Source organism: Enterobacter sp. PL_is379 (assembly GCF_055817355.1).
In genome coordinates, this window is record NZ_JBVPGT010000020.1 from 112952 (window position 1) to 170622 (window position 57671).

Consider the following 57671-nt stretch of genomic DNA (forward strand, 5'->3'; position numbering starts at 1 on the left):
TCGATTATTCACGTTGGGACGTTCGGGGCAGAAAAATCACTAACACACCCAGAATAATAAACCCGACCCCCGCCAGCCCGTGCCAGGAGAAATGCTCCTCCCAGCCCGGCAGCAGGATCGCGGCGCCCCACACCAGAATATAACTGAGGCTCAGCAAGGCATAGGCTTTGCTGAGCGCCATACGATGCAGCGCCAGATACCAGCAGCCCATAGAGGCCACATACCCCATCAACCCCAGCAGCAGCGCGCCCGTGCCGGATGAGAAGTGCCATAGCGCGGAAATAAGCGCCAGAACATCGCTGACCGGCGGCAGTGCCTGCATCGCATTGCGCAGCAACAGCTGCGCGGCGCTGACTAACAGCACGCTGCATAAGGCCCAGAACGCCCCTTTCACAGGCTTCCTCCCAGGATAACAATCCCAATGATGATCAACCCTACCCCCAGCCAGTGATGCAACGCGACGTTTTCACGCCAGAATACCTTCGCCGCCAGCGTCACCCAGACAAAATTGAGGCTCAGCATAGGGTAGGCAATGCCGACAGGCAGGCGTTGCAGCACCACCAACCAGACCAGCATCCCGCTGCCCAGCGCCAGCAGGGCCAGGCCAAGCCACAGCGCAATATGCGCCCCACGCCGCCCGGCTTTCGCCGGACGGGTGGCTTGTTTCTGACACAGTTGTCCCGCGCAGCTGAGCAGGCTTGCCAGTATCAGCCAGATCCAGGTCATCACTTCGGCAGATACTGCAGGTAGGCCAGACGGCCCTGGATATACAGGCTGTCCGGTTCTGGCAGATTATCCCGCGCAAGGTCATCGCGTTTTGACAGCAGGATAACCAGCGATACGCGTCCCTGCTGACGGTGCTCAGCCAGCCACTGCGCGAAGTCATCTCTACCGACAAAACGATCTTTCACATCAGGATAATCCAGCCCGTAACGCAGCTCGCCGCTCTGACCAAACAGCGTGATGTCATTGCGCTTCAGCTCCCACGCCAGGCCAGCGGCCACGCCCACGTTATTGGCCAGAACAAATCGGCTGTCCTGAAGCGGCTCGCGCACGGTGTCGACCAGCGACTGCGGCTGTTTGGAATCCACCACCAGGTTAGGAATGGCAAAACCAATCAGCAGCGCCAGCCCCGCAGGGCACAGTGCCGCCAGCCACCAGCGCTGCTGACTCTGCCTGAACGTAAACCAGCCTACCGCGGCCCAGATAAGGAACGCGACCACCGCGCAGAAGACTTTATACAGTTCGACCGAGGTCCAGACCGGATGCTTAGACAGTCCCCACGGCGAGACCACAAGTGCCGCTATCACGCCGATAACGCCAAACGCCAGGTTAATCCCGCCGTTAATGCGCAACGCTCTGGCACCTTTCTCCGCCGCGAGGCAGGCATAGCGCGCCATCAGGATCGCCAGCGGGGCAAAGCACGGCAGGATATAAGTCGGCAGCTTGCCTTTGGCAATGCTGAAGAACAGCAGCGGCATCACCACCCATCCCAGCAGATAGAACCCGCCACCCGCGTTTTGTCGGTCATTCCAGCCGAGACGAAACGCACCGGGCAGCAGCGCCAGCCACGGCAGGCTACCCGCAATCAGGAACGGTATGTAGTACCAGAACGGGGCTTTGTGCTGCGCGTCGCTCTGGGCGAAACGCTGAATATGCTCAACCCAGAAGAAGTAACGCCAGAAGTCAGGCTCACGCTGCGCAATGGCCAGCCCCCATGGCAGAACAATCAGCACGCAGCTCAGGATCGCGAGCCAGCCAAAAATCAGCACCTCTTTCCAGCGCTTCTGGGCGATCACCCACGGCAGCACGCCAATCACCGGTACCGCCAGCGCCAGGAAGCCTTTGGTCATCACCCCCATCCCGCAGGCCAGCCCGAGCAGCACATAGCCACCCGCTTTTCCGGCAACAGTTTGCGCCTGTGAGGCCAGCCAGAAGCTGCACATCGCCGCCACCAGCCACAGGGTGATGATAGGATCCAGCACCGCATACGTGCCGATACCATACACCAGGAACAGGGTCAGGAAGATCAGGCCAGAGAAAATGGCTGTCCGCTTATCTCGCCAGAGACGCCAGGCCATCCAGATGACCAGCAGCGCGGCTAAGCCGGTGGAGAAGATCGACCCGGCGCGTACGGCGAGATTGGTGTGCCCGAACAGCATCTGCCCGATACTGTTGATCCAGTAGCCAGCGATCGGCTTTTCAAAGTAACGCAGTCCCAGAAAATGCGGGACAATCCAGTCTCCGGAGGCCAGCATTTCGCGGCTGATTTCCGCATAGCGCGTTTCATCAGGCTGCCACAGCAGGCGGACATCGACAGGAATGAGGTAGTAAACGATAAACAGTGCGAGAAGCGCTAAGCCATAACGGGCTGTTTTCATGGGACCGGACTCACGGTTTGTTGATAGCCAAGCCAGCCTTCCCGGCCAGCCAGTTCATTACGTACGACTTTGCCCACGGGCAGGGTGCTGAGGTCGTCTGGCAGCAGCTCGCTCAACGGGCAGAATTCGATGCCCTCCTGAGCGGCCATGGTCAGCAGTTCGTCGAAATCATGTTGATACGCAATCCCTTCCACTTCGGCATGGATGGTATACACCGGCGTACCGGCGTCACGATGAATGCGGTCCAGAATGTAGCGATTGAACTCATCCGCTTTTACCTCGCGTCCGACCACTTCATCCCAGGTGGGAAGCGTGACCGGAATTTGCACCGTACCGTAGCGATTTTCGCCTAACAGCGGCAAAAAGGGTCCGGTTCCGCGGCAATCGCTGTTGTAGCGAAACGCGAAGGCTTCTTTGGCTTTCACGACGCGCTGATCCGCACGCCATCCCGCCACGGCAGAGCAGCGCACGGGCTGACCGGTAATGGCCTCCAGCTCCAGCATCCCCCGCTCGACCTCACGGGACAGGCGCGGGATGTCCCAGACGCCTGCCCAGGCTTGCCAGGCATGGTGATCCCAGGCATGCAGGCCAATCTCATGATGCTGAGCCGCCTCGCGGATAATCGCTTCATTACCCGCGCCGATGCGTCTGCCGGGCCAGGCGGTGCCGGCCAGCAAAATATCCCAGCCGTAGAGGGATGCTGCGCGCGAGCGCAGCATTTTGAACAGAAATGCCGGTTTAACCAGACGCCATAAATGGCGTCCCATGTTGTCAGGCCCCACGCTGAAGAAAATGCTGGAACGCACACCGTGCTTGCTCAGCAGTTCCAGCAGTTTGGGTACGCCGTCACGCGTTCCCCTGAAGGTGTCGACATCAATGCGTAAACCGACTTTTTTCATGAGTCCTGTTCCGACAGCTCCACGGTGCGCAGGAAGAAATCGAGCGTCTCATCAATGGTCAGCTCCATCTTCACCGTCGGCGTCCAGTTCAGGCAGCGCTTCGCATTGCGAATGCTTGGCTTACGGTGCTCAACGTCCTGATACCCTTTGCCGTAGTAGCTGCTGCTTTCCACTTCGCGGAAACCGGCAAACGGCGGGAACTTATCGCGCAGCGGATGACGCTCGAAGCTGGCCAGCAGCATCTCGGCCAGCTCGCGAATGCTCGCTTCGTTGTCCGGGTTACCGATGTTAATGATCTCACCGTTGCAGCGGTTATCTTTGTTCTCGATGATGCGGAACAGCGCTTCGATACCGTCGCTGATATCCGTAAAGCAGCGTTTCTGTTTCCCGCCTTCGATAAGCTTAATTGGCGAGCCTTCCACCAGGTTGAGGATCAGCTGGGTGATCGCACGGGAGCTGCCGATACGCGCCGCGTTCAGGTTATCCAGACGTGGCCCCATCCAGTTGAACGGACGGAACAGGGTAAAGCGCAGACCTTCTTTCTCACCGTAGGCCCAAATCACGCGGTCCAGCAGCTGTTTGGAGACGGAGTAGATCCAGCGCTGTTTGTTGATCGGCCCGACCACCAGGTTGGAGGTGTCTTCGTCGAAGTTCTTATCGGTACACATGCCGTACACTTCAGAGGTGGACGGGAAGATGATGCGCTTGTCGTATTTCACGCAGTCGCGGATGATCTTCAGGTTCTCTTCGAAGTCCAGCTCGAACACGCGAAGCGGGTTACGGGTGTACTCGATTGGCGTGGCAATGGCGACCAGCGGCAGCACCACGTCGCATTTTTTAATGTGATATTCGATCCACTCGGAATGGATGCTGATATCCCCTTCCACGAAGTGAAAACGCGGGTTGTCGAGGAAACGACTGATCGCATCAGAGCCGATATCCAGACCGTAGATTTCGTAGTTATCGTCCTTGAGCAGACGCTCGGTCAGGTGGTTACCGATAAAGCCGTTTACGCCGAGGATAAGCACGCGGGTACGGCGTTTGATGGCTACAACCGGTGCGCTGGTGATCAGCGCCCCGGTCACCAGGCCCAGAGACTGAGCCAGCTGTGTGCCCTGAACGTACAGGCCGTTGTCGGTTTGTCCGGTGACGATCTCCAGCGCCTGCTCGCCGCAGCTCACAATCAGCGGGGAGACAGAGACGACGGTGCCCGGTTTAGCGGCTGGAATATCGTCACGCACGCGGGATTTCCAGACGATAAATTTGCTAACGCCAGCAAAGCTGTACGCGCCCGGCCACGGGTCGGTCACGGCGCGCACCAGGTTGTGCAGCTGGCGGGCGGGTTTGTTCCAGTCCAGACGACCATCTTCCGGCGTACGGCGACCAAAGCTGCTTGCCTTGCTCTCATCCTGCGCGGTCTCGCTGAAGGTGCCGCTGAGGATGGCGGGAAGTGCATCACGCAGCAGCGTCTGTGCCGTCGCGTTCAGCTTGTGATGCAGCTGCAGCGCAGTTTCGTCCGCATCAATAGCGACCTTCTGCTGTGCCACGATAGCGCCCGCATCCGCACGGTGCACCATGCGGTGCAGCGTCACGCCCGTTTCCGTTTCACCGTTCACCAGTACCCAGTTCAGCGGGGCGCGGCCACGGTAGGCCGGCAGCAGAGAGCCGTGAAGATTAAAGGCGCCTTTTGCGGCCAGGCCTAAGATCTCGTCGGAGAGCAGGTTGCGATAGTAGAACGAGAAGATCACGTCAGGCGCGAGCGCGCGGATGCGATCCACCCACAGCGGGTGATTTACGTCGTCCGGCGCATAAACCGGGATCCCACGCTCGGCGGCGATGCGCGCCACGGAGCCGAAAAAGTTATTCTCTCCGGCGGTGTCCGGATGGGTAAAGATTGCCGCAATGTCATAGCCCGCTTCCAGCAGGGCCAGCGTGCCCGTGCACCCCATATCGTGATAGGCAAATACAACAGCTTTCATGGGTGAATTTCCTCTTGAGATGCTTTGTGTTCCTGACGGACAACACGTTGAATAAAGTAGCGCGGACGCGCGCGAACATCGTTATAGATACGGCCAATGTATTCACCGAGAAGGCCCATTCCGACAAACTGGGCGCCGATGAACATAAACAGCACGGCAAAGAGCATGAAGACCCCTTCCGCCGCCCACTGCGGGCCAAAGACCAGTCGCAGCACCACCAGCAGAACGGACAGCGCAAAACCGGCCACGGCGATGATGCTGCCGAAAACGCTCAGCAGACGCAGCGGCGTGGTGGTCAGGCAGGTGATGAGGTCATACATCAGGTTGATGAGACGCATAAAGCTGTACTTCGATTCCCCGTGCTCGCGCTCGGCGTGCAGAACCGGGATTTCCGTTGCCTTACGGGCAAAGGTGTTCGCCAGAATCGGAATGAAGGTGCTACGCTCATGGCAATGCAGCATGGCGTCGACAATATGGCGGCGGTAGGCGCGCAGCATGCAGCCGTAGTCACCCATCGCTTTACCGGTGGTGCGCTGGATCAGGCGGTTAATGGTGCGTGACGCCAGCTTACGGAACAGGCTGTCCTGGCGGTTCTGACGTACCGTGCCGACCACGTCATAGCCTTCATCGGCTTTGGCAACCAGGCGCGGGATCTCTTCCGGTGGGTTTTGCAGGTCAGCATCCAGGGTGATGATCAGATCGCCCGTGACGTGGCTAAACCCCGCCATAATCGCCGAATGCTGGCCGTAGTTGCGGTTGAGCAGCACGGCCACAATGTGGCTGCCTTCAGCCTGCGCGGCTTCGGTCAGCATCAGTGCGGAATTATCGCTACTGCCGTCATCCACCAGCAGAATTTCGTAAGCCTTGCCCATCGTGTCACAGGCGGCCGTTGTACGGCGGATCAGTTCGGGCAGGCTCTCCTGCTCGTTATAAACCGGGATGACCACGGAAACTTTTTGTACAGGCGGTGCACTGAACATATCAATGTCCTGCAAGCTGATGGAGTGCGGTAATGACACGGGTTGTGTCGTCATGAGTCATATCCGGGAAAAGAGGGAGGGAACAAATACGCGCGCTATTCCATTCAGAATTCGGGAGCGATACTTCAGGAAAACGCTCGCGGTAGTATTTTTGGGTGTGGGCCGCGCGGAAGTGGAGGCCGGTACCGATGCCTTTCTCTTTCAGCGCCGCCATCAGGTTGTCGCGTGAGATCCCACAGCGCGCTTCATCAACGCGAATAATAAACAGGTGCCAGGCGTGCACGTGCGGCCATGACGGAATGGTGAGCGGCTGGAACGGCGTATCGGCCAGCTCCCGCAGGTAGCGTTCAGCGATTTCCTGGCGGCGCCTGTTGGCCTCTTTCAGTTTACCTAACTGCACCAGCGCCAGCGCGGCATTAATGTCCGCCAGGTTGTATTTATAGCCCGGCGCGATCACTTCCGCCTGCGGCGCACGACCGTGCGTCTTGCGGTCATAGGCGTCTACGCCAAGGCCGTGGAATTTCAGACTGCGGATCCGCTGTGCCAGCTGGGCATTATCCGTGACGACTAAGCCGCCTTCCGCGCAGGTCATATTTTTAATGGCGTGGAAGGAAAAAATCGCCGTCCCTTTCCAGCCCACGTGACGGTTCTTGTAGTACGTTCCGGCGGCATGGGCCGCATCTTCAATCACCGGAATACCGTGACGTTCACCGATGGCATGGATAGCGTCGATTTCACACGGCGCGCCGGCATAATGAACGGGAATAATGGCTTTGGTACGCGGGGTAATGGCGGCTTCAACGGCTTCTGGCGTCACCATTAATGTATCTTTGTCCACATCAATCATGACCGGTGTGGCACCCAGCAACACGATCATATTCAGCGTGGAGACCCAGGTCTGGGAAGGGGTAATGACTTCATCGCCCGGGCCAATATCCAGCGCCATCAGCGTGACGTGCATACCCGCGGTGGCTGAACAGACGGCAATCGCATGCTGATTCCCGGTAAGTTGACAGAATGCCTCTTCAAGTTCCTGATTCTTAGGCCCCGTGGTGATCCAGCCCGACATCAAAACGTCCTGAAGCGCCGCAATTTCCTCAGCGCCCATCGACGGTCGCGAAAAAGGCAGAAAATCACTCATTATTAATTTCCTTGCTGTATTAAAGGCGTCATCTTTTACTGCGCTGTCGTAATGGGCAGCTCAATGGGATCATGCAAGATGGTTATTAAATAAAGACCAAATAAAATTAAGTCGCTATAACAGTTATGTCAACAAACCATCAACTGAAGCAAAAGTAACGTCGTTTTCTTAGGAAAAAATTAAGACAGGTGAAGAGCGGAAGGGAAACAGCACATAAAATAGGATAGAAAATCGTTTTACAACAGCAGGATAGTGATTCTAACTATTTTTTTGTTTTTTTGTGGGTGGACTCACAGCGATTACTCTACTATTTCATTTCGTTTACATTAAAATTATAAGAAAAGTAAATGAATACTCAACCAAAATAAAAATCCCGGAGGTTTGGGTGGGAATTCCGTCATCCTCCGGGAACTTTCTATTAATATCAATTGTCGCGCATTCAACTGTCGCGCTTAGTTAAGATTAGCAGGGAAATCATTCGGCAATTCGCTGGCGGCGCAGGCGATAACGCTTTCATTATTTGCACCGCAGTCGCGCACAAAGGTGATCGTGGCAAATTCATCAATCACTTCCGTTGGATACGCCGGACCCGCATCGCGATAGCTATTCATCAGCGGGATATGGTCGTTCTGGAAGCAGACGGTTTTTTCCGGGTTGTTCATGACCCAGCGCGGGAAGAAGATGGTGCCGTGGAACAGTTTGTCGCCCAGGTTCACAATCAGGCTGACGTCGGTGCCGGTTGGCTCGGTCCAGGAAATTTTATAGATGCTCTCCCCTACCCGCACGATGTAAGCCTGCTGATCTTTCACCCAACGGTTTGCCACAAGACCGCTGTGAATACGGTAATCCAGGGTCGTCTCATTTTTGACGTAAATCTCGTAGTTCCAGCCGTTATCGTAGGTATAAACAAGGTGTTTGCCAACGAAGCCGCTTAAGTCGTGTTTGTCGAAGGTGTTCATAAGATGTCTCCTTTGTTTTGATGAGACGATCGTACCCCTTCAAAAAATGGATGAATAACGCTATGTTTTAATCAAATTCATCCAAATTTTAGATAAATTATGCATAAGACGACGCTGGAACAATGGTCCTTACTGGAACGAGTGGTGGAAGCGGGCAGCTTTGCCAAAGCCGCAGAAGAAACCCACCGCAGCCAGTCTTCGGTGAGCTATAACCTGTCGCTGCTGCAGGAGCGGCTCGGCGTGGCGCTGCTGGTCCCGGAGGGGCGACGGGCGGTGTTAACCCCGGCCGGTGAGCTTCTGCTCAACCAGGTTAAACCGCTGCTGAAAGCCTTTTCGTATGTTGAGACGCGCGCAGCGACCCTTCGCAACGGGATGCGCACGCGGTTGGATCTGGTGGTGGACTCCATTTTCCCGCGCCGCCGCCTGTTCGCCATCCTGCGCCAGTTCCAGCAGCAGTATCCGCAGACCCAGGTACGACTCACCGAAGTGCTGGAAAACACCCGCGCCGACGCCATTAACGACGAAGCCGATGTGATGATCTTAACCCGCCGCCAGGACATTACCGGGCTCGGCGAATGGCTGATGAATATCGACTTTGTTGCCGTGGCCCATCACCAGCATCCCCTCTTTCACCTCGACGCGCCGCTAAATGATGAGATGCTGCGCCCGTGGCCGCTTATCCAGATTGCGGACAGCCAGCCCGCCGCTCGTGCTGCCGGTGAGTCGTGGACCTTCTCCACCATCGATGCCGCCATAGAGGCCGTCGTCTCTCAGGTCGGCTACGGCTGGCTGCCAGAGGAACGCATCCAGACCCAGTTGGATCAAGGCGTCCTGAAACGCCTGCCGCTGAGCCACGGTGCGCGCAGAGCAACGCCGCTTCACCTGATTGTAAAGCGCTCCCTCGCCCCGCTTGACGAGCAGGTGGAGACGCTGCTGCGCCTTTTTAGCCAGGAGCCGTCATCCTCACCTGCTACGCTTTAAGGTCCGAACGTTAAAACGATAGGGAGCTGATGATGAAAATCGACTTTACGGGGAAAGTGGCGCTGGTGACCGCCTCAACCGGCGGGATCGGGTTCGCCATTGCCAGAGGTCTGGCAGAAAGCGGGGCAGAAGTGATCGTCAATGGCCGCAGCACGGAATCGGTGAACAGAGGTATTCAACAGCTACAGCAGGTGGTGCCGGGCGTACAGGTGCGCGCCGCGATTGCCGATCTCAGCACGGCGGAAGGGGTCGAGTCGCTGCTGAAGGTGGCGAATAACGTCGATATCCTGGTCAACAACGCCGGGATTTACGGTCCTGAGGATTTCTATTCCACCGACGATGAAACCTGGGAGCGTTACTGGCAGACCAACGTGATGTCTGGCGTGCGTCTGTCCCGCGCCCTGCTGCCGGGCATGGTGCAGAAAGGCTGGGGACGCGTGGTGTTTATCTCCTCCGAGTCGGCCTGCAATATCCCGGCGGATATGATCCACTACGGCGTGACCAAAACGGCACAGCTCTCGCTGGCGCGCGGGCTGGCGAAGTTCGTGGCAGGGAGCGGCGTGACGGTCAACAGCGTACTGCCAGGCCCGACGATGTCTGACGGTTTCGCAGAGATGATGAAAGATGAAATCGAAAAAACCGGCAAATCGCTGGAGCAGCTGGCGAAAGAGTTTGTGATGGCCAACCGCCCCAGCTCGGTGATCCAGCGCGCGGCCACGGTTGAAGAGGTGGCCAATATGGTGATTTATGTCTGTTCGCCACAGGCCTCCGCCACCTCCGGCGCGGCGTTACGCGTCGATGGCGGCGTCGTGGATGACATTATTTAATGTTGTCAGGCATCACTTGCCGCAACACGTCGGGCGGAATGGAGCAATCTGTGCGCCGCAATGCGTGATTCCGCCCCGCGGTTACCGGGTGATTTCCCCTTTCTGGTATGGATCGAGAATACGCTAGCGCAGCGGATCCGTTGCCTGATGCTTCAGGGCAGATTTCGCTGGCGATACTGCCAGTTCATGGTTCATCGATAACATCGACGCGGGAAGTTGAAAACTGAATGCAGAAAACGATGCAAAACTTAAAGTAAGGATTGAAATAAACGATCTAAGAGTCATATCAAGAAAGACGTAGTGAGTGAGTTTTTCCTTACCTGTGGGACCCAATGGTTCCCCGAAATATCGTGCGATGTGGCGATAATATAGGCAGCTCTTTTTTTCACCAATCCTTATCGAGACCAAAAATGGACTCACTTTGAGATCGCAAGATGGAGAAAAAATTGGTGGTGGTATAAGGACTGTCCAGCTAAAGCAGGTAAACTGATCCGCAGAATGTGTATTTCAGCTAAGACGTATTTATGACCAATATGATTGCCGACGAGACGGTGGCGAAATCCAGCGTGCTCTCTGTCTTTGACTTTGATGGGACATTAACGCACCACGACAGCTTTATTCCTTTCCTGCGCTTTGCCTTCGGGAAACGTTACTTCGCGGGTCGTCTGGTGCGTATGGCGCTGCCCACGCTCCACTGCGTGCGTCGTAAGCTGACGCGCGATGAGCTAAAGGAAGTGCTGATCAAAACGTTCCTGACGGGCGTGGATGAACACTGGTTGCGCCAGCAGGCGGAAGCCTTTTGCGAAAAATACTGGAACAAGCTGATGCGTCCCGAAGGGGTTCTGGCGGTGGCGGCTGAAGTGAATTCCGGTGCGGAGGTGACCATCTGTTCCGCCTCTCCGGCGCTGGTGCTTCAGCCGTGGGCTGACAAACTGGGCATTAAGCTGATTGGCACGCAGCTGGAAGTGAAAGATGGCAAGCTGACAGGGCGCATCACGGGCCACAACTGCCGCTGCGCCCAGAAGGTGGCAAGGCTGGAAAAAGTGTATGGCGATCTGAACGCCTATCACCTGCGCGCCTGGGGAGACACCCGCGGCGACCACGAGCTGCTGGCGGCGGCGCAGGATCCGCACTGGCGGCACTTCCACCCGCCGCGCAAGCGCCGGAATTCACCGATTAAGGGTTAGGTGCGCTCTGGTGCCCTCACCCCGGCCCTCTCCCACAGGGAGAGGGAGAAAAGCGGTACATCAGGCCTCACGTTTTCCCGGGAACATCACGCTCGCAATAATCCCCAGCGCCAGCACGCCTAATACAACAAACAGGCTGGCCGTCGCGCCAATGCTGTAACCGTGATGCCAGAAGTGGTCGGTGGCATTTAACCCCAGCTTGAACGCCACGAAGAACAGCAGCAGCACCACGGCTTTCTCGAGGTGTACCAGGTACTGCTTCAGCGCTTCCAGCACGAAGTAGAGCGTACGCAGGCCAAGAATGGCGAACATCATGGCGCTGTAGATAATCAGCGGTTCGCGGCTCACGGCAATAATGGCCGGCACGGAGTCAAACGCGAACATCACGTCAGAGAGCTCAACGACGGCCACGCAAAGCAACAGCGGGGTCGCATAGCGCTTCGCCTTCTTCACGCGGCCGACCATCACGTCCTGGTTTTCCGGCTTCTCCAGCTCCGCATCCACCTCTTTCTGCGTCAGAATAAAGGCATTGCTGCTGATTTTCGGCCAGACCGGATAGAAGCGCTTCACCAGGCGATAGGCGAGATGACCCGAGTAATCTTCCACTTCGTCGCTCTCTTCATTACGTCTGAGCATCATCACCGCCGTCCAGCCAACGACCAGCGCGAAAATCACCTCAACGTACGGCCCCAGGCTTAACAGGCTGGTGCCGATAGCCACGAAAATACCGCGGAAGACAATCGCCCCCAGCACGCCCCAGTAGAGCACGCGGTGACGGTACTTATCCGGCACGCCGAACCAGGCGAAGATCGCCATCATCACAAACAGGTTATCGACGGAGAGCACCTCTTCCAGCGCATAGCCGGTGAGGAACAGGCTCGCCATCTCGGCGCCGTGGTGAACGTACAGGAATCCGGCGAAGGCCATCGCCATCATGACCCAGAAGATGGACCACATCGCCGCGCTTTTCAGCGAGACAGGTTTATCGTGACGGTGCATAAAGAGGTCGATAAACATCGCCCCAACGGCCATCACCACAAAGACAACAACGGTTTCCGTCGGGAAACCGAGATGAGCAGCAGACATACAAAACCCTTTTGGCAGACAAAACACAGAACCATGCAAACTGGCGTAAACCAGGAACAGAAAAGGGCGGGCCGTTAATCAGCCTCTTCGCCCTCAAAATCGCAGCCATCTGGCCGCGCAAGGAGGGGTACTTTACCTTACCAGACGGGGATCGTGCATCAGCCGTTTAAGCGCTCATGCCGCGCAAACGCTGCAGCACCGCCACCAGAACCGCCACAGACCAGCCTACCATCAACGCGCCCACCAGCCCTTCCACCCCGCCGATGAGCCGCCAGTGCTGGGGTAACGTGACGTCGCCGTACCCTACCGTCGCATAGCTCACCAGCGAAAAGTAGAAGCTGGTGTTCCAGTCATTAAACGCGTCGATGACAAAATAAAACGCAGCAAACAGCCCGGCTTCCAGGAGATGGGCGAAAATCATAGAGATCACGATACCGACATTGCGTAAAACAATGCGTACCGCAGAATCGACTTCTAATGTGATGAATTTTAAAACGCCAAACATCCACAGCGAATGAATCACCACGGTTAGGGTAAGCAAAATAATAATGCTGAGTAGCTGCATGATGCGTGCTCTGACCAAAAGGAGTACGGCCCCGCGAACGCAGCGGGGCACCTGGTCGAAGCTTAGTCGAAGGGGGAGGAAAAGTTGGTGCAATAATTGCGTTGCGTGATTATTTCTCTACCAGCGCCTGAGCACACGCCCAGGCACTTGCCCATGCCCACTGGAAGTTGTACCCGCCGAGCCAGCCGGTCACATCCATTACTTCGCCAATAAAATAGAGCCCCGGCACGTTGCGCGCTTCCATGGTGCGGGAAGAGAGCTCATTCGTGTCGACCCCGCCCAGCGTCACTTCCGCGGTGCGGTAGCCTTCGGTGCCGTTTGGCTGCACGCGCCAGTTTGTCAGGGTCTCCACCAGCATCTCCTGCTCGCGGCTGTTAAGCTGCTTGAGCGACACGTCGGGGATCTGCCCCAGCACCTGCAAACACTCCACCAGACGCTTCGGCAGCTGCATTGCCAGCGTGTTTTTCAGGCTCTGATTCGGGTGCGCGGTACGCTGCTCGTTAAGGAACGCGTCGAGATCGCAATCCGGGAGCAGGTTAACCGTGACGAATTCCCCCGGCTGCCAGTAGCTGGAGATTTGCAGTACCGCCGGGCCGGAGAGGCCGCGATGGGTAAAGAGCAGATTTTCACGGAACACCGTCCCGTCTTCGGCGGTAATGACGGAGGGAACAGACACGCCAGACAGCGTCTGAAGCTGTTCGAGAAGCGGTTTATGCAGCGTGAACGGCACCAGCCCGGCGCGCGTGGGCAAGACTTTCAGGCCAAACTGTTCGGCAATCTTATAGCCAAACGGGGAAGCGCCCAGACCCGGCATGGACAGGCCGCCGCTGGCGATCACCAGATTATCGGCGCTGACGGTTTCACCGTTGAGCTGTAGCGTATAGCCCTGGTCGTCACGGGCGACTTCCAGCACTTCCGTGCGCAGGCGCATGACGACGCCGCCCTTCTCGCACTCGGCCACCAGCATATCGACAATCTGCTGCGCGGAGTCGTCGCAGAACAGCTGGCCCAGCGTCTTCTCATGCCATGCGATACCGTGCTTACCGACCAGGTCGATAAAATCCCACTGGGTATAACGCGCCAGCGCAGATTTACAAAAATGACGGTTTTGGCTCAAATAGGCCGCGGGTTCAACATACAGGTTAGTAAAGTTGCAGCGCCCGCCGCCGGACATCAGGATCTTACGGCCTGGCTTTTTACCGTTATCCAGCAGCAGCACGCGACGACCCGCCTGTCCGGCCATCGCCGCACAAAACATACCCGCCGCACCGGCGCCAATTACCACGGCATCAAACCTTTCCACGTCAAAACCCTCTTTGTTAACTGCCGCGGATTGTAAAGTTTCCTCTGTGGTCACACCAGCGTAAAAAGATATTACAAAGCCATTCCATTGAAATTTAAAGAATATCCTTTCAGGCACTTTTCTCAAATCAGGTGGTATGTCAAAAAAAGTCTATATTTCACTTTGCCCGTTGCGCATTTGTCCTGGATAATGCGCCGCGTTCATGTCCTCAAAATGGCGTAACGTCCTATGCTACATTTGTTTGCCGGCCTGGATTTACATACCGGGCTTTTACTATTGCTTGCTCTGGTTTTTGTACTGTTTTACGAAGCGATCAACGGCTTCCACGACACTGCAAACGCAGTAGCGACGGTTATCTACACTCGCGCAATGCGATCGCAGCTTGCGGTTGTTATGGCGGCGGTATTTAACTTTTTTGGTGTCCTCCTGGGCGGACTGAGCGTTGCGTATGCCATTGTGCATATGCTACCAACGGATCTGCTGCTTAACGTAAGTTCTGGCCATGGCCTCGCTATGGTGTTCTCAATGCTGCTTGCTGCAATTATCTGGAACCTCGGTACCTGGTATTTCGGCCTGCCTGCATCCAGTTCTCACACCCTCATCGGCGCGATTATCGGTATCGGGTTAACCAACGCCCTCATGACCGGTACATCGGTTGTTGATGCGTTAAATATCCCGAAAGTACTGGGGATTTTCGCTTCTCTCATCGTCTCCCCAATCGTGGGTCTGGTGGTGGCAGGCGGGCTGATCTTCATCCTGCGTCGTTACTGGAGCAATACTAAAAAACGCTCCCGTATTCACCTGACGCCAGCAGAGCGTGAAAAGAAAGACGGCAAGAAAAAGCCGCCATTCTGGACGCGTATCGCCCTGATCATTTCCGCTATCGGCGTGGCTTTCTCACACGGCGCGAACGATGGTCAGAAAGGCATTGGTCTGGTGATGCTGGTACTGATTGGCGTTGCTCCGGCAGGCTTCGTGGTTAATATGAACGCCTCCGGCTACGAAATCACCCGTACTCGCGATGCGGTCAACAACGTTGAAACCTATTTCCAGCAGCACCCTGAGCTGCTGAAAAAAGCGACCGGCGTTGACCAGCTGATTCCGTCTCCGGAAGCCGGGGCCACGACTGCGCCAGGCGAATTCCACTGCCATCCGGCAAACGCGATTAACGCGCTGGAACGTGCCAAAGGCATGCTGGGCAATATTGAAAGTTATGACAAACTGACCGTTGAGCAGCGTGGTCAGCTGCGTCGCATTATGCTGTGCATCTCTGATGTGACGGATAAAGTGGCGAAGCTGCCTGACGTGAATGCTGACGACCAGCGTCTCCTGAAGAAACTGAAAGGCGATATGCTCAACACCATTGAGTACGCGCCAATCTGGATCATCATGGCGGTCGCGCTGGCGCTCGGTATCGGCACGATGATTGGCTGGCGCCGTGTGGCGACCACCATCGGCGAGAAGATCGGTAAGAAAGGCATGACCTATGCGCAGGGTATGTCCGCGCAGATGACGGCGGCGGTGTCTATCGGTCTGGCGAGCTACACCGGTATGCCGGTATCCACCACCCACGTACTCTCTTCGTCCGTGGCAGGTACCATGATTGTTGACGGTGGCGGTCTGCAGCGCAAAACCGTAACCAACATTCTGATGGCCTGGGTATTCACCCTTCCGGCATCCATCCTGCTGTCTGGCGGGCTGTACTGGATTTCGCTGAAGCTGATTTAATCGGTTGAAGGCGACAAAAAAGCGGGTCAGGAAACTGACCCGCTTTTTTTATGGCTGTTGTGTTACTTAATCCATTGCTGTGATTAGGAAAATCTGAACACTATCTGTTCAGATTTTTACTGCACAAATAACTATTATCCCCGCGAATATTCTCAGTTCCCCCCATGACGGAAAAGACTATGCCATTCAAAACGGCTACTAAATGGATTCATCGCCTTGTTACGGTTTCGCTTCTGGCTCTGGTCATTGGATTTGTGTGGCTAAACCACCAGCCTAATCAGCGAAATAACGATGCACTTCAACGCGTTTATAAATTATCTGACAGCGTCTGGCTCTATATGACCGTGAACAATCAGGGTGGCGCCACCGTACCGACAATCTACCGTTACTATCTCTCGGAAAAGATAACAGGGAAAGACATCGACATTATCCATCAGTTGGCAATGAAGCATCCTGTCATTGAAGGTACGGGTACAATCACTGCGGCCAGCATTGATACAAACGGAGACGTTAATATCGCCTATAGCGGGAAGGTTATTTCGATTGAGAGCGATATCTCCGATCTCCGGTTCACGGTTAAGCCCTGAGCCAGAGGAAAGAAGGCGGGGCTGACCCCGCCTGCTGTGATGCTCAGTGCCAAATCATCAATGCAATCATGCTGACCACGACCAGGCCACACAGGGCGCTGGTTAAAATGAACTGACGACGCAGGCGCTCGCAGCGACGGATAAACTCTTCATCGTGATGATCGCGGTAGCGCTGATAGTAGATATATCCCACCAGACGCATCTGTTTGCTGGGCTGTCCATGCGAGGTGAAGAACCCTCCACCGTCCACATACTGATAAAGCAACGGATCGCAACCACGAAGTACCACTAACAGCGCACGTAACGATGAGAAGTAGCGCGCCATATTCACTATGCAAACTACGCATAACGCCCAAAACAATGCGACGGTGCTAATCATACATCCTCCCCGGCGTCCGCCCACGAAGCAAGGCTTCTGAGCTACCGCACCCCAATGCCCTGACAGACAGTTCAGTGAAAGAATGACCAAAAGTCGATCCGGTTCGCGTTTTAATATCCGAACGGCTCATTTAATAGTGTAGGAGATCCGTTAATTTTTTTGCCACAAGGTTAATCGTTATCAACACCAAAGCTTGAAAAATATGTTTAACTGGGCCGTAATGAAAGCATCAGACGACGGCTTTCCCATTTAGTCATCGATAACTTAAGGAAGGAGTAACACTATGGCTTACAAACACATTCTCATCGCGGTAGACCTCTCCCCGGAGAGCAAAGTGCTGGTTGATAAAGCGGTATCCATGGCACGTCCCTACAACGCGAAAGTTTCGCTGATTCACGTTGATGTGAATTACTCCGACCTCTACACCGGTCTGATCGACGTCAATCTGGGCGATATGCAGAAGCGTATCTCCGAAGAGACGCACCACGCCCTGAGCGAACTGTCCACCAACGCAGGCTACCCGATTACCGAAACCCTGAGCGGCAGCGGCGACCTGGGCCAGGTACTGGTTGATGCGATCAAGAAATATGACATGGACCTGGTGGTGTGCGGTCACCATCAGGACTTCTGGAGCAAGCTGATGTCTTCCGCGCGCCAGCTGATTAACACCGTTCATGTGGATATGCTGATTGTTCCACTGCGTGACGAAGAAGACGAGTAAGTGCGTTAAATTCCCCTCACCCTAACCCTCTCCCACAGGGAGAGGGGATAGATCGAGGACGTAGGCCGGGTAAGGCGAAGCCGCCACCCGGCTTTTTTTATTCCGGCGTACCTGAGTAGATATCAAACCGGTGCCCTTTGGTGGTCACCGCGTTGGTCGTGGCAACGTCCGCCAGGGGCGGCGCATAGTCAGGGCGTTTCACCACCACCCGCTTCGTCGCCAGCTGACGAGCCGGCTCCAGCAGGCCATCCGCGTCCAAATCAGGCCCCACCAGAGACTGAAACACCCGCATCTCTTTCTTCACCAGCGCGCTTTTCTGCTTGTGCGGAAACATCGGGTCGAGATAGACCACCTGCGGGCGCGGGGTGATATCGGTCAGCGCCGTCAGGCTCGAGGCATGAATCAGCTCCAAACGCTCCTGCAACCACGGACCGATTTCCGGGTCCGCGTAGCCACGGCTCAGACCGTCGTCGAGCAGGGCCGCCACCACCGGGTTACGTTCCAGCATCCGCACCCGACAGCCGACAGACGCCAGCACAAAGGCATCACGCCCCAGCCCCGCCGTGGCATCGACCACGTCCGGGAGGTAGCTTCCTTTAATCCCAACCGCTTTAGCCACCGCTTCGCCGCGACCGCCGCCGAACTTGCGCCGGTGAGCCATCGCCCCGCCGACAAAATCGACAAAAATCCCGCCGAGCTTCGGTTCGTCGCGCTTGCGTAATTCAAGATGTGCTGTGGTCATCACCAGCGCCATCGGGTTTTCATCATCGTGCTCCAGCCCCCAGCGGGCGGCCAGAACAGATAAGGCGCCGTCTCCGGCGCCTGTTTCATCCACTAAGCAGATCTTCACGTAACAATCAGCCTTTGATCCCGTAATGCTCAAGCATCGCATCCAGCTGCGGCTCGCGGCCGCGGAAGCGTTTGAACAGCACCATTGGCTCTTCGGAACCGCCGCGGGTCAGGATGTTGTCGAGGAACGACTGGCCGGTTTCGCGGTTGAAGATCCCCTCTTCTTCGAAGCGAGAGAAGGCATCCGCCGCCAGCACGTCGGCCCACAGGTAGCTGTAGTAACCCGCCGCGTAGCCGCCTGCAAAGATATGGCTGAACGCGTGCGGGAAGCGGCCCCAGGTTGGCCCGGGAATAACGGCAACCTGCTTTTTAATCTCGGCCAGGGTTTCAAGAATTTTCGCGCCCTGCTCCGGGCTGAACTCGGCATGCAGGCGGAAATCGAACAGGCCGAACTCCAGCTGACGCAGGATGAACATCGCCGCCTGGTAGTTCTTCGCCGCCAGCATTTTATCCAGCAGTTCTTTCGGCAGCGGTTCGCCGGTCTCATAGTGACCGGAGATAAACGCCAGCGCGTCCGGCTCCCAGCACCAGTTTTCCATAAACTGGCTCGGCAGCTCGACCGCATCCCACGGCACACCGCTGATGCCTGCCACGCCTGCGGTTTCGATGCGGGTCAGCATATGGTGCAGACCGTGACCGAACTCGTGGAACAGGGTGATCACTTCGTCGTGGGTGAACAGCGCAGGTTTGCCGTTTACCGGACGGTTGAAGTTACAGGTCAGGTAGGCGACCGGCTTCTGCAGAGAACCGTCTGCTTTACGCATCTGGCCCACGCAGTCGTCCATCCACGCCCCGCCGCGCTTGTTCTCACGCGCGTAGAGATCGAGGTAGAAGCTGCCGCGCAGTTCGTTTTTCTCGTCATACAGTTCAAAGAAGCGCACGTCCGGGTGCCAGACGTCGATATCGGTACACTCTTTGGCGGTGATGCCATAGATGCGCTTCACCACTTCAAACAGGCCGTTAACGGCTTTGTTTTCCGGGAAATACGGGCGCAGCTGCTCATCGCTGATGCTGTAGAGGTGCTGCTTCTGTTTTTCGCTGTAGTAAGCAATGTCCCACGGCTGCAGCTCGTCCACGCCGAACTCCGCTTTCGCGAAGGCGCGCAGCTGGGCCAGCTCTTTTTCACCCTGCGGACGCGCGCGTTTCGCCAGATCGGTCAGGAAGTCGAGCACCTGCTGCGGATTTTCCGCCATTTTGGTGGCGAGGGATTTATCGGCGTAGTTTTCGAAGCCCAGCAGCTGGGCCAGCTCGTGGCGCAGGGCGAGGATTTCCGCCATGACCGGGCTGTTGTCCCACTTACCGGCATTCGGCCCCTGATCGGAGGCGCGGGTGCTGTAGGCGCGGTACATCTCTTCGCGAAGCGCCTGGTTGTCGCAGTAGGTCATCACCGGCAGATAGCTCGGGATATCCAGCGTTAGCAGGAAGCCGTCCTGCTCTTTCGCCTCGGCCTGCGCTTTTGCCGCCGCCAGAGCGCTTTCCGGCATGCCGGAAAGCTCCGCTTCGTCGGTAATCAGCTTCGTCCAGCCCATGGTGGCGTCGAGCACGTTGTTGCTGTACTGGTTACCCAGCTCGGACAGGCGCGCGGCGATTTCACCGTAGCGGGTCTGCTTCTCTTTTGGCAGGCCTATCCCGGACAGCTCAAAATCACGCAGGGCGTTATCGACCGATTTTTTCTGCGCCGTGTTCAGTTCGGCATAATGGTCGCCGTCGCGCAGGTCGCGGTAGGCTTTGTAGAGCCCTTCGTGCTGGCCGACCCAGGTGCTGTACTCAGAGAGCAGCGGCAGGGTTTGCTCGTAGGCTTCGCGCAGCTCCGGGCTGTTTTTTACCGAGTTCAGGTGGCTCACCGGGGAGAAGATGCGCCCCAGCACGTCGTCCACTTCGGCCAGCGGCTGACACAGATTTTCCCAGGTGTACGGCGCGCCCTGCGCTACCACGCTTTCTACCGCCGCGCGGCAGTTGTCCAGGGATTGCGTAACGGCTGGAACCACATGCTCGGGGAGGATTTTAGAAAACGGCGGCAACGAAAAAGGCGTCAGTAATGGATTGGTCATAAACGCTGTCCTGTTGAATAAGATGAATGAAGCGCGCATCCGGCGCTGTGCATATGCGATCTAGAATGGGGTTAAGTGTAGAGGATTTCAATGCCAGACGTGGCGGAAAAGAGCCCGGTGGCGCTGCGCTTACCGGGCCTACGGGTAATCTGCGCCGTTCTGCTGTAAACTGTGGCAAATCGTCAATTCAGCGGAATATCATTACCCATGCTCAGTTATCGCCACAGCTTCCACGCTGGCAACCACGCCGACGTCCTTAAACACACCGTTCAGAGCCTGATCATCGAATCGCTCAAAGAGAAAGAGAAGCCGTTTCTCTATCTGGACACCCACGCGGGCGCGGGCCGTTACCAACTGAGCGGCGAGCATGCCGAGCGTACCGGTGAATATCTGGAAGGGATCGCCCGCATCTGGCAGCAGGACGACCTGCCTGCCGAGCTGGAGCCGTACATCGGCGTGGTGAATCACTTCAACCGCAACGGCCAGCTGCGCTACTACCCGGGCTCGCCGCTGATTGCCCGCCAGCTGCTGCGCGAGCAGGACAGCCTCCAGCTGACCGAGCTGCATCCGAGCGACTTCCCGCTGCTGCGTTCTGAATTCCAGAAAGACAGCCGCGCCCGCGTGGAAAAATCCGACGGCTACCAGCAGCTGAAAGCCAAGCTGCCGCCGGTTTCCCGTCGCGGCCTGGTGCTTATCGACCCGCCGTACGAAATCAAAACCGACTATCAGGCGGTGGTGACAGGGATCCATGAAGGCTACAAACGCTTCGCTACCGGGACATACGCCCTGTGGTACCCGGTGGTGCTGCGCGCGCAAATCAAACGCATGATCAAGGATCTGGAAGCGACCGGCATCCGCAAAATCCTGCAGATTGAGCTGGCGGTACGTCCCGACAGCGATCAGCGCGGCATGACCGCCTCGGGCATGATCGTCATTAACCCGCCGTGGAAGCTCGAAGCGCAGATGAACAACGTGCTGCCGTGGCTGCATAAAACGCTGGTGCCAGCGGGTACAGGCCACGCCACCGTCAGTTGGATCGTGCCGGAGTAATCGCAGCCATCGGTGGAAACTATTGATTTCAGGTATACAATCGCGGCAATTCACGATTAAGGACAAAAGCTATGACTAAGCATTATGACTACATCGCAATCGGCGGCGGCAGCGGCGGCATCGCCTCCATCAACCGCGCGGCCATGTACGGCCAGAAGTGCGCGCTGATTGAAGCCAAAGCGCTGGGCGGCACCTGCGTGAACGTGGGTTGTGTACCGAAGAAAGTGATGTGGCATGCGGCGCAGATCCGTGAAGCTATCCATATGTATGGCCCGGACTACGGCTTTGACACCACCATTAATAACTTTGACTGGGACAAGCTGATTGCCAGCCGTACCGCCTACATCGACCGTATTCACACCTCCTACGACAACGTGCTGGGCAAAAATAACGTCGACGTTATCCACGGCTTCGCCCGCTTTGTGGACGCGAAAACGATCGAAGTGAACGGCGAGACGATCACCGCCGATCACATCCTGATCGCCACCGGCGGCCGTCCTAGCCACCCGAACATTCCGGGCGTGGAATACGGCATCGACTCCGACGGTTTCTTCGAGCTGCCTGCGCTGCCTAAGCGCGTTGCCGTGGTGGGCGCGGGATACATCGCGGTGGAACTGGCCGGGGTGATTAACGGCCTGGGCGCAGAGGCGCACCTGTTCGTGCGTAAACACGCGCCGCTGCGCAGCTTCGATCCGCTGATCGTTGATACGCTGGTTGAAGTGATGAACACCGAAGGTCCAGCCCTGCATACCAACGCCGTGCCAAAAGCGGTCGTGAAAAATGCAGACGGCAGCCTGACCCTGGAGCTGGAAGATGGCCGCAGCCAGACCGTCGATTGCCTGATCTGGGCGATTGGCCGTGAACCGGCTAACGATAACTTCAACCTGGGCGTGACCGGCGTGAAAACCGACGAAAAAGGCTATATTGTCGTCGATAAATTCCAGAACACCAGCGTACCGGGCATTTATGCGGTCGGCGATAATACCGGTGCGGTTGAGCTGACCCCAGTGGCCGTTGCGGCGGGTCGTCGTCTTTCCGAGCGTCTGTTTAACAACAAGCCGGACGAGCATCTGGACTACAGCAACATCCCGACCGTGGTCTTTAGCCACCCGCCAATCGGCACCGTCGGCTTAACCGAGCCGCAGGCGCGCGAGCAGTATGGCGACGACCAGGTGAAAGTGTATAAATCGGCGTTTACCGCGATGTATACCGCCGTCACCTCTCACCGTCAGCCGTGCCGCATGAAGCTGGTCTGCGTCGGTCCGGACGAGAAGATTGTCGGTATCCACGGCATCGGCTTCGGCATGGACGAGATCCTGCAGGGCTTTGCTGTGGCGCTGAAGATGGGCGCAACGAAGAAAGATTTCGATAACACCGTGGCAATCCACCCAACGGCGGCGGAAGAGTTTGTGACCATGCGTTAAGGGCTTTTCGCAGGAAAGCACGTCATCAAAACTGGCCTTAGCGGGCCAGTTTTTTTATATGGCTCGATAATTTAAAGACAAAGCATCATCATCCCAGCGAATATAAAATCATCATCACGCTAAAAAGGAATTGAGATGAAAGCGCTTATCGGGTTGACCCTGCTTCTTTTTTGCTTTGCTGCCTCCTCATCTGATCAAATCACCTTCTGGGATACCCCTCAGCACGGCGGAAACAGCTTTAACCGCCTGCCACCCACGCAGGAATACTATGACGCGCTGCGAGGCTATGGCGCGACGTGGGTTCGCCTCTCTTATGATAAATGGAAACCTGCCGGGAGAGATTTTCTTCTCGGCAATGCCGACGGCTACCGTGGGCTCGAGGCCGCAGACCTCGCGACGCTCAAAGCCTCCATCAGGAAAGCCCACGCGGCCGGGCTACAGGTCGTTATTGCCCCACTCTCTTTACCCGGCATGCGCTGGGCGCAAAATAACAATAACCAGTTTGATGACCGCATCTGGCAGGATAAAAAATACTGGCAGGAAGCCGCTCAGTTCTGGCGTGATTTGTCCCAGGCCCTGAAGGACGAACCGGGCATTGCGGCCTGGAACCTGGTCAATGAACCCGCGCCTGAAAAAAGAGGCAACATTAGCGAGCAGGCGTCGCCAGAGGCGTTAAAAACCTGGTATCAGCAGCAGCAAAGTACGGCGCGTAACCTCCCCGCTCTCTACAATCAGATTATTGCCGCCATCCGCGAGGTCGATGCCACCACACCGATTATGGTCGATGGAGGCTGGTACGCCTCCGCGCGTGGTTTTTCTGGTTGGCCGTCCGCGCTTGAGGATAAGCGGGTGCTCTACAGCTTCCACATGTACGAGCCCTATGATTTCACCAGCGCGCCAAATGCACGTCGCAAGGTGCCGTTCGACTATCCCGGCATGGTTACATTCGGCGGTAAAAAGGTGAAATGGGACGCGACGGCCATAGAGAAATGGATGAACGCGCCCTTTGACTGGGCGAAGCAGAACGGCATTCCTGCCAACCGGGTTGTCGCGGGAGAGTTTGGCTGCGTTCGCACGCTGCAGGGCTGCAGGCAGTGGCTTAATGATGTCCTGACCGTCCTCGACAAACATCATGCACACTGGGCATTTTATGCGTTTCGTGAAGATGCCTGGGACGCCATGGACTATGAGCTGGGGAAAAAACCGGTGCCGTGGGCCTACTGGAAAGCCATTGAGGATAACGCACCTGATACGCTCAAGCGCCATTCTACCGAGGAATTTGAACCGATTGCTAAGCGGCTAAAACAAGGCCTTTGATCCGGCAGGCTCCCCTCTTGTTCAGTAGCCTCTCCTGGAGAGGCTACTGTTAACATACATAAATCGTTGCAAAACGAATGCTCCGAAAATAGTGATCTACCGCACATATTCCTCCCCCTCTACCGAAGCGAATGTCTACGCTTATAAGACGCCCGGATAAACCTGTCTTTTGAACACACAACCGGAGGTCCCTATCACCATGTTCAACCAGAAACTACAGGCTACCGAGAACATCGAATTCGAGATTGCAGAAGAGCTGCGCTACGAGACCGATCCCTGCGAGTTGAAACTGGATGAAATGATTGAGGCGGAGCCGGAACCCGAAATGATCGAGGGGCTACCCGCCTCCGATGCGTTGACGCCCGCAGACCGCTATCTTGAACTGTTCGAGCATGTGCAGTCGACGCGGCTGTTTGCGGACAGCAAAACTTTCCCCGACTGCGCGCCGAAAATGGATCCGCTGGATATCCTGATCCGCTACCGCAAGGTCAGACGCCACCGGGACTTCGACCTGCGCCAGTTTGTGGAGAACCACTTCTGGATGCCGGAAACGTTCGGCACCGAGTATGTCTCCGACCCGGGCCTCTCCCTGAAGGAGCACATTGATAACCTGTGGCCGGTGCTGACGCGCGAGCCGCAGGATCATATTCCCTGGTCTTCTCTGCTGGCGCTGCCGCAGGCCTATATCGTTCCCGGCGGACGATTCAGCGAGACCTACTACTGGGATTCCTATTTCTCCATGCTGGGGCTGGCGGAGAGCGGTCGTAACGACCTGCTGAAGTGCATGGCGGACAACTTCGCCTGGCTGATTGAACGCTACGGGCATATCCCCAACGGCAACCGTACCTATTATCTCAGCCGCTCCCAGCCGCCGGTCTTTGCGCTGATGGTGGAACTGTTTGAGGAGGACGGCGTGCGCGGTGCGAAACGCTATCTGGATCACCTCAAAATGGAGTACGCCTTCTGGATGGACGGCGCGGAGTCGCTGCTGCTTAACCAGGCCTACCGCAGCGCCGTGCGCATGCCGGACGGTTCATTGCTCAACCGCTACTGGGATGACCGTGATACCCCGCGCGACGAATCGTGGATTGAGGACGTAGAAACCGCGCGCCACTCGGGGCGACCGCCAAACGAGGTCTATCGCGACCTGCGGGCGGGGGCGGCGTCCGGCTGGGACTATTCGTCCCGCTGGCTGCGCGATCCGTCGCGGCTCGCCAGTATCCGCACGACGCAGTTTATCCCCATCGACCTGAACGCCTTCCTGTTCAAGCTGGAAAGCGCCATTGCCAACATCTCGGCGTCGAAAGGGGACAAAGAGACGGCCGACCTGTTCCGCCAGAAAGCCAGCGATCGTCGCGAGGCGGTGAACCGCTATCTGTGGGACGAGGAGAGCGGCTGTTACCGCGATTATGACTGGCGACGCGAAGAGCTGGCGCTGTTTTCTGCCGCCAGCATCGTGCCGCTGTATGTCGGCATGGCAACCCATGAGCAGGCCGAGCGCCTGTCGGATGCGGTCAAGGCGCGACTGCTCACGCCGGGCGGGATTCTGGCGACCGAGTACGAAACCGGCGAGCAGTGGGATAAACCCAACGGCTGGGCGCCGCTGCAGTGGATGGCGATTCAGGGCTTCAAGCAGTACGGCAACGATTCGCTGGGGGATGAGATCGCCTGGAGCTGGCTGCATACGGTGAACCATTTTTATCAGACGCACCATAAGCTGATTGAGAAGTACCACATCGCCAGCAGCACGCCGCGCGAAGGTGGCGGGGGTGAGTATCCGCTGCAGGACGGTTTTGGCTGGACGAACGGCGTGGTGCGGCGGCTGATTGGGTTGTATGGGGAGCCTTGAGCAGGGTGCGAGGTGCGGTCTGGTGCCCTCACCCCGGCCCTCTCCCACAGGGAGAGGGAGAACAACTTAGCGGATCACCTCATAAATGGCGCTCTGAATAGACTGCCATTTTTTCGTGGTGGCATCCGGCTGTGACTGCGCACGGCGTGTGGCCATGTCGAGATCGTGCTGCTGGCGTTTCACCACGGCAGGCACGGTGCAGAACGCTTTAAGATACTCTTTACGTACCGAGGTCAGAGACTCGCCGTTCGACATCGCGTGGCTGAGCGTGTTGATGAAGCGGCGACACGGCTTCTCCTCCACCATGTTTTGCCGGTAGCGTAACATCAGCTCCAGCACGTCGTCATAGCCTGCCGACATCGCCTCTTCGGTCCAGGACAGCTTCCAGTCCATACCACCCTGCAAAAAAAGCTGGGTCACGCGGGTGTCGTTGCGATTAATGGCCGAGCGGAAATTATTCTCGTCCCAGGTCACCCCCATGCGCGTGAGCGTTTCACGCGAGGAAGGCGTCTCGCGCATTTCCTGTGGTGGTGCCGCTTCAGCCGCGCTGGCGGTCGCAGGCTGCGGTTTGCTGCTGGTCACCAGCCAGAATCCCCCCGCCACGATGGCAATCACCATGACGCCAACCGCCCCCCATAGCGCGCCGGAAATAAGCTGTTCGCGTTGTTCGGGGGTGCGCGGCGCGCGCTGGGTCGGCTTTTCAATGGTGTCGCGGACTTCAAACAGATCCCCACCGGTGACGCGATCCATTTTCTGCGCCTTTTCCCAGAAGGTATGCAGTTCGCTGGCATCTACCGCCATGAATCCCGCCGGATTGACGCGCGTTCTCCCCTCTTCAAACGCGCGTTGAACGGGCCGCGCAATCTGCGCGTAGTAGTTATCCAGCAGCTGAATTTGCGCCGAGCTCAACGTTTTCTGAACGGTGATGCTGTTGCGAATTTGCCGGATGTCGTCGAGGAAGGTTTGCAGCGTTTTACGCGGTTCAACCAGCAGCGTCAGCATGGACGGATCGCTGAACAGCGAAGCGTAATAGCGGCTGAACTCTTTTTTATCCACCAGCATCTGCGCCAGCTCGCTGAACATCATGCCGCTCAGGACATCGTTGATCTCGCCAAGCTTCAGCCAGCGCCGAACGCGATCGGCGTTAAACAAGGTCTTCAGATGATTGTTCAGCCGTACCTGATCGGGCCAGGCCTGCTGGATGAGCCCTTTAATCATCAGCTCAATCGCCCGCACCTGCTTGTGCGCCTGCTGTTGCTGAAGTTCGCTTCCCGGTGCCAGGTCCGTGCTGTAGGTCAGCAGCGGCTGCTGCAGGCGCAGGTGTTCCAGCGCGGTGACAAACCGCATCGCCGCAATAAGCTGGTTTTCACTCACATCCTGTCCGCTTTCATACTGCGGAACGCGCTGCTGCAGCAGGCGCAGCTGGAGCGTAAATTCCGACATCTCGGCGTCATTCAGGTTGAGTTTTTTCGCAACGGCTCCCCAGCCGCCCAGCGCTAATCGAGCACTGTCGAGTTGCTCCAGAAACCAGCGTGGATCTTTACCCTCAGAAGCATGTACATTCAGAAGTAGCAAAATTTCCACCGACGCATGGCGAATGACCGCCAGACAGTGTTCGAACTGTTCGCGAATATGATGTGATGTGCTGAGACTCATTGTTTTCCTTAAGCGACAACGAAGACATCCGGAATGGGCACGAGACGGCCTTTTTTTCTTTTTATTTATACGCGATTAACCATACCTGACTTTCTGTTGAAATAAAGTGACAACCCTAAAATCATTTAAAATGTTTCAGGAGAATCTGAATGCCGGTTTTAATTACCCCTCGCCTTACCTGCTCACCTCTGCTGGAACAAGACTGGCCCTTTTTTCTGGCATTACAGCAGAATACCGACGTCATGCGCTTTGTGGCGGAAAACCGCCCCGTTGCGGCGATCCGCGAGGCGTTTGATTCACGCCTGACGCCCTGGTCACCGGGCAGCGCGCGCTGGCTCTGTCTCGTCGTGCGTGACGCCGCCTCCCAGGCCCCGCTGGGCGTTACCGGGTATATTCATCGGGAAGAGGACTGTGCCGAAGTGGGCTTCCTTTTCGCACCCGAGGCGCAGGGGAAAGGCTACGGCTTTGAATCCCTGAAAGCGCTTTGTGATTATGCTTTTCATCAGGGCGGTATACGTCGACTCACCGCCACCGTCACCGTGGGAAATGTCGCTTCAAGGCGCCTGCTGGAAAAAGCCCGCTTTCGCCTGGAAGGCGAATTACGCGAGAGCTATTATCTTGCGGGGCGCTGGCAAAATGACTGGTTATTTGGTTTATTGCAGCAGGAATACCTGAATAATAATGCCTGATCAACAGCCATTTGGCGGATATTTCTCGGACGTCGTTTCCTCTACAGTATCGTTCTTAAGAGGAAATGAATATGAAAGGTCATGCGCTGAAAATATCTTCTGCCGCCATTGCGTTAATAAAAAAACATCAGGGTCTTTCTCTGGAGAAATATCGTGACGAAAACGGATTATGGGTTATTGGCTATGGCCACGTTATCCGCGATCGGGCACATTTTCACGGTCCCATCACGCCTGCCGAGGCAGAAGATTTGCTGCATGACGATATTCAGCTGCGTGAGGCGCTGCTGCGGGAAAGTGTGACATATCCATTAACCCAACAGCAGCATGATGCGCTGGTCATGATGATATTCAGCTTCGGAGAGATGCCCTCGCTCCCAAACGCGATTTTTCAGACCTTCGCACGGGTATAGTACATGGCAGCCTGCGTTCTGTTTTTCACGTCCAGCCGCCGGAAAAGCGCCTCGAGATGCGCTTTTACCGTGGCCGCACTGATGTTGAGATTGCGGCCAATCTCTTTATTTGACTCCCCCGCCGCCAGCAATTCCAACACGTCGCGCTGACGCTCGCTCAGGGATGATAACGCCTGAGACGACGGCTGCCTGACCCACTCCCCGGGAAAACAGACCATCCCTCTGGACACCGAATCCAGCACGGCGGAAAACCGCTCGGGACTGGCATTTCGGGGAATAATGGCCATGATGTTTCGCTGCCGCAATTGCTCAACCCATCTGGCCTCTTTTTTCGCCAAAACCAGAATCACGCGTATCGCCGGAAAGCGTTGCAGCATCTCTTCCAGCAAAGCGCTCCCCTCGTCCTGCATTAAATTGCCGTCAATCATGACGATAGCTGACGGTGAAGCGGAAATCTGGGTCCATAAATCGTCTGCCTGACAGGTCCCTGTCATATCTATTTCCGGAATGAGCGTCTGAAGACTGTGTATCGCTCCGTGAATAAAGAGTGACTGCCTGTCAAACATGATTACTCGCATCGTTTTTTATCCCTCTGAGAATAGCGAAGGGGGATTCTACAGAGGGGTTATTTAAGAAAAAACTCAACGAATGGAGACGTTACAAATCCCCCCGAGTTCTTTAAATCTGTCCGTATTTAGACACATTGACCTTAAGGATTTCCTTAAGCGCGTACATCACAGGAACATGCCGCCTGAGACTTCAATACGTTGCGCATTCATCCAGCCCAGTTTGTCGCTGAGCAGTGCCGCAATGGCATCGCCAATATCGTCCGGCAGCCCCACCCGTCCCAGCGCCGTTTGCGAGGCAAGCAGCTGATTCAGCTCCGCGTTGTCGCGCACGCGTCCGCCGCCAAAGTCAGTTTCAATCGCGCCCGGCGCGATGATATTGACGGCGATCCCGCGCGCGCCCAGCTCTTTCGCCTGATAACGCGTCAGCACTTCCATCGCCCCCTTCATGGCCGCGTAGGTCCCTGAGCCCGGCTGGGTAAAGCGGGCCAGCCCGCTGGAGACGTTGAGGATCCGTCCCCCGTCGTTCAGCAACGGCAGCAGGCGCTGGGTCAGGAAGAAAGGTCCTTTGAAATGAACGTTCAGCGCCTCATCAAACTGGGCTTCCGTCGTGTCGGTATAGGGCGCATATAAACCCGTTCCGGCATTGTTCAATAAATAGTCAAAAGTTTCACGCTGCCAGACACGCCTAAGGGTTTCCTGAAGCTGTTGGGCAAAATGATCAAAACCCGTGATATCCCCGACGTTGAGCTGTAATGCCGCTGCGTTAACACCTTTTTCCTGAATTTCATGCACAACATCCAGCGCTTCCTGCTGGCTACGGTTGTATGTCAGGACGATTCCCGTGCCTTCTGCCGCCAGCTTTAACGCAGCGTTTTTACCCAGACCACGGCTACCACCCGTCACTAATGCGATACGTTCACTCATCATAAACCTCGTTTTGGCTGTTAAGGAGATTGAGAAAGAGCTTATTAGGTGATAGAAAATCAATAAAGATGGGTTAAAACGCTTCACTGTTTCAGCTGTAACAACAATGAGCTTCCGCTATGGATAAAATTCACGCAATGCAGTTATTCGTCCGCGTCGCGGAACTGGAGAGTTTTTCCCGCGCGGCCGAAACATTAACCTTGCCGAAAGGCAGCGTTTCACGACAAATTCAGGCCCTGGAAAACCGGCTTGGCACCCAGCTATTGCACCGCACCACGCGCCGCGTCAGCCTGACGCAGGACGGCATGGTCTATTACGAGCGGGCAAAAGATCTGCTGGCAAACCTTGATGAACTCGACGGTATGTTTCAGCACGATCCCTCCAGCATAAGCGGACGGCTCCGCGTGGATATGCCCGTCGGCGTTGCTCGAAATTTAGTCATCCCCAAACTGCCTGCTTTCCTGCAGCACTATCCGGGCATTGAACTGGAACTCAGCAGCAGCGATCGCCTGGTGGATGTGATCCGTGAGGGGTTTGATTGCGTCGTCCGCGTCGGCACGCTGAAGGATTCAGGGCTGATTGCCCGTCCGCTGGGCAAGCTGTCGGTGATTAACTGCGCCAGTCCGGATTATCTGGCGCGTTTTGGCTACCCGGAAACGCTGGACGATTTAGGCTCACACGCCGTGATCCACTACGCCGCGATGCTGGGAACTCGCCCGCAGGGCTTTGAGTTTTATAACGGCAGTGCGACGCAGTGGGTAAAAACGGGCGGGGTTTTAACAGTCAACAGCACGGAAACTTACCAGGCTGCCTGTCTCGCCGGACTGGGCATTATTCAGGTTCCGCGGGTTGGGGTGCGCGATTTACTCCGCGCGAAGAAACTGGTTGAGATCCTGCCGCAATACCGGGCCGAACCGATGCCTGTCTCCCTGATTTATCCCCACCGCCGCAACCTCTCCCGCCGGGTCCATCTGTTCATGGAGTGGCTAACCGAACTCACAAAAGCTTACGTGGACTAGTCGCAAGCTATAATTCAGTAACATCCAGCCAAACGAAAAGGAAAAGACGCGTGACGCCGGAAAACAACCCGCAACGACCCACCCAACATTTAGAGTATGAGCCCGTCAAAAAGATGGAAACCGGGCCTGAAGAGGCCAGGTCCCCTGGTACCGCCAGCAAAGCGCTGGGGACCGTCACCGGCATTGTCGCCAGAATTCAGCAGTTTCCCATGATTGCGCATCTGATACGCGCGACCGAACGCTTTAATGACCGCATGGGAAACCAGTTTGGTGCCGCCATCACCTATTTTTCCTTCCTGTCGATGATCCCAATCCTGATGGTGTCGTTTGCGGCGGCAGGTTTTGTGCTCGCGTCGCACCCGACGCTGCTGCAGGATATCTTCAATAAGATCCTGAATAACGTCAGTGACCCAACCCTTGCCAGCACGCTCAAAAGCACCATCAATACCGCCGTTCAGCAGCGTACTACCGTCGGTATCGTCGGTTTGCTGATTGCCCTTTACTCCGGCGTTAACTGGATGGGCAACCTGCGCGAGGCCATTCGCGCCCAGTCGCGCGATGTCTGGGAGCGTAAGCCGCAGGACCAGGAGAAAATTTGGGTTAAGTACCTCCGCGATTTTGTTTCGCTGATTGGCCTGCTTGTCGCGCTCATCGTAACGCTTTCCATTACCTCCGTGGCAGGCTCGGCGCAGCAGATGATCATCTCCGCGCTTTACCTTGATTACATCGAATGGCTGAAGCCCGCCTGGCGCAGCATTGGTCTGGCCATTTCCATCTTCGCCAATTACCTGCTGTTCTTCTGGATCTTCTGGCGTCTGCCCCGCCATCGTCCGCGCAAGAAGGCGCTGATCCGCGGCACGTTGATTGCGGCGATCGGCTTTGAAGCGATCAAAATCGTGATGACCTACACCTTACCGTCACTGGTTAAATCCCCTTCCGGTGCGGCGTTTGGCTCGGTGCTGGGGCTGATGGCGTTCTTCTACTTCTTCGCGCGTTTGACCCTGTTCTGCGCGGCGTGGATTGCCACTGCCGAGTACAAAGACGACCCGCGAATGCCGGGCAAAACGCACCGGTAACCCCACTCTCGGGCTGAAATTTCAGCCCGATTCATCATTTCAGCATATAAATCCAGCCTGTAACTTTTATTTAACCGAAAACCAGTTTTATTGACTGATATTTAAAATCTGTGAAGCATTTCATAGACCTGTTTTGGCCGGCCTGAAAATTATCCGCTTTTTGTTGCTTTTATCACCATCGCGCGGCTTTGTTACAGATTGAAATGTCGCTTTTGCTGTGCGTAATATGGCCTTTCGTTCGACAAAAATAAGAAAATATTATGCAAGCAACCGCCACCACACTCGACTCAGGAACGGAAAACGTTCCGGTAAACTCGCGCAATAAAGTTGTCGTCGCATCGCTGATTGGCACCGCCATTGAGTTCTTCGACTTTTATATTTATGCCACCGCCGCGGTCATCGTCTTCCCGCATATTTTCTTCCCGCAGGGCGATCCGACCGCGGCCACGCTGCAGTCTCTGGCGACCTTTGCTATCGCGTTTGTTGCGCGTCCGATTGGCTCTGCGCTGTTTGGACACTTTGGCGATCGCATTGGCCGCAAAGTCACCCTGGTGGCCTCGCTGCTGACGATGGGCATCTCCACCGTGGCCATCGGCCTGCTGCCTACGTATGAGACCATCGGCATTCTGGCGCCGGTCCTGCTGGCGCTGGCGCGTTTTGGTCAGGGTCTGGGCCTTGGCGGCGAATGGGGCGGCGCGGCGCTGCTGGCCACCGAGAACGCCCCGGCACGCAAGCGCGCGCTGTATGGCTCATTTCCGCAGTTGGGCGCACCGATTGGCTTCTTCTTTGCCAACGGGACGTTCCTGCTGCTCTCCTGGCTGCTGACGGATGAACAGTTCATGAGCTGGGGCTGGCGTATTCCGTTTATCTTCTCAGCCGTGCTGGTGCTGATTGGCCTGTACGTGCGCGTTTCTCTGCATGAGACCCCAGTTTTCGCAAAAGTGGCCGCGGCGAACAAGCAGGTGAAAGTGCCGCTGGGTACGCTGCTGACCAAACACGTCCGCGTGACCGTGCTGGGCACGTTCATCATGCTGGCAACCTATACGCTGTTCTACATCATGACCGTTTACTCCATGACCTTCAGTACCGCCGCCGCGCCGGTTGGGCTGGGTCTGCCGCGTAACGAAGTGCTGTGGATGCTGATGATGGCGGTGATCGGGTTTGGCGTGATGGTTCCGATTGCGGGCCTGCTGGCGGATAAGTTCGGTCGCCGCGCGAGCATGATTACCATCACCACGCTGATCATTCTGTTTGCCCTGTTTGTCTTCCCGCCGCTGCTGGGTTCAGGTAGCCCGGCGCTGGTGATGGCCTATCTGCTGATTGGTCTGAGCCTGATGGGGCTGACCTTCGGCCCGATGGGTGCGCTGCTGCCTGAGCTGTTCCCAACGGAAGTGCGCTATACCGGCGCGTCGTTCTCTTACAACGTCTCGTCTATTCTGGGCGCGTCCGTTGCGCCGTATATCGCCACCTGGCTGCAGGCAAACTATGGTCTGTTCTATGTGGGGGTTTATCTGGCGGCAATGGCGGGGCTGACGCTGATTGCGCTGCTGCTGACGCACGAGACGAAGCACCAGGCTCTGTAATTCACTGCGTGCGGCCTGATGCCCTCACCCCGACCCTCTCCCACAGGGAGAGGGAGAAAGGCGTTACTTCTTCATTTGCGACAAAATGGTCCGACACTGATTCGCCTCGCCTTCTGACGGCGAAATCAAGGCCAGCAGCGCTGCGGCTGGAGTGACCAGCGTTGCAAGCGCCGCAGCCACTGCGCCACGCGCAATCAGCGGTCCGGGCTTCACGCCCGCCTGCGGATTTTTGAAGGTCCCGCGCACGTAAAGCGGCGAGCGCAGGGTGATGATACGAATCCCCTTACTTTCCGGGTCAATAGTCAGATCAAGCTGCTCCGAGGCCATGCTCGCGGTACCGGTCACGTTAATCACCGCGTTTTCCGTGTCAAAGGCAAAAATCTGCGGACGCGCCACGCCGTTAACCAGATCCAGATTGGCCGCCGCGCAGTTCACCCGCACCTCGTCATCACCAAAGATTTGCCCGATGACGTAGTTACCGACGTTCAGCCCCAGGATCTCCATCAGGTTGCGGCTCACCAGCCCGTCGTTCATCAGCAGCTTCAGGTTACCATTGCCGCTGCCCAGCAGCGCCGCAACCGAGTTCCCCACGCCGCGAATATCGGCATCACCGTTCATTTCACCGAGGGTTTTCTGCATCAACTCGAGGTTCGGCATCAGCTCTTTCAGCTTTAATCGACGCGCCTGAATCTCCGCCCGTCCCTGCATCGGCTTCTTATCGCCTTCCAGGTGAATGTTCGAGGAAATCGTCCCGCCCGCCATGCCAAACTTCAGCGGCTGCAGACGCAGGTCGGCGCTTTTAAGGAGGATATGGGTCGTAAGATTGCTTATCGGCAGCGTACTGCCATGTTCAATTTTTCCGCCTTTGAAGCGCACATCCGCATCCATCACGTTCCATTTATCCGTCTCAAAACGTTCATAAGGCAGCACTTTGCCGGCAGGCTGAGGATCTTTCTTCACCTCTTTTGACTTCGTACCTTTACCGGAGTCGATACCTATCAACGGGCCTAAGTCGGCCAGACGCAGCTGACGGGACTCAACGTCCCCTTCCAGTTTCGGGCGCGGTTTTCCGGTGGTGTAGGTCAGCGTGCCGTGGATGTCGCTGTCGCCGATCCGACCGTTAAAATCCCGGTAGTCAAAAACAGACGCTTTTTCGGTATCGATTTTGGCGACCAGATGCCCGTCCGTTTCGAACGGTGGGGTATCCGGCAGCAGTACGCCGGTCAGTTCATACAGCTCGCCCAGCGAATCACCGGCAAATTTAAGCTGAAGATCAACGCCGCCCATGTTCATCGGGTCGTTGACCGTGCCCACGAACGCCACGCGGGTGTTACCGGAACGGAAGTCCGCCTGCACCGGGAACGGCGTGCCTTCGCTCCGTAGCGCCAGCATGCCGCCTATTTTCCCTTTACCGCTGAGCGGCTGGTCGTTATAGCGTCCTTTTGCCGTCAGGCCGAAGACATAGTCGCCCACGCTTGCCGCATCACCTTTCGCTTTCGTCCCCGTGACCTCGCTGAACGGCAGCGGCTTGCCCAGCGGATCGACCAGGATCTCCACATCCGCCTTGCTGACCTTATCGTCGATGGCGATCCGCCCGCGATCGAAGAGAATATTGTCGAGACGGAATGACCAGGAAGAAGGCTGGGCATTCGGATCTTTTTCGCTGTCGCTGGCCAGGCTAAACGTCCAGTTGTTGTTTTTTTCGGAGAGGCGGATCAGGCGCGCATCGGGCTGCTGAAGTTTGATCCACGGCAGATAGACCGTTTTGGTGAAGAGTGCCAGCGGAGCCAGCGTGGCTTCAACCCGCGGCAGGTGGATCATTGTGACGTCCGGGATATCCGGCGGGTTGCCGAGAATGATGTCGTCAGCATGGATATGTGGCCAGGGGATCCAGCTTCGCCAGCCGGGCTCCTCTTTCTGGCGTTCCCATACCACCCCCAAATCACCCCGTATGGCGAAGGGGCGGTTCAGCTCGGTTGAGACTTTCTGGTTGATGGTCGGCTTGAGACGGTTCCAGTCAAACGTCGCAATAATGATGGCGACAACCACGATCAACAACAAGAAAATCCCTGCTGTCCAGGAGATTACCCTGGTTGTTCTTGTCATTTTTATCCCCTTTCCTGATGACCTGTCCTGTAAAACTATAGTCCAGACAAAGGGAAGCGGGTTTATCAGAGGGTCGTTATGACGTTATCGAGGCGATCCATGGGTACCGGGCGAGAGAGATAGTAGCCTTGCGCCGCCGCTGCGGGAGAGTTTTGCACATCGCGCCACTCTTCCAGTGTTTCCACACCTTCAACAATCACGCCCTGGCAATAGCGGTTCATCAGCTGTAATAACAGCGTAAACAGATTCCGCCCTTCCGGGGTCTGACGCAGCATAATGAACAGATCGCGGGCCACTTTAATGTAGTCGTAGCGCACTTCACTCAGGGCGGAGAAGTTCGCCATGCCGGTGCCAAAGTCATCCAGCCACAGCGGGCCGTATTCGCATATCGAAGCAAACGAGGAGTCCTGCGGCAAACGGACATGCTCCACCAGCTCAAAGCGCATCCACGGCAGGGTGGCGATCAGCTCCTGCAATTTCGCGTTCTGGCGCAGCGCCAGCAGGGTTGGGCCATCGACGTTCACCGAGGCGAGGATATCGTGCTGTTCGAAAAAGGCGTGCTTCGTTGCCAGCATGCGAAGCTGCTCTTCCAGCACGTCCAGACGCTGGCGAACGGCAACTTCGGCAAAATAGCGATCCGGCGCGATGCGCTGAGTAGGGTTTGAGGGGTGCGTAACGACGGTCAAAATTTCGATGGCCATCAGTCGACCATCTGTTCGGTAGATCGGCTGATAGGTATACGCACGCTCACATTGCAGCCAGTAGCGATGCTCCTGCAAGTTCTCAATACTTGCCTCAGGCGTAGTGCTCAGCCGCTGGATAACCTGCTCTGACTTCATTTCAGATGTCCTGTTGTTGGGATAGCCTTTCTGGACTCGTCACAGGATTATCGGCGCGACAATTGAGAACTTTATGTTCAATTCACCCGGAAAATGAAATTAAGATGACAGAAATGCGCGGGAACACGCGCTGGCTCAAAAAAAATAATGGAACGTTGTTTTAATATAGTTGACCGGTTAATTCACTCAGCGCACACTGCTGATAATTCTTCTGTTCAGGTTCACGACTATGTCCAAAAAAATTGCCGTGATTGGCGAATGCATGATTGAGCTGTCACAAAAAGGCGCGGAAGTCAGCCGCGGATTTGGTGGCGATACGTTAAACACGTCCGTTTATATTGCCCGTCAGGTCGCGCCTGAGGCGCTCACCGTGAACTACGTTACCGCCCTGGGTACGGACAGCTTCAGCCAGCAAATGCTGGAGGCCTGGCAGAGTGAACATGTTGAAACGTCGCTGATTCAGCGTATGGAAAACCGCCTCCCGGGGCTTTATTACATCGAAACCGACAGTACAGGCGAACGCACGTTTTATTACTGGCGTAACGAAGCCGCAGCCAAATTCTGGCTGGAGAGCGACGCGGCCGCGGCCATCTGCGAAGAGCTGGCGACATTTGACTATCTCTATCTGAGCGGCATTAGCCTGGCGATTTTAAGCCCCGTCAGCCGAGACAAGCTGCTCTCGCTGCTGCGCGAATGCCGTGCCAACGGCGGTAAGGTTATTTTCGATAACAACTACCGCCCGCGCCTGTGGGCCAGCCGCGAAGAGACGCAGCAGGTCTATCAGCAGATGCTGCAGTGCACCGACATCGCCTTCCTGACGCTCGACGATGAAGACGCCCTGTGGGGTGAAAAGCCGGTAGAGGACGTAATTGCGCGCACGCAGGCGGCAGGCGTGAGCGAAGTGGTGATTAAGCGCGGTGCGGATTCGTGCCTGGTCGCGGTGGCGGGTGAAGCGCTGGTTGACGTTCCGGCAGTGAAGCTTGCCAAAGAGAAAGTGATTGATACCACGGCGGCAGGTGATTCATTCAGCGCGGGTTATCTGGCGGTACGCCTGACGGGTGGAACGCCGGAAGCGGCGGCACAGCGCGGGCACCTGACGGCCAGCACGGTGATTCAGTATCGCGGGGCGATTATTCCGCGCGAGGCGATGCCTGTTTAAGTAGGGTGCGGGCTGATGCCCTCACCCTAACCCTCTCCCACAGGGAGAGGGAATGTTTGCATTACTGCCCTTGCGGGATATCCGTCGCGTCCGGATGTAAATCATCCGCCGTGGCGGCCTGCGCTGGCTGCGGCGCGGTAGCCATAATGGCATCCCAGGTCGTCTGAAGTTCCTTCATGTCATATTCCGGCTCGCCCTTCGGTTGCAGAAGGATCAACGCCATCTCCTGCGACAGCTGCTGACGGAGGTCCTGATTGAGCATATCGACGGTCAGACCGTTCAGGAAGTCCTGACGAAGCTTCTGATACTGTTCCGGCGCAATGTCCACCACCTGATTCTGCAGGGAACGAATACGCTGGCTGATCAGAATGTCGGTATCGGCGCGAGCGTAGGTCGCAAACAGCTTCTGCAGCTCGAGTTTTTTCTGCGCCACGAGAGCGTTGAATTCCTCTTCGGAAAGCCCCTCTTTACGCACTTTTGCCAGCTCTTTCGCGACCACACCCAGATTGGCATTTAGCTTATCGCCCGGTGATTCAACGTTGATGGCACATTGTGCACGCTGGAACAGCACGCGGCAGTCAAAGCCAAGACCGATATTCTTCACGTTGTTCTTACTCAGCGTCTGCTGGACGTGCCAGAACAGCGCTTCACGTGCCAGATCGGCACGCCAGTAGCGTAACATCGCCGCAGATTCACGGATGGGCTGCCAGGCGTTATCCCACATGACGGAGAGGCGATCCTGACGCACGGTGTCCGTCATAATGCTGACAGGCTCTGCACGCAGCGGAGAGAGCGTCGGGACAGGGGCTGGCGTTTCACGCTTGCCTTTCAGATCGCCAAACGCTTTGTTGATCTGCTCCACCACCGCGCGGCTGTCCACGTTACCCACCACGATCAGCGTCATCGCGTCCGGGGTGTACCACTTCTGATAGAACGATTTCACCTGTTCGGCGTCCACCGGCTGTTTCAGCGGTTCGGCCGGATCATGTCCCAGTAACGTTGAGCCCTTCAGGCGGTAACGCCACCAGCCCTCTTTGGTATCCCCAGGCCAGGTTGCCACCATGTCGCTGTTACTCAACGCATAGTTGACGGTGTCCGGCGTAATCGCCAGATTGCCAGAGGCATCGGAGAGATACGTCAGCGCTTCTTTAAGCAGGTCGTTACGGTTGTTTGGAAGGCTCAGGTTAAACATGGTGTAGTCATACGAGACAACAGCCGGGGGAAGTGGGCGTTTCGGATCGATGGCCTGCTGCCAGAGTGAACGCACCTGAACCGCTTGCAGGCTGCCGCTCTGAGTGAGCGCCAGCCGGGGAATAAAGTGGCTGAAACCGGTTTGCTGGGTGCTTTCCGTGAGGGAACCGGTATTAACAGACAGACGGATTTCAATACGATCGCTGGGACGTTGCGGCGTGGCTAAGACCTGCCATTGAAAACCGTTCGCTAATGTCCCTTGTTGCCAGGCCGGGTCTGGCTGGAGCGCATCTGCCTGCACATAACTGGCTGCTGCCATCATCAGCAAACCGCCGGTTAAGAGTCGAATTTTTGTGCCCTGCATGTGAACCCCTGATCAACATTCCTGGTTAAAAAAGAGTGCCTCGCGACGCGCTTCACTCTTAAAGATGACGATGAAAACACGTCGATTAGACCGCGCGTTCGGCAAAACGTCACGGTCCGAAGTGAAATATACCCAAAAAAAATCTTGTCGAATTATGACAGGTATGAACAGTTATTATGCGCAGGAGCCCGCATCCCCACAAGGGAATACGGGCATTTGTGACAAGTTTAAGAGGATAAGCCAGGATTTTTGCTGTCAGTTGAACGATTATTCAGAGTATCGTCGAGCTTTTTGTGATCCAGCTCTTTCACCCATTTCGCCACCACCACCGTTGCCACACCGTTACCCACCAGGTTGGTTAACGCACGCGCCTCAGACATGAAGCGGTCAATACCCAGAATCAACGCCAGACCCGCCACCGGCAGGTGACCCACAGCAGAAATGGTGGCTGCCAGCACGATAAAGCCGCTGCCCGTTACGCCTGCCGCACCTTTAGAGGAGAGCAGGAGCACCACCAGCAGGGTAATCTGATGGAAAATATCCATATGGCTGTTGGTCGCCTGAGCGATAAATACGGCCGCCATCGTCAGGTATATCGAGGTACCGTCCAGGTTGAAGGAGTAGCCCGTCGGGATCACCAGCCCGACCACCGATTTACGGCACCCGAGTTTCTCCATCTTGTCGAGCATACGCGGCAGCGCCGATTCTGAAGAGGAGGTCCCCAGAACAATCAGCAGTTCTTCACGGATGTAACGGATAAATTTGAAGATGTTGAAACCTGTCGCGCGGGCGATGGAGCCCAGCACCACCACCACGAAAAGGATACAGGTAATATAGAAGCAGATAATCAGCTGACCCAGCTGCACCAGCGTGCCGACGCCATATTTACCGATGGTGAAGGCCATCGCACCGAAGGCACCGATGGGCGCCAGGCGCATGATCATATTGATGATGCCGAAAATGACCTGCGAGAAGCTTTCGATCACATTAAAGATAAGCTGGCCTTTGCTGCCCAGACGGTGCAGGGCAAAGCCAAACAACACGGCGAACAGCAGAACCTGGAGGATGTTTCCGCTGGCGAACGCGCCAATGACGCTGCCAGGAATGACGTCCAGCAGGAAGGCGACCACGCCCTGATCTTTCGCCTGCTCGGCATACACCGCGACCGCTTTGGCATCCAGCGTTGAGGGGTCTACGTTCATCCCCGCGCCTGGCTGCACCACGTTGACGATGATCAGACCGATAATCAGCGCAAGGGTACTGACCACTTCGAAATAAAGAAGCGCCACTGCACCGGTACGACCGACCGCCTTCATGCTTTCCATGCCAGCGATGCCCGTGACTACCGTACAGAAGATCACCGGAGCGATGACCATTTTGATGAGCTTAACGAACGCGTCGCCAAGCGGTTTCATTTGCGCGCCCAGTTCAGGGTAATAGTGACCCAGCAGAATACCGATGGCGATGGCTGTCAGGACCTGGAAATAAAGACTTTTGAAGAGTGAGGTTTTCATAAGGTGTCCTTGGGAAGAAAAACCACAGGCTTTGTAAGGTTATGGTTAACCTGCGGCTTTAAAATAACACCCACATAACAGGACAGAAATAAACTCAGTTCAAATTTGAAACACAAATGTTAAGAACTTTGAGCTGGCTCGCACAAGCCAGCAACAAAGTTACACTTTTGCGGGGTCGTCAGCACCAGAAAGGTATCGTTGTTCAAAGACATCCGAAGGAACAGCGGGGGCAAAAAGGAAGCCTTGCCCGCTCTCCACACCCGCCTCTGCCAGCCAGGCGCGTTGCGCGTCGGTTTCAATCCCCTCGGCAATAAGGTGCAGGTTGAGACTGCGCGCCATCTGGATAATCGCCTGCACCATGCTGCTGTCGTCCGGCAGACCGTCGACAAACGCTTTGTCAATTTTGAGCACATCTACCGGAAGGGTTTTCATGTGCTGAAGCTGGCGCAGCCCGGCGTACCCCATGCCAAAATCGTCCAGCGCAATGCGAATACCGGCATTACGCAGCGGCTTCAGGATCGCGACCGCCTCATTGGGGTCGTCAATACGTCTGCTCTCCGTCACTTCCAGGGTTAACGTATCTGGCTTGATGCGGTAACGATGGATCAGCTCCAGCATCTCTGAAACCATGGTCGGGTGCATAAGCTGCAGGGCAGACAGGTTAACCGACAGCGGCAGCGTCACGCCGCGCTCCTGCCAGGCCGCAAGCTGACGGCAGGACTCCTCCAGCACCCAGTAGCCGACGGTAACCATCAGGCCGCAGGACTCAATGCGCTCAATCAGCCCTTCCGGCAGCTCCCATGAACCATCCGGCTGCTGCAGACGCAGCAGAGCCTCGGCGCTTTTCACCTCTCCCGTCAGCAAATTCACCTGCGGCTGTAGCCAGAGGGCAAACTGGCGGTTATCCAGCGCGGTCAGGATGTCGCTCTCTTCCGTCAGGCGCTGCTGCGCCTTTTCCATCTGCTCCGGGTCGAAGAACTGGATCTGATTTTTCCCTTTGCGCCGGGCGGTAAACGCCGCCGAGAAGGCGCGACGATAAAGCTGCTCCGCCGTTAAATCACCGTAGTACATGGCGATACCGATGCTGGCGCTCGGGCGAAGCTGGATACCCTGAATGGGCAACCGCTCATTAATGACAGTGAGTACTTGCTGACCTAATGTGATCGCATGCCAGGGCTCTTTTACGCCATTGGCAATCACCACCAGGTCGTAACCGCTGACCTGAGTCAGCACCATGCGCGGGGCAAGGACAGATTTGATCTTTTCCACCAGGGTAAGCAGCAGCATTTCGCGCTGGCTCTCCTTGAGCACGCCAGCCGTGTCCTGCAGCGTTTCACAGGCGATAACCATCAGCGCCGTGGTTTGCTGGCGCTCAACGGTTTGCTCCAGCATTGCCATCAGGAAGGCTTTATTGGGAAGCTCCGACACCGGGAAGCGCGTGGCGCTGCTGTTTAACTCATCCTGCTGACGCTGGATGCGCTGCTGGTTGAGGTTGTAGCTGCGCACCAGCATGCCTATCTCATCGTCATGATGCAGACGCGGTAGCTCAAGCTGATGTCCCATCTGATCCTGCGGCGCAAGCGTATTCAGCTCGCGGGCGATGCGGCGCAGCGGATGAACAATCAGCCGGTTAATGCACCAGGTGAGCGCCACGCTGAGAATAAGCGTCATAAGTAAGCAAGTGGTCACTAACGTAACCACCCAGCTCATGACGAATTTATACATGCGGTAGGAGTCCGCCTGTAATACCAGGTAGGCCAGCGGCTGCGGATTGGCAGGGCGTTCGAGTGAATAAACGGGCAGCGAAATTTGCACCGGCAGTTCAAACAGGCGCATCACCATCATCGGGACGGGACGCTCCGGGATAAAGCTCATCCGCAGCGCCTGAAACTGGTTAGGCAAGACGACGTCGGCGCGGCTAACGACGCCGGCAGGCTGAATGCGTTTTAAAATGGTTTCCGCTTCGGGAATATCCCCTTTCAGAATCGAGGCGGAGAGCGGGCCGCGCACCGAGCGGGCAATACTTTCTAACTGCGAAGCCGTGTTATAGCGATTCTGCTGTACGGAATGAAACAGCAGAATTACGCAGAAAAGCAGGACAAACAGCATGGTGACGGCAGAAACCATCGCCATCTGTTTGATTGTTAAGGAACGGCTGACACGCAAAATGACTCTCCACAAAACTCGAAGCGCAGGGCGCGCCAGGGTGTAAACCTGGCGCGCCTGAGTATACCCGATTGCCGCGCTATTAAGAGAGACTTACAAATGGATTAAGGAAAATCCGATTACCAGTCCGCGTACGGGATAAGCGGCTGCGGCGGTAAGTCCATATCGCCCTGCCAGCCTGCAGCAGAGTAGCGCACATAGATCAGCGCGTGGCTTGGGGTATAGTCTTTCGCTTCCTGAATATCCACGCCCATGCCCACAAACCAGTTGGACGTTACGCGGCGTTCGATAATGGCCCGTGCGGTATAACCCGTACCGGAAGAACTGCTGCCGGTTTCCATCGCGCCCCGGTCGGTATAGCGGTCTGGCTCATCGGTCGGGATCAGATTCTGAATCGGGTAGCGCAGCTCGTCTTTGGTTTTGGAGTGGGACCAGGACACCGAGCCACCCAGCTCCCAGGACCAGTTTTCCGTGCGCTTACGCCATGTCACCGGCAAGGCGAAGGAGACATACTCCTGCGGGCTGTAATAGCCGCCCTGGCCCAGGGTATAACCGCTCAGGTCTTTGTCGTAGTGCCAGAGCATATTGGAGACGCCGACCGTCAGGCGCTCATTGTTTTTATTAATGAGCTTGTAGTAGTAACCCGTCATCCAGCGGACGCGCCAGTTATCCTCCACATTTTTACCCGTCAGCGTTTCCGCGTTCAGGCTTGACCAGACGCCGTTCGCTTCCCCTTTGTCATAGCTCATACTTACGCCGCCACCGGTGGCGCGTACGCCGCCCCAGGTGGTGCCGGTATTGGTATCTTTTTGCCCGCCGAAGGCCAGCAGAGAGCTGGAGATTGGGCGGCGATGGGCGTTAACGGTATAGCCGATGGGCCCCAGATCGCTGCTGTAGCTGATGCCGCCCACCACGTCGACGACGTCAAAGCCCATTGGTGTGGTGCCAATATCCATCGCCCAGGTCTTATTCTGCCAGCCGACGGCGACGCTCGCGCCATTGTCGGACTGATGGGTGTTGCCGCTACACGGCGTTTCGTAGCAGGTTCCCCATTTAGGGTCGTAAGTCCCGTTCTTGCTATCAAATGAACCGGCGTCCATGTTGACCAGATCGCTTCTGAAGAACATGCGCCCATCTGAGAGCGGGGCATCCACCTGTAGCATAGTGGTATGCGCTTTCAGGTCGGAATAACCGCCCGTGCCGCTGGAGCCCCAGTAGTCGTGCTGCAGCGTGACGTTAACATCCTGCTGACGGTACAGGTCACCGGCATCGCTGCGCACGCCGCGCTTCAGCCAGTCGTCTTTTTCATCGTTACGCGTCAGACGGGTGAAACTGTCGTTGTCAGCCGGACGCGTCGTGGTGATACCTGTCGATACCATCGCATCTTTATAGGTTTCCAGCGCCTGCTGAGGCTGGCCGTTCTGCGCCTGGAAACGTGCGGCATCACGCAGCACCAGCGCGTTTTCCATGGAGCCGGGCTGCGATTTAGCCTGCGGAATGATTTTGTTGAAGGTCTGTTCTGCGGCAGCGGAATCGCCCAGGCCCGCCTGCGCCATCGCGATGCGGCGCTGCATGTTGAGCGACAGCGGCTGACCGTTTTGCGCGGCGGGCAGTTTCGCCAGCTCTGCGCGCGCGGCATCTTTGTTACCCTGCGCGCTGTAAATCTCGGTCAGGCCGAGGATTGCGTCTTCGTTCTGCGGTTCACGCTGCAGGACGGCGTTGTACGTCGTTTTCGCCAAGTCCAGATCGCCACGCTGCTGTGCCCAGTCCGCCAGCGTGAGGTCGATACGGGTGGAGGTCGGCTGCTGGCGAAGGAGATTCTCTGCGTCCTGCTCTTTGCCGCTGTCGCGCAGACGGTTGGCGGTTTCCAGCACCTGGTTGCTTTGCAGGCGGTCGGCAAGTTCCTGAATATTGCCGTTCCACTGGCTGCGCGGCAGCGTGTCCAGATGCGCCAGCGCGGCGCGGTCCTGATCGTTTCCGGAAAGATAGAGCCCGTTGGCGTACACCTGATCCGGATCGGACGGTTTCTGGCTGGCAAGCTGACGCATCAGGGTATCCGCCTGGCTGCGCTGACCCGCGCTGTAGAGATCGCGCGAGAGACGGTAGGTTATCCACACGTCGCCGGGAGAGAGCGCCAGACGACGACGCTGAATGTCTGCCGCCTGAGCGTATTTCCCCTGATTTTCCAGCTGTTCGGCCTGAGTGGAGAGCTGCTCGTTGGTCAGGCTACGTTCAATATCGTCTATGCTCCGGCGCTGGCTGGCGGAGAGAGACTGGATAAACTGCGAAGCCTTCTCCGGCGACTGCGCGCGGTAAATATTGGCCAGCCCGCGAACCGCATTGCTGTTGCCGCTGTCCATACGCAGCGCCTGGCGATAATAACGTTCCGCCGCGTCGTTATCTTTACGCGCCGCGGCGGCGTCGCCCAGCCCCAGCACGGCATAGCTGTCGGCATTGTCGATACCGCGTGCCTGCTGATAGTAACGCTCCGCCTGCGCCGGGTTATTCGCCTTCAGCGCCGCGTCACCCTGCTGAATCAGCAGCCAGTAGCGGTTAACCTTCAGAAGACTGTCCCATTTACCCCGGTTATCGCTCTGGGGATCGAGGGCAATCGCCTTTTCAAACTGTGCCACCGCGCGGGCGCGGTCGCCCTTCTGGGAATACGCCTGTCCAAGGGCCCCCACAGCCTCACTGTCGGCATGGTTGGCGCTGACGGCTTTTTGCAGCTCCGCCACCGCCTTACTCCCCTGCCCGGCATCCACCGCCGCCAGCCCTTCCGCTTTCGCGCGGAACGCCGGATCGGCGAGCTGTTTTTGCTGCGCTTCAAGCTGGGCACGCGCCGCCGCGACGCTATCCCCGTCGCTGAATACGCTCAGGTATTTTTGCAGCGCGCTGACGCTGGCGCTGCTGGCAGGCTGACCTTTGATTTGGTCATACCACATATCAGACGCCTGGTTACGGCCATTGGTGGATTTGGCCATCTCCTGCAATACCGCAAAGCCTTCATCACGGCGTCCGCTCTGGAACAAAAGCTGGGACAGCGTTGCCTGAAGCTGCGTATTTCCGGGGCTGCTGCTGTTTATTTTCTTGAGCTGGTTAATGGCTGCATTTCGGCGAGCAGGGTCTTTCGCCACAACGTTCCAGTATTCCGTGGCCACGTCGCCGCCCGGCGGGTTGCCGTCAAACAGCTTGTCATAGGCGGCAATCGCCTCCTGCGTGTGTCCCGTGGTGGCGAGCAGTCGCGCCTGCTGGAGCTGCTGCCGGCCATCCGGGGTAGAAAGCAGCATCGTGTTGCGTGATGACTGGTACGCACTCGAGCCCGGCGCGATCCCTTTCAGACGATCCAGCTCTTTTTGCGCACCGGCGTTATCGCCCTGGCGCAGCAGGTAGCGAAAGCGTGCGGCAATGACGTCAGGGTTGTTCGGGTCAATCAGCTCTAGACGATAAAGCGACTGACGAACCAAATCCTCACGCTGTGTCGATTCGCCCAGCCGAACCTGTTCCAGCAGCTGTTTCTGCTGCGGAGAGTTGGCGGCTTCAGCCAGCGGCATCAGTGCCAGGCCAAGCGATAAAGTGAGTAGATTTACTGTGAACTTGCGCATTCCTGGCCCCAATCCGGTATTAATTCACCTTTTGCGGTGAAGCGAAAACGATGCTGATCCCATCCTTGCCCAAAGAGAGTCAGCACGTAGCTGTAATAGGCATTGTTATCGGGAAAATGGTCCGCAACGCGCTGGCGCTGAACCGCCTGGGCATCACGCTGTTGTAAAAACGGCAGCATGGCGGCAGAGAACCCGACCGGACCATTCCCGGTGCGTTTCCCCGTCGCCACATCCACTTTCTCCGGCGGCACACCCCGTTTCATGGTCTTTGCCGCCATCGGCTGGAAGCGCGTCAGCAGCCGGGCTTTCTGAGGATCGTTGTCACTCATCATGCCCACCCAGAGATACACGCGGATGGCGTCGTAGCCGCCCACCAGCGCCTTATCCTGCTGTAACCACCAGCCTTTGTTTTTCTGATACTGCACCCAGTCCGGCGAAAAACCTTTCGGCGCACTCTCCTGCAGCAGACGCAGATTGGTTTCACGAAGCTGGGTCCACGGGGAACCAAAGCGCGTGAAATAACTCGCTAACTGCGGAGGAAGATAGCTGGGGTTAAAGCGCCAGACCTGTTCATCGGCAAAACCGACTTTACCGGGAAGCAGCATTGCGCCGAGCCCCGGCACTTTCACCACTTCCTCGCTGACAATGCGTTTCAGCAACGCTTTACCCGTGCGGGTATAGTCCGGATGTTTCCACAGCCGACCCGCTTCGAGCAGTGCCCAGGCGATCCAGACATCGGCGTCTGAGGCGGAGTTGGTATCAATCACCGCCCACGTTTCTTTATCCTTCTGACCCCATAGCCAGGCAGGCAGATGGTCGTTGAGATCGCCGCTGGCAAGATTATCGCGCGTCCACGTCAGCAGCTGGTCAAACGCGTTGCGATCGTTCGCCGCCAGGGCAAAGAACAGGGCGTAGCTTTGCCCTTCCGAGGTCGTAATTTTGCGCGTGTCACTGGGATCAATGACACGCCCGCCCTCACTGATGTAGTCCTTTTTAAACTGCTCCCAGGCAGGCCAGGTACAGGCGGCGCGAAGAGGAAGCGCCGCCAGCATCACCGCTGCTAATGCACACCAGCGAAAGGCTTTCATTACATCTTACTCATCCGGGTTCAGACGGCGACGGCTGATGATACGCAGCAGACGCCACAGCACCCATGCCAGCAAGACCACGCTGACCGCAGCCAGGATGGCGAGCAGCACCGGATGGTTGGCCAGCGCATACCACAGGCGTTCAAACCACGGCAGATGGCCCACGTAGTACACATCGCCCACGCGCAGGCTATTGACGCCGGACTCACGGATCACCGACACGGAACCAAACATCGCGGCACGTTTACCGCTGTCGTTCATGGCCGTATTGAGGAGCTCATACCCGCGCGGGCTGTCCGCAAGGAGAGCCACCACACTGCGCTGTTCGTTGTATGGGGACTGGAAGCCCACCACTGCGGCCATCGCCCCCTGAGACGTTACCGTCGTCTGCGCGCTGGCCTGACGGTCGTTCACATCCGGCATAATGCTCGGGAACTCGGTCTGGCGCAGCGGCGTGTTAACCCAGGACTGGGCCGCTTTCACCAGCAGATCGATACGTTTGTCATCCTTTAGCTTATCCGGAATGGTACCGATCACCATGATGTCAGCGTCTTTGTTCTGAATCTGGCTGCCATCGTCCGTCAACGTGACGTTAATCGCCGGTAAGCCAGTTTGTCCCCCGACGGTCGCCATGGTGTCCAGCAGGGTCGTGACCTGCCCTTCGTTTGGCGCTTTTGGCATCACCACAATGGACTCAGAGAGATCGGCCATGCGGCTGAACGGGAAGCCCGCGTTAGCAAACGCGCGCAGGTCCGGCATCGCCAGGAAGTGATAGTACTTCGAGAAGTCGATGGTCGACTCATCGCCAATCACCACGTGGTTCTGAACCGGCTGGAAGGTGATGCAGTTTTCCGCCGAGCCGCCAGGCATCGGGTTCATGTACTGGAAGTCAAAGCGCAGCTGGTTTATCGCACCCAGCTTCAGTGCCGGAATGGAAACATCCGTTTTACCGTCCAGCAGCCCCTGCAGCACCGGCAGGCGAAGCATCAGGCGGTTCGTATCCTGCGTGCTTTGCAGGCTGAAGGATTGCAGGAACTGGTTGTTCAGGCTGATATCCATGCGCGAGCTGTCTTTGGTGGCTGGCGCGGTATACCGGTAGTTCAGATTGATATCAATGCCGTTGGTGCGCAGCAGGTACAGATCCGGCGGCAGATTCAGCGACAGGCTAATCGGCGCTGGCTCAAGCCCCGTCGCCTGCAGCTGTTCTTCATAGGTTTTCAGCTCGCCAAAGGTTACCGCACGGTCGGTACGCACCCAGTTTGGCGCATCATACGGTTTACGCGCCAGCAGCGGCTTGACCTCATCTATCACCACGCTGTTGCCGCGGAACAGGACGTTGCCCTGGGCAATGGCTTTTGCTGCCTGCACCAGATCTTTATCATCACGACCAAAGACCACCAGCAGCTTCACGTACGGGTTTTCCGGATGGCTTATCATCTCAACGGTCGGCGCTTTGACGTCCGGATGATCGCGCAGGAAGGCCGGGCGTTTAGCGTTGGTCGCAAACACAATGGCATTTCTGTCCGGCAGCTTGTCATACATCGCCGGGAAGCTCTGGCCGCGCCAGCCCGCGCGTGAACCAAACCAGGACGCCACGATGGTGGCCGCCAGCTGCTCGGTCACGTCCGGGGAAGAGGCAAACACCATCGGCAACGTGAGCGGACGGTTATCACGCGGATCGAAGAACGGAACCGGGAAGGCCGAAAGATCGTTTTTCAACGCCAGCGACTGGTAGGTCAGCTGCAGCGAGGAGTTACGCCCGACGTCCATCCACAGCGTGTTGCTGGCCGGGTTTTCGCAGACATCGCGGTAGTGACCGACAAATTCCAGACGGATACGGTTAAAGTCGGTGATGAACAGCGGGTTAATCGGCACCTGAGCCTGGGTTTTCTTGCCCAGCTGCTCTTTCGTGACCGGCAGGACGTCCATCAGCTCATCATTCAGATAGACCTTCAGCTGAGACTGGGTCGGCAGCAGCGACGGTGACGGGGTGTACTCAAGGTTCAGCACCGCATTAGAGACGACCTCATCGCTGCGCATGCCAAATTCAATGCCGCCGTTAGGGTTGATACCGCGCAGCACCATGCTGCCCGGAGGCGGCGCAATTTGCGCGAAGGTCAGCTTCACGTCCCGTGACGGCGCATTGTCTGCGACGACGGGCGCATTCGCCCCCCGGACGCCCGGCATCACCTGCCCGATGACCTGACCGTCTGCCGGCAGGGTATTCCCCTCCGTTGGCTGGTTCGGCATGATGTTTTCCGTTTGACCGGGTGCCGCGGTGACAACCGGATCGGTTGCTTGCGCGACGACAGGTACCGTTGGCGCAGGCGTTGCCGCTGCATTACCAGGAGCGGCGTTAGCCATTGTTGCGGGGAGGACATTCATCCCCATTGCCACTGCACATAACCAGGAAAGTTTTGTTTTCATCGCGTTATCATCATTGTTGAGCCATAACCGGGTCCGCCTGCTTCGCCTCATCCCGCTCAGGACGACGAGGAATGAACGACACGACCCAGGAAACCAGCGAAGTAAGTGACCGGAAAATTAATTTCACCGACGACGGGGCAAATTCTGCAAGGTGACGATAGCCACGGAACCCCAGCTTCAGAATATCCAGCAGGCTTTCCAGAGGTTTATCTTCCGGGAAGCTGTCCTGCCAGAGAGCCCACGTATCCGCGCGGGCAAACGTACACTGCACAAAATCGATATGCTGCTTTTTGGTCAACGGCATCAGCTGCAGACCGACTTCATTGCCCGCCACGCGAACAACCTGCGTCGGGAAGACATACTCCTGCTGACCGCGCTTAAGCAGCAGGTTAACTTTTTGCCCTTCCAGCACCTTCGCCTGGCCGTTGATTTTGATCCCCAGACCGCCGTCAGAGAAGTCGTGCACGGTACAGGAGAAGAGATGGCCATCTTCACGGGCGATCGCCGCAGGCATGCAGATTTCAACGCGATGCGCGCGACGAACCTGCTTGCTTTCCACCGACACCGCCACCGCGCCGCCGAGGATAATCAGGTTGTAGAAGACCCAGGCCATACTCACGAAGACGGTCAGGATTTCGTTTTCCGGGCCGTAGAAGTAACGCCAGATACCGGCGATGACGCCAACGATATTCAGCAGTACCAGGAAGATATACGGACGGGAGATCACCCAGTCGACGTACTCTTCTTCCACCAGACCGCCCTTCGCGGTGACGTTGAATTTCCCTTTATGCGGGTTAATCAGCGCCACCATCGTCGGCGGTGCGATGTACCAGGCCAGCACCGTTTCGTAGATTTCACTCCAGAAGGAGTGGCGGTATTTACCCTGTATCTTCGAGTTCGTCAGGCTCGCGTGGATCATGTGCGGCAGAACAAACAGCGCAATCATCAGCGCCGGGGCGTAGATGATATAAGCGTGAAGGAGCAGGAACGCCAGCGGCGCGGTCAGGAAGATCAGCCGCGGAATACCGGATAAGAAGTGGAACATGGCGTTGACGTAGCAGAGACGCTGCGCCAGCTTGAGCCCTTTCCCGATCAGTGGGTTATCGAGACGGAAAATTTGCACCATCCCGCGCGCCCAGCGAATACGCTGACCAATGTGCGCCGACAGTGACTCCGTTGCCAGACCGGCAGCCTGCGGAATGCGCATATAGGCTGAGGTATAGCCACGACGGTGCAGGCGCAGCGAGGTATGCGCATCTTCGGTGACCGTTTCGACGGCGATACCACCAATTTCATCCAGCGGTTTACGGCGGATAACCGCACAGGAGCCGCAGAAGAAGGTGGCATCCCACATGTCGTTTCCGTCCTGCACCAGGCCATAGAACAGCGTGCCTTCGTTCGGGGTTTTACGGAAACGGCCAAGGTTACGTTCAAACGGGTCCGGCGAGAAGAAGTGGTGCGGCGTCTGCATCATCGCCAGCTCTTTCTCCTTCAGGAACCAGCCCATGGTCATCTGCAGGAACGAGCGCGTCGGCACGTGGTCGCAGTCAAAGATCGAGACAAACTCCCCGGTGGCATACTTCAACGCGTTGTTGATGTTCCCGGCTTTAGCATGTTCGTGCGTCGGACGGGCGATGTACTCGACGCCGACCTCCTCTGCGAACTGGCGGAACGCCGGACGGTTGCCGTCATCCAGGATCCAGACCTTGAGCTTATCTTTCGGCCAGTCGATGCCCAGCGCGGCATAGATGGTGTTCTTCACCACGCTCAGGTCTTCGTTGTAGGTCGGTACAAAGAGATCAACTGACGGCCACTGCGCGGTGTCTTTAGGCAGCGGAACCGGCTGGCGGTTGAGCGGCCAAATCACCTGGAAATAGCCCAGCACCAGCACAATCCAGGCATAGGTTTCAGCAAACAGCAGCACCAAGCCGCACACCAGACTCACCGGATCGTCCCAGTTCAGCGTCGAGGTATAACGCCACCAGATGTAGCGACAGGAGACGGTCAACGACAACACAATCAGCATCAGCGCCGAGAAGCGGCCCGGAATACGGCGGACCAGCAGCGCCACGCCCCACAGCAGGATCAGGAAGGTGAACTGCGCCAGAGGGTTGAAAGGTTGCGTAATACAGACCAGCGCCAGAATGAGCGAGAACACGACGATCACGCCGAGGATAAAACGCCGCAAGCCCGGGTGGAGATGCCCGAGCTCTTTATGGTTATCCAGATGGCTGGTCTTATCGCTGACGCTGTTGGGCAGTTTATCCAGCCACTGGTGGTAGCGTTCACGTAGCTGCTGCACGCGGGAGAAGCTCCGCCAGTGCGGCGTTTTTGTCTCCGCGCGGGATGAGGTCGCCACCAGCCAGATGGCCTGAATGAGATAACGCGCCGGATCCAGTGGACGCGGACGGTCAGGATTAATGTGCGGATACAATTCACTGTGCCGGGCACGTATGCGCTGCCAGCGCGGGTGTTCGAGTGGAATAAACATCCAGGCCAGAATCATCCAGAAACAGCCGAGCGCGGCGCTGAATGCCGACGCGCCGTGACGGCGAAAATGCCGGTAATGTTCGCTCAAACGCGAACTGACCGGTGGGATGAGTAACCAGCTGGCGAGACGACTCATACATCACTCCCTGCATGCTCCGCCCTGTTGGCGAAGTTCAGCAGACACCAGTTAGCCAGCGTCAGGATCTCTTCTGCCGCCAGTGAATCGCTACGGTATTCGCCGAGCGGTTGCTTCGACGCAAGGCATTCCGCCATGCCCTCATCACGATGGATGACAATGGGAAGCAGGCGGCGCTGGCTCTGCAGCCAGACCTGATACAGATCGTCCTGGATCTGGCTGCCAATGCGCAAATCGTTAATCAGGATATGGCCATTTTGAGGTAGCCCCTGCTGATGCAGGCGGATATGGCAGTTCGCATCGACGTTGACGATCGAGAGCACATGATCGCACTGGGCAATAAGCTGTCTGGTCAGCGTGCCGGCGCCGTGCGGCAGATCCAGCAGGATCCACTTGTAGTGCCCCTTTTCTTTCAGGGTCTGCAGCGCCAGCGTGAACTGCGAAAACAGACGCTGATACGCGGCTTCATTCTCGCGCTCCGTGGTGGTCAGTTGACCAAACGGCAGCAGATCCAGTTGGGAGGTATAGCGCATCCCTGCATCCTGCCAGTCTTTATCGTCGAGCAGCGCCCGGGCCCAGCCCTCTTCGCGAGTAAAGTCGACGTTAAACGACATACGCAGCAAATTATCGGCGCAGGCGTCAATAACCAGCACCGATTCACCTAAAAGCTGTAATGACCACGCCAGCGCCGCGGTAACAGATGTGGTACCCACACCGCCACGGACACCCTGTAATCCGAGTATGGCCATCAATGGCTCCCTTAATGTTGATGGGCGAATTCAGCTAATAACGGCCAGCGTTTAATAGCCGCGGCCAACTGTTCCCGCTGGGAAATATCGGTGTAATCTATTTCAGGTAAAGAAAAGGCCTGCGTCAGCGCCAGAAAATCGTTTTGGAATGTGTAACCCAGGGTCGAATCGACTGGGGTTCCGGGTTCGTTATTATCCATTCTTTTTCCATCCCTTTGAGGAAAATCGCACGCTAAAGAAGTTGCGGGGCTTCCTGCCCTGACAAATTTCATTTACATGCTAAATCTGATGTTCTTTAATTTCAATGTTAGGTTTATTTCTACGCTTTCGCTAGTAAACTGAGATACAGATAAATTAGACGAAAAGAGGGACACCGTGGACTCCATATTTTCTATTGGCATCCAGTCATTATGGGACGAATTGAGCCACATGCCAGTCGGAGGAGTCTGGTGGATTAATACGGACCGAAATGAAGATGCTATCAGTCTGGTAAACCAGACAATTGCTGCCCAGGATAAGGATTCCCGCGTGGCCGTCATTAGCATGGGCGAAGATCCGAAGAAAATTATCACGCTGGAAAACGATTGCGGGCCTCAGACGGTGCGATTATTTTCCATGACATCGGATGCCGATAGTCTATACTTTTTGTCCCGCGACGTTCAGTGCACTATTGATCCGGATCACTATTTAGTGATCCTTAAATGCGCAAATAACGTCCTGCAAAATATCCCTTCTGAAAAACTGCTGCCGTGGCTGGAAAAAATCAATAAATGGGCAAAATTTCAAAATTGCACGCTATTGATAGTCAATCCCGGCAGTAATAATGACAAGCTATTCTCACTTTTAATGGGTGAATATCGCTCCCTGTTCGGTCTGGCAAGCGTTCGTGACCAGGCGGGAAGCTATCTCTACGATATTGCATTCTGGTGTAATGAAAAAGGTGTGAGCGCCAGGCAACAACTTACGCTGAAACATATCGAGGGTAAGTGGCACCTGGCGCAGCAGGAAGAAACCGTGGTGCAGCCGCGCAGTGATGAAAAACGCATTCTGAGCCATATCGCGGTTTTAGAGGGGGCGCCCGCCCTGTCGGAAAACTGGTCACTGTTTGAATCTAACGAAGCCCTTTTCCATGAAGCGCGCACAACCCAGGCGGCAACGATTATTTTCTCGCTGATGCAGAATAACCAGATTGAGACGCTGGCAAGGCAAATCCACACCTTACGCCGCCAGCGCGGCAGTGCGTTAAAAATCATCGTACGCGAAAACAATACCAGCCTTCGCGCCACCGATGAGCGTCTGCTTCTGGGTTGCGGCGCCAATATGGTTATCCCCTGGAACGCGCCGCTGTCACGCTGCCTGACGCTTATCGAAAGCGTTCAGGGTCAGCAGTTTAGCCGCCATGTACCGGAAGACATTTCTACGCTGCTCTCCATGACGCAGCCGATGAAGCTGCGCGGTTACCAAAAATGGGATACCTTCTGCGACGCCGTCGGCAACATGATGAGCAATACGCTTCTTCCTGCAGACGGAAAAGGGGTTATGGTTGCCCTGCGCCCTGTTCCGGGTATCCGCGTTGAACAGGCGCTTACCTTATGCCGCCCGAACCGTACAGGGGACATCATGACCATTGGCGACAATCGCCTGATGCTGTTTTTGTCCTTCTGCCGGGTAAACGATCTCGATACGGCGCTTAACCACATCTTCCCCCTGCCTACCGGGGATATTTTCTCGAACCGTATGATTTGGTTCGAAGATAATACGATCAGTGCGGAGCTGGTGCAGATGCGTGCGCTCCAGCCTGAACAATGGGTTAAGCCACTCGCTATCAAGAGCGATGCCAAACCGATCCTCAATGCCAGACATGATGGACACGTCTGGCGTCGGGTGCCGGAACCCCTTCGCTTATTAACAGACAACGCGGAGAACGCATCATCATGAATATCAGCGATATTATTCAACTGGTTATATTCTGTGCGCTGATCTTTTTCCCGCTTGGCTACTATGCGCGTCATTCCATACGCCGTATCCGTGATACGGCCAGAGTGCTATTTATAAAACCTCGCTATGTAAAACCAGCCGGAACACTGACACGGGCATCACACGTCAAGGCAGACCGAAAACATGACTAATTCTACCTATACCGCTTCGTCACCCTCGCCGCTCTGGCAATACTGGCGCGGCCTTTCCGGCTGGAACTTCTACTTTCTGGTGAAGTTTGGTCTGCTTTGGGCAGGCTATCTGAATTTCCATCCTCTACTCAACCTCGTGTTTATGGCCTTCCTGCTGATGCCGCTGCCAAATATCAGGCTGCATCGCTTACGTCACTGGGTTGCCATCCCCGTCGGCTTTGCGCTGTTCTGGCATGATACCTGGCTACCGGGGCCGGACAGCATTATGAGCCAGGGGTCCCAGGTGGCGGGCTTTAGCGCCAGCTATGTCCTCGATCTGACCGAGCGGTTTATTAACTGGCAGATGATAGGCGCGGTATTTGTGCTGCTGGTTGCCTGGCTGTTCCTGTCACAGTGGATCCGCGTCACGGTGTTTGTCGTCGCGATTATGATCTGGCTTAACGTGCTGACCCTGGCTGGGCCAAACTTTTCGCTGTGGCCTGCCGGTCAACCGACCACCACGGTGACCACCACCGGGGGAAGCGCGGCGGCCACCGTCACCACGGCAGGCGATACGCCAGTGGTGGGTGATATCCCAACCCAGACAGCACCGCCGACCTCAACCAACCTGAACGCCTGGCTCTCCAGTTTCTATACCGCGGAAGACAAGCGACAGACGAAATTCCCGGATGCGCTGCCGGCGGATGCTCAGCCGTTTGAACTGCTGGTGATCAACATCTGCTCTCTCTCCTGGGCAGACGTGGATGCAGCCGGTTTGATGTCTCATCCGCTGTGGTCTCATTTCGACATTCAGTTTAAAGATTTCAACTCTGCCACCTCGTACAGCGGCCCGGCGGCCATCCGCCTCCTGCGTGCAAGCTGCGGTCAGGCATCGCATAAGAATCTGTATCAACCCGCTGGCAACCAGTGTTATCTGTTCGATAACCTCGCCAAGCTGGGCTTTACGCAGCATCTGATGCTGGGACATAACGGCCAGTTCGGTAACTTCCTGAAAGAGGTGCGCGAAGAGGGTGGCATGCAGTCACCGCTGATGGACCAAACCGGTCTTCCTGTCTCTCTGCTGGGCTTCGACGGCTCGCCCGTCTATGACGATACCGCCGTCCTGCAACGCTGGCTGCAGACCATCGAAAAAGACAGTAATCCACGCAGCGCGACGTTCTTTAATACCCTGCCGCTCCATGACGGTAACCATTTCCCGGGCGTGAGCAAAACGGCAGATTATAAAGTGCGTGCGCAGAAGTTCTTCGACGAGTTGGACGCGTTCTTCACGGAGCTGGAAAAATCAGGCCGTAAAGTGATGGTGGTTGTGGTGCCTGAGCACGGTGGTGCGCTGAAAGGTGACAGAATGCAGGTGTCAGGTCTGCGTGATATCCCAAGCCCGTCGATTACCAACGTACCTGCAGGCATTAAATTCTTTGGTATGAAGGCACCGCATCAGGGCGCACCAATAGAGATTACGCAGCCAACCAGCTATCTGGCAATCTCAGAACTGGTTGCCCGCGCCGTTGACGGGAAACTCTTTGTGGAAGATAGCGTGAACTG

48 protein-coding genes (2 of these 48 running past the window's edge) are annotated in these 57671 nt (G+C 56.6%); 20 read left to right on the forward strand and 28 right to left on the reverse strand.

The window, feature by feature from the left end; all coding sequences use genetic code 11:
* Nucleotides 1–57 carry the final stretch of a 4'-phosphopantetheinyl transferase AcpT gene (acpT, locus tag AC0TOY_RS03180; protein ID WP_473721484.1) on the forward strand. The gene continues 561 nt to the left of window position 1, outside the view, so 57 of the gene's 618 nt are visible here — the last part of the coding sequence; the start codon falls outside the window, past its left edge; the stop codon is at nt 55–57.
* Here the strand turns inward: acpT and arnF are convergent.
* The 8 genes from arnF to AC0TOY_RS03220 form a co-directional block, all read right to left on the reverse strand.
* Entirely contained in the window at nt 5–394 is a 390-nt protein-coding gene (gene arnF, locus AC0TOY_RS03185) for a 4-amino-4-deoxy-L-arabinose-phosphoundecaprenol flippase subunit ArnF (RefSeq protein WP_473721485.1), read from the reverse strand. The genes acpT and arnF overlap by 53 nt on opposite strands.
* Nucleotides 391–726: a 4-amino-4-deoxy-L-arabinose-phosphoundecaprenol flippase subunit ArnE gene (gene arnE / locus AC0TOY_RS03190; RefSeq protein ID WP_473721497.1), complete on the reverse strand. Its 336-nt coding sequence runs from the start codon at nt 724–726 to the stop codon at nt 391–393. The genes arnF and arnE overlap by 4 nt, the downstream gene beginning before the upstream one ends.
* A complete protein-coding gene (gene arnT / locus AC0TOY_RS03195) occupies nt 726–2381 on the reverse strand; it encodes a lipid IV(A) 4-amino-4-deoxy-L-arabinosyltransferase (RefSeq protein WP_473721486.1) in 1656 nt (551 codons plus the stop codon). Before arnT ends, arnE begins: the two co-directional genes overlap by 1 nt.
* Nucleotides 2378–3280 carry a 4-deoxy-4-formamido-L-arabinose-phosphoundecaprenol deformylase gene (gene arnD / locus AC0TOY_RS03200; RefSeq protein WP_024908858.1) on the reverse strand — a complete coding sequence of 301 codons (903 nt, stop codon included), beginning with the start codon at nt 3278–3280 and terminating at the stop codon, nt 2378–2380. The genes arnT and arnD overlap by 4 nt, the downstream gene beginning before the upstream one ends.
* Entirely contained in the window at nt 3277–5259 is a 1983-nt protein-coding gene (arnA, locus tag AC0TOY_RS03205; protein ID WP_208763321.1) for a bifunctional UDP-4-amino-4-deoxy-L-arabinose formyltransferase/UDP-glucuronic acid oxidase ArnA, read from the reverse strand. The genes arnD and arnA overlap by 4 nt, the downstream gene beginning before the upstream one ends.
* Nucleotides 5256–6239, reverse strand: a complete 984-nt coding sequence (arnC, locus tag AC0TOY_RS03210) for an undecaprenyl-phosphate 4-deoxy-4-formamido-L-arabinose transferase (RefSeq protein WP_023333737.1) — start codon at nt 6237–6239, stop codon at nt 5256–5258. The genes arnA and arnC overlap by 4 nt, the downstream gene beginning before the upstream one ends.
* Nucleotide 6240: 1 nt before the next feature.
* Nucleotides 6241–7380 carry a UDP-4-amino-4-deoxy-L-arabinose aminotransferase gene (gene arnB, locus AC0TOY_RS03215; RefSeq protein WP_473721487.1) on the reverse strand — a complete coding sequence of 380 codons (1140 nt, stop codon included), beginning with the start codon at nt 7378–7380 and terminating at the stop codon, nt 6241–6243.
* Between the two features lie 452 nt (nt 7381–7832).
* A complete protein-coding gene (locus AC0TOY_RS03220; protein WP_024908855.1) occupies nt 7833–8339 on the reverse strand; it encodes a phenolic acid decarboxylase in 507 nt (168 codons plus the stop codon).
* 99 nt (nt 8340–8438) lie between these two features.
* On the opposite strand from AC0TOY_RS03220, the gene AC0TOY_RS03225 reads away from it, so the two are divergent.
* The 3 genes from AC0TOY_RS03225 to AC0TOY_RS03235 all read left to right on the forward strand — a co-directional run bounded on the left by AC0TOY_RS03225 (nt 8439) and on the right by AC0TOY_RS03235 (nt 11334).
* Nucleotides 8439–9320 (forward strand): LysR family transcriptional regulator, encoded by an 882-nt coding sequence (locus AC0TOY_RS03225; protein ID WP_104949937.1) that lies wholly within the window; start codon nt 8439–8441, stop codon nt 9318–9320.
* A gap of 32 nt (nt 9321–9352) precedes the next feature.
* Nucleotides 9353–10147: an SDR family NAD(P)-dependent oxidoreductase gene (locus AC0TOY_RS03230; RefSeq protein ID WP_024908853.1), complete on the forward strand. Its 795-nt coding sequence runs from the start codon at nt 9353–9355 to the stop codon at nt 10145–10147.
* A 524-nt stretch (nt 10148–10671) separates the two neighbouring features.
* Complete coding sequence (locus AC0TOY_RS03235) at nt 10672–11334, forward strand: HAD family hydrolase (RefSeq protein WP_024908852.1); 663 nt, start codon at nt 10672–10674, stop codon at nt 11332–11334.
* Between the two features lie 60 nt (nt 11335–11394).
* Here the strand turns inward: AC0TOY_RS03235 and AC0TOY_RS03240 are convergent, their stop codons facing one another.
* The 3 genes from AC0TOY_RS03240 to AC0TOY_RS03250 form a co-directional block, all read right to left on the reverse strand.
* Nucleotides 11395–12420 (reverse strand): TerC/Alx family metal homeostasis membrane protein, encoded by a 1026-nt coding sequence (locus AC0TOY_RS03240; RefSeq protein ID WP_024908851.1) that lies wholly within the window; start codon nt 12418–12420, stop codon nt 11395–11397.
* A gap of 166 nt (nt 12421–12586) precedes the next feature.
* Complete coding sequence (locus tag AC0TOY_RS03245; protein ID WP_024908850.1) at nt 12587–12985, reverse strand: potassium channel family protein; 399 nt, start codon at nt 12983–12985, stop codon at nt 12587–12589.
* Between the two features lie 109 nt (nt 12986–13094).
* On the reverse strand, nt 13095–14288 hold the full coding sequence (locus AC0TOY_RS03250) for a BaiN/RdsA family NAD(P)/FAD-dependent oxidoreductase (protein WP_473701800.1): 1194 nt from the start codon (nt 14286–14288) through the stop codon (nt 13095–13097).
* A gap of 228 nt (nt 14289–14516) precedes the next feature.
* Here AC0TOY_RS03250 and pitA point away from each other — a divergent pair, with 228 nt between their 5' ends.
* Together pitA and AC0TOY_RS03260 are read left to right on the forward strand one after the other, a co-directional pair.
* Nucleotides 14517–16016 (forward strand): inorganic phosphate transporter PitA, encoded by a 1500-nt coding sequence (gene pitA / locus AC0TOY_RS03255; protein ID WP_008503116.1) that lies wholly within the window; start codon nt 14517–14519, stop codon nt 16014–16016.
* A gap of 179 nt (nt 16017–16195) precedes the next feature.
* On the forward strand, nt 16196–16603 hold the full coding sequence (locus AC0TOY_RS03260) for a hypothetical protein (protein ID WP_024908848.1): 408 nt from the start codon (nt 16196–16198) through the stop codon (nt 16601–16603).
* A 43-nt stretch (nt 16604–16646) separates the two neighbouring features.
* Here the strand turns inward: AC0TOY_RS03260 and uspB are convergent, their stop codons facing one another.
* The gene (uspB, locus tag AC0TOY_RS03265; protein ID WP_003861224.1) at nt 16647–16982 is read right to left on the reverse strand and encodes a universal stress protein UspB; all 336 of its coding nucleotides are present in this window, start codon (nt 16980–16982) and stop codon (nt 16647–16649) included.
* A 283-nt stretch (nt 16983–17265) separates the two neighbouring features.
* Between uspB and uspA the strand changes: the two genes are divergently transcribed.
* On the forward strand, nt 17266–17703 hold the full coding sequence (gene uspA / locus AC0TOY_RS03270; RefSeq protein ID WP_003861223.1) for a universal stress protein UspA: 438 nt from the start codon (nt 17266–17268) through the stop codon (nt 17701–17703).
* A 97-nt stretch (nt 17704–17800) separates the two neighbouring features.
* On the opposite strand, the gene rsmJ is transcribed toward uspA, so the two are convergent.
* Together rsmJ and prlC are read right to left on the reverse strand one after the other, a co-directional pair.
* A complete protein-coding gene (gene rsmJ, locus AC0TOY_RS03275; RefSeq protein WP_473721488.1) occupies nt 17801–18553 on the reverse strand; it encodes a 16S rRNA (guanine(1516)-N(2))-methyltransferase RsmJ in 753 nt (250 codons plus the stop codon).
* Between the two features lie 7 nt (nt 18554–18560).
* Nucleotides 18561–20603, reverse strand: a complete 2043-nt coding sequence (gene prlC / locus AC0TOY_RS03280; RefSeq protein ID WP_473721489.1) for an oligopeptidase A — start codon at nt 20601–20603, stop codon at nt 18561–18563.
* A 207-nt stretch (nt 20604–20810) separates the two neighbouring features.
* On the opposite strand from prlC, the gene AC0TOY_RS03285 reads away from it, so the two are divergent.
* The 4 genes from AC0TOY_RS03285 to AC0TOY_RS03300 all read left to right on the forward strand — a co-directional run bounded on the left by AC0TOY_RS03285 (nt 20811) and on the right by AC0TOY_RS03300 (nt 26243).
* Nucleotides 20811–21653 carry a 23S rRNA (adenine(2030)-N(6))-methyltransferase RlmJ gene (locus AC0TOY_RS03285; RefSeq protein WP_023333753.1) on the forward strand — a complete coding sequence of 281 codons (843 nt, stop codon included), beginning with the start codon at nt 20811–20813 and terminating at the stop codon, nt 21651–21653.
* A gap of 71 nt (nt 21654–21724) precedes the next feature.
* On the forward strand, nt 21725–23077 hold the full coding sequence (gene gorA / locus AC0TOY_RS03290; RefSeq protein WP_061716339.1) for a glutathione-disulfide reductase: 1353 nt from the start codon (nt 21725–21727) through the stop codon (nt 23075–23077).
* A 135-nt stretch (nt 23078–23212) separates the two neighbouring features.
* The gene (locus AC0TOY_RS03295) at nt 23213–24394 is read left to right on the forward strand and encodes a glycoside hydrolase family 5 protein (RefSeq protein ID WP_473721490.1); all 1182 of its coding nucleotides are present in this window, start codon (nt 23213–23215) and stop codon (nt 24392–24394) included.
* 199 nt (nt 24395–24593) lie between these two features.
* On the forward strand, nt 24594–26243 hold the full coding sequence (locus AC0TOY_RS03300; protein WP_024908843.1) for an alpha,alpha-trehalase: 1650 nt from the start codon (nt 24594–24596) through the stop codon (nt 26241–26243).
* Nucleotides 26244–26309: 66 nt separating this feature from the next.
* Here AC0TOY_RS03300 and AC0TOY_RS03305 read toward each other — a convergent pair whose 3' ends face one another.
* Entirely contained in the window at nt 26310–27899 is a 1590-nt protein-coding gene (locus AC0TOY_RS03305) for an STY4199 family HEPN domain-containing protein (protein WP_061716337.1), read from the reverse strand.
* A 149-nt stretch (nt 27900–28048) separates the two neighbouring features.
* Here AC0TOY_RS03305 and AC0TOY_RS03310 point away from each other — a divergent pair, with 149 nt between their 5' ends.
* A complete protein-coding gene (locus tag AC0TOY_RS03310; RefSeq protein WP_473721491.1) occupies nt 28049–28588 on the forward strand; it encodes a GNAT family N-acetyltransferase in 540 nt (179 codons plus the stop codon).
* Between the two features lie 71 nt (nt 28589–28659).
* Nucleotides 28660–28998 (forward strand): lysozyme, encoded by a 339-nt coding sequence (locus AC0TOY_RS03315; protein ID WP_407859210.1) that lies wholly within the window; start codon nt 28660–28662, stop codon nt 28996–28998.
* Here the strand turns inward: AC0TOY_RS03315 and AC0TOY_RS03320 are convergent.
* Together AC0TOY_RS03320 and AC0TOY_RS03325 are read right to left on the reverse strand one after the other, a co-directional pair.
* A complete protein-coding gene (locus AC0TOY_RS03320) occupies nt 28977–29576 on the reverse strand; it encodes a response regulator transcription factor (protein WP_407859211.1) in 600 nt (199 codons plus the stop codon). The two genes, AC0TOY_RS03315 and AC0TOY_RS03320, sit on opposite strands and share 22 nt — an antisense overlap.
* Nucleotides 29577–29732: 156 nt before the next feature.
* Nucleotides 29733–30491 (reverse strand): SDR family NAD(P)-dependent oxidoreductase, encoded by a 759-nt coding sequence (locus AC0TOY_RS03325; protein ID WP_473721492.1) that lies wholly within the window; start codon nt 30489–30491, stop codon nt 29733–29735.
* Nucleotides 30492–30610: 119 nt separating this feature from the next.
* On the opposite strand from AC0TOY_RS03325, the gene AC0TOY_RS03330 reads away from it, so the two are divergent.
* The 3 genes from AC0TOY_RS03330 to AC0TOY_RS03340 all read left to right on the forward strand — a co-directional run bounded on the left by AC0TOY_RS03330 (nt 30611) and on the right by AC0TOY_RS03340 (nt 34169).
* A complete protein-coding gene (locus tag AC0TOY_RS03330; protein WP_048991720.1) occupies nt 30611–31510 on the forward strand; it encodes a LysR family transcriptional regulator in 900 nt (299 codons plus the stop codon).
* A 50-nt stretch (nt 31511–31560) separates the two neighbouring features.
* The gene (gene yhjD / locus AC0TOY_RS03335) at nt 31561–32586 is read left to right on the forward strand and encodes an inner membrane protein YhjD (protein WP_032648228.1); all 1026 of its coding nucleotides are present in this window, start codon (nt 31561–31563) and stop codon (nt 32584–32586) included.
* 260 nt (nt 32587–32846) lie between these two features.
* Complete coding sequence (locus AC0TOY_RS03340; protein ID WP_024908835.1) at nt 32847–34169, forward strand: MFS transporter; 1323 nt, start codon at nt 32847–32849, stop codon at nt 34167–34169.
* A 63-nt stretch (nt 34170–34232) separates the two neighbouring features.
* On the opposite strand, the gene AC0TOY_RS03345 is transcribed toward AC0TOY_RS03340, so the two are convergent.
* Nucleotides 34233–36275 carry an AsmA family protein gene (locus AC0TOY_RS03345; protein ID WP_473721493.1) on the reverse strand — a complete coding sequence of 681 codons (2043 nt, stop codon included), beginning with the start codon at nt 36273–36275 and terminating at the stop codon, nt 34233–34235.
* A gap of 65 nt (nt 36276–36340) precedes the next feature.
* The gene (pdeH, locus tag AC0TOY_RS03350; protein WP_024908833.1) at nt 36341–37114 is read right to left on the reverse strand and encodes a cyclic-guanylate-specific phosphodiesterase; all 774 of its coding nucleotides are present in this window, start codon (nt 37112–37114) and stop codon (nt 36341–36343) included.
* A gap of 229 nt (nt 37115–37343) precedes the next feature.
* Here pdeH and kdgK point away from each other — a divergent pair, with 229 nt between their 5' ends.
* Nucleotides 37344–38273: a 2-dehydro-3-deoxygluconokinase gene (kdgK, locus tag AC0TOY_RS03355; protein WP_290094184.1), complete on the forward strand. Its 930-nt coding sequence runs from the start codon at nt 37344–37346 to the stop codon at nt 38271–38273.
* Between the two features lie 61 nt (nt 38274–38334).
* On the opposite strand, the gene AC0TOY_RS03360 is transcribed toward kdgK, so the two are convergent.
* From AC0TOY_RS03360 to bcsR, 9 genes are all read right to left on the reverse strand, one after another.
* On the reverse strand, nt 38335–39828 hold the full coding sequence (locus AC0TOY_RS03360; RefSeq protein ID WP_024908831.1) for a M16 family metallopeptidase: 1494 nt from the start codon (nt 39826–39828) through the stop codon (nt 38335–38337).
* Nucleotides 39829–40055: 227 nt separating this feature from the next.
* Nucleotides 40056–41342, reverse strand: coding sequence for a dicarboxylate/amino acid:cation symporter (locus AC0TOY_RS03365; protein WP_023333768.1), 1287 nt, complete (start codon nt 41340–41342; stop codon nt 40056–40058).
* Nucleotides 41343–41501: 159 nt separating this feature from the next.
* Nucleotides 41502–43508 (reverse strand): biofilm formation regulator HmsP, encoded by a 2007-nt coding sequence (gene hmsP / locus AC0TOY_RS03370; protein ID WP_024908830.1) that lies wholly within the window; start codon nt 43506–43508, stop codon nt 41502–41504.
* A 119-nt stretch (nt 43509–43627) separates the two neighbouring features.
* Entirely contained in the window at nt 43628–47110 is a 3483-nt protein-coding gene (bcsC, locus tag AC0TOY_RS03375; protein WP_473721494.1) for a cellulose synthase complex outer membrane protein BcsC, read from the reverse strand.
* Nucleotides 47092–48198: a cellulose synthase complex periplasmic endoglucanase BcsZ gene (gene bcsZ, locus AC0TOY_RS03380; RefSeq protein WP_061716329.1), complete on the reverse strand. Its 1107-nt coding sequence runs from the start codon at nt 48196–48198 to the stop codon at nt 47092–47094. Before bcsZ ends, bcsC begins: the two co-directional genes overlap by 19 nt.
* Nucleotides 48199–48204: 6 nt before the next feature.
* On the reverse strand, nt 48205–50625 hold the full coding sequence (bcsB, locus tag AC0TOY_RS03385; protein WP_024908827.1) for a cellulose biosynthesis cyclic di-GMP-binding regulatory protein BcsB: 2421 nt from the start codon (nt 50623–50625) through the stop codon (nt 48205–48207).
* 10 nt (nt 50626–50635) lie between these two features.
* Nucleotides 50636–53251, reverse strand: coding sequence for a UDP-forming cellulose synthase catalytic subunit (bcsA, locus tag AC0TOY_RS03390; protein WP_473721495.1), 2616 nt, complete (start codon nt 53249–53251; stop codon nt 50636–50638).
* On the reverse strand, nt 53248–54000 hold the full coding sequence (gene bcsQ, locus AC0TOY_RS03395; protein ID WP_024908825.1) for a cellulose biosynthesis protein BcsQ: 753 nt from the start codon (nt 53998–54000) through the stop codon (nt 53248–53250). The genes bcsA and bcsQ overlap by 4 nt, the downstream gene beginning before the upstream one ends.
* A gap of 11 nt (nt 54001–54011) precedes the next feature.
* Entirely contained in the window at nt 54012–54200 is a 189-nt protein-coding gene (bcsR, locus tag AC0TOY_RS03400) for a cellulose biosynthesis protein BcsR (protein ID WP_024908824.1), read from the reverse strand.
* Between the two features lie 175 nt (nt 54201–54375).
* Between bcsR and bcsE the strand changes: the two genes are divergently transcribed.
* The 3 genes in view from bcsE to bcsG are tightly spaced (each overlapping or abutting the next) and all read left to right on the forward strand, a layout consistent with a single transcriptional unit that may run on beyond the window.
* The gene (gene bcsE, locus AC0TOY_RS03405) at nt 54376–55938 is read left to right on the forward strand and encodes a cellulose biosynthesis c-di-GMP-binding protein BcsE (protein ID WP_473721496.1); all 1563 of its coding nucleotides are present in this window, start codon (nt 54376–54378) and stop codon (nt 55936–55938) included.
* Nucleotides 55932–56129 (forward strand): cellulose biosynthesis protein BcsF, encoded by a 198-nt coding sequence (gene bcsF / locus AC0TOY_RS03410; protein ID WP_024908822.1) that lies wholly within the window; start codon nt 55932–55934, stop codon nt 56127–56129. Before bcsE ends, bcsF begins: the two co-directional genes overlap by 7 nt.
* Nucleotides 56122–57671, forward strand: partial view of a cellulose biosynthesis protein BcsG gene (gene bcsG / locus AC0TOY_RS03415; RefSeq protein WP_267215683.1) — the 5' portion only. Its footprint extends 130 nt past the window's final position; only the first 1550 of its 1680 coding nucleotides appear in the window; its start codon is at nt 56122–56124; its stop codon lies beyond the right edge, outside the window. Before bcsF ends, bcsG begins: the two co-directional genes overlap by 8 nt.

Bases quoted from the DNA above. Each gene is read 5' to 3' on its own strand.
- arnE (WP_473721497.1), bottom strand. From the start codon at position 726: ATGACCTGGATCTGGCTGATACTGGCAAGCCTGCTCAGCTGCGCGGGA.
- arnT (WP_473721486.1), bottom strand. From the start codon at position 2,381: ATGAAAACAGCCCGTTATGGCTTAGCGCTTCTCGCACTGTTTATCGTT.
- arnD (WP_024908858.1), bottom strand. From the start codon at position 3,280: ATGAAAAAAGTCGGTTTACGCATTGATGTCGACACCTTCAGGGGAACG.
- arnA (WP_208763321.1), bottom strand. From the start codon at position 5,259: ATGAAAGCTGTTGTATTTGCCTATCACGATATGGGGTGCACGGGCACG.
- arnC (WP_023333737.1), bottom strand. From the start codon at position 6,239: ATGTTCAGTGCACCGCCTGTACAAAAAGTTTCCGTGGTCATCCCGGTT.
- arnB (WP_473721487.1), bottom strand. From the start codon at position 7,380: ATGAGTGATTTTCTGCCTTTTTCGCGACCGTCGATGGGCGCTGAGGAA.
- AC0TOY_RS03220 (WP_024908855.1), bottom strand. From the start codon at position 8,339: ATGAACACCTTCGACAAACACGACTTAAGCGGCTTCGTTGGCAAACAC.
- AC0TOY_RS03225 (WP_104949937.1), top strand. From the start codon at position 8,439: ATGCATAAGACGACGCTGGAACAATGGTCCTTACTGGAACGAGTGGTG.
- AC0TOY_RS03230 (WP_024908853.1), top strand. From the start codon at position 9,353: ATGAAAATCGACTTTACGGGGAAAGTGGCGCTGGTGACCGCCTCAACC.
- AC0TOY_RS03235 (WP_024908852.1), top strand. From the start codon at position 10,672: ATGACCAATATGATTGCCGACGAGACGGTGGCGAAATCCAGCGTGCTC.
- AC0TOY_RS03240 (WP_024908851.1), bottom strand. From the start codon at position 12,420: ATGTCTGCTGCTCATCTCGGTTTCCCGACGGAAACCGTTGTTGTCTTT.
- AC0TOY_RS03245 (WP_024908850.1), bottom strand. From the start codon at position 12,985: ATGCAGCTACTCAGCATTATTATTTTGCTTACCCTAACCGTGGTGATT.
- pitA (WP_008503116.1), top strand. From the start codon at position 14,517: ATGCTACATTTGTTTGCCGGCCTGGATTTACATACCGGGCTTTTACTA.
- AC0TOY_RS03260 (WP_024908848.1), top strand. From the start codon at position 16,196: ATGCCATTCAAAACGGCTACTAAATGGATTCATCGCCTTGTTACGGTT.
- uspB (WP_003861224.1), bottom strand. From the start codon at position 16,982: ATGATTAGCACCGTCGCATTGTTTTGGGCGTTATGCGTAGTTTGCATA.
- uspA (WP_003861223.1), top strand. From the start codon at position 17,266: ATGGCTTACAAACACATTCTCATCGCGGTAGACCTCTCCCCGGAGAGC.
- prlC (WP_473721489.1), bottom strand. From the start codon at position 20,603: ATGACCAATCCATTACTGACGCCTTTTTCGTTGCCGCCGTTTTCTAAA.
- AC0TOY_RS03285 (WP_023333753.1), top strand. From the start codon at position 20,811: ATGCTCAGTTATCGCCACAGCTTCCACGCTGGCAACCACGCCGACGTC.
- gorA (WP_061716339.1), top strand. From the start codon at position 21,725: ATGACTAAGCATTATGACTACATCGCAATCGGCGGCGGCAGCGGCGGC.
- AC0TOY_RS03295 (WP_473721490.1), top strand. From the start codon at position 23,213: ATGAAAGCGCTTATCGGGTTGACCCTGCTTCTTTTTTGCTTTGCTGCC.
- AC0TOY_RS03300 (WP_024908843.1), top strand. From the start codon at position 24,594: ATGTTCAACCAGAAACTACAGGCTACCGAGAACATCGAATTCGAGATT.
- AC0TOY_RS03305 (WP_061716337.1), bottom strand. From the start codon at position 27,899: ATGAGTCTCAGCACATCACATCATATTCGCGAACAGTTCGAACACTGT.
- AC0TOY_RS03310 (WP_473721491.1), top strand. From the start codon at position 28,049: ATGCCGGTTTTAATTACCCCTCGCCTTACCTGCTCACCTCTGCTGGAA.
- AC0TOY_RS03315 (WP_407859210.1), top strand. From the start codon at position 28,660: ATGAAAGGTCATGCGCTGAAAATATCTTCTGCCGCCATTGCGTTAATA.
- AC0TOY_RS03320 (WP_407859211.1), bottom strand. From the start codon at position 29,576: ATGCGAGTAATCATGTTTGACAGGCAGTCACTCTTTATTCACGGAGCG.
- AC0TOY_RS03325 (WP_473721492.1), bottom strand. From the start codon at position 30,491: ATGAGTGAACGTATCGCATTAGTGACGGGTGGTAGCCGTGGTCTGGGT.
- AC0TOY_RS03330 (WP_048991720.1), top strand. From the start codon at position 30,611: ATGGATAAAATTCACGCAATGCAGTTATTCGTCCGCGTCGCGGAACTG.
- AC0TOY_RS03340 (WP_024908835.1), top strand. From the start codon at position 32,847: ATGCAAGCAACCGCCACCACACTCGACTCAGGAACGGAAAACGTTCCG.
- AC0TOY_RS03345 (WP_473721493.1), bottom strand. From the start codon at position 36,275: ATGACAAGAACAACCAGGGTAATCTCCTGGACAGCAGGGATTTTCTTG.
- pdeH (WP_024908833.1), bottom strand. From the start codon at position 37,114: ATGAAGTCAGAGCAGGTTATCCAGCGGCTGAGCACTACGCCTGAGGCA.
- kdgK (WP_290094184.1), top strand. From the start codon at position 37,344: ATGTCCAAAAAAATTGCCGTGATTGGCGAATGCATGATTGAGCTGTCA.
- AC0TOY_RS03360 (WP_024908831.1), bottom strand. From the start codon at position 39,828: ATGCAGGGCACAAAAATTCGACTCTTAACCGGCGGTTTGCTGATGATG.
- AC0TOY_RS03365 (WP_023333768.1), bottom strand. From the start codon at position 41,342: ATGAAAACCTCACTCTTCAAAAGTCTTTATTTCCAGGTCCTGACAGCC.
- bcsC (WP_473721494.1), bottom strand. From the start codon at position 47,110: ATGCGCAAGTTCACAGTAAATCTACTCACTTTATCGCTTGGCCTGGCA.
- bcsZ (WP_061716329.1), bottom strand. From the start codon at position 48,198: ATGAAAGCCTTTCGCTGGTGTGCATTAGCAGCGGTGATGCTGGCGGCG.
- bcsB (WP_024908827.1), bottom strand. From the start codon at position 50,625: ATGAAAACAAAACTTTCCTGGTTATGTGCAGTGGCAATGGGGATGAAT.
- bcsA (WP_473721495.1), bottom strand. From the start codon at position 53,251: ATGAGTCGTCTCGCCAGCTGGTTACTCATCCCACCGGTCAGTTCGCGT.
- bcsQ (WP_024908825.1), bottom strand. From the start codon at position 54,000: ATGGCCATACTCGGATTACAGGGTGTCCGTGGCGGTGTGGGTACCACA.
- bcsR (WP_024908824.1), bottom strand. From the start codon at position 54,200: ATGGATAATAACGAACCCGGAACCCCAGTCGATTCGACCCTGGGTTAC.